We start from the raw sequence: 56,434 nt of genomic DNA, 5'->3' as shown, positions 1-56,434 counted from the left end.
GCTGGTGCCAGCTGGTCCCCGCGACCGGGCACGGCGGCGATGCCGAACGGTTCGGGATCTTCTCGTTCCACTTCCCCGACGGCGCGGACAACAGCGGCTTCGTCGGCTGGCTGGCCACCCACCTCAAGGCGCGGCTGGGCACGGGCGTCTTCGTCGTCTGCGGAAGCAACCGCGGGCGCGGCGGTATCTACGACTACTGGGGCTGCCCGGCCGATCTGACGGCGGAGGCGATCAGGGTGGTGGCCGAACTGCGGGAGGCGTGAGGGGCGTATCTCCGCTCCGCGGCCGGAGCCTGGGCTCACCGGATCCAAGCCGTCCCGGTCGTAGCCTCGGAGCACGCACCACGACTCGGACCACGCAGTACGAGAGGACGCGGCCCATGCCTCCAGTCATCGCCGTCACCGGCGCGAGCGGCCACCTCGGCAGCCGGGTCGCCCACCGTCTCGCCAAACAGGGGGCGGGGCCCCGGCTGCTCGTACGGGATCCGGCGCGGGTGCCGCCGATCGTCGGGACCACCGTCGCGCCGCACGCCTCGTACGGGGACGGCGAGGCGTTTCGGCAGGCCTGTGACGGCGCCCAGACGCTGCTCCTCGTTTCCGCGCGCGAGAGCGCCGACCGGGTGCGGGAGCACACCACCGCCGTCGACGCGGCCGTGGCGGCGGGTGTCGGGCGGATCGTGTACGTGTCCTTCATCGGGGCCGCTGCGGACGCGACGTTCACCTTCGCCCGGGACCACTGGCACACGGAGGAGCACATCCGCGCGACCGGGCTCGCGTACACCTTCCTGCGCGACAGCCTCTACTGCTCCGGGCTGCCCGCTATGGCCGGAGCCGACGGGGTGATCCGCGGACCGGCGGGCAACGGGCAGGTCTCGGCCGTCGCACACGACGACGTGGCGGACGCCGCGGCCGCCGTGCTGCTGGGCGACGGCCATGACAGGGCGACGTACGACATCACCGGGCCTCACGCGCTCTCCCTCGACGAGGTGGCCGCCGAGCTGAGCAGATTCAGCGGGCGCACGGTCACCTACATGCCCGAGACGCGCGAGGAGGCCTTCGCGTCACGGGCCGGGTACGGCGCCGAGCCGTGGGCAGTGGCGGGCTGGGTCTCCTCCTACGAGGCGATCGCGGCAGGCGAGATGGCCACGGTCTCCGACGCGGTACCGCGGCTGACGGGCCACCCGGCGCGGTCCTTCGCCGACTTTCTGAAGGAGCACCCGGGCACCTACAGGCACCTCTTGCCCTGACGCCACACCTCCGAGACGAGCGGGACGCCCGGCCGGTAGGCCAGATGCACATGGCTCGGCGCGTCCAGGAACACGAGGTCCGCGCGGGCGCCGGGCGTGATACGGCCGATGTCCGTGCGCCGCAGGGCAGCCGCGCCCCCCGCCGTCGCCGACCAGACCGCCTCGTCCGGGGTCATCCCCATGTCCCGTACCGCCAGCGCGATACAGAACGGGACGGAGGAGGTGAAGGACGAACCCGGGTTGCAGTCCGTCGACAGGGCGACCGTCACACCCGCGTCCAGAAGGCGGCGGGCATCCGGCCACTCGGCGCGCGTCGAGAACTCCGCGCCGGGGAGGAGGGTGGCGACGGTGGCGCTGTTGGCGAGAGCGTCGACGTCCGCGTCCGTGAGGTGGGTGCAGTGGTCGGCGCTGGCGGCGTCCAGCTCGACCGCGAGCTGCACGCCGGGGCCGTAGCTGAGCTGGTTGGCGTGGACGCGCGGGTGCAGGCCCTTGGCCTTGCCCGCCGTGAGGATCGCGCGCGCCTGGTCGCCGTCGAAGGCGCCCTTCTCGCAGAAGACATCTACCCAACGGGCGTACGGGGCACAGGCGTCGAGCATCTCGCCGGTGACCAGGGAGACGTAGGCCGCCGGGTCGTCGGCGTAGTCGGGCGAGACGATATGGGCGCCGAGGTACGTGACCTCGTCGGTGTGCTGCGCCGCGATCCGCAGGGCGCGGGCCTCGTCCTCGACGGTGAGGCCGTAGCCGGACTTGGTCTCGAACGTGGTCGTGCCCTGCCGGAGGGCCTCCGCCATGTACTTCGCGACGTTCGCGCTCAGCTCCTCGTCACTGGCGGCGCGGGTCGCGGCGACGGTCGTACGGATGCCGCCGGCCGAGTAGGCGCGGCCCGACATCCGGGCGTTGAACTCCTGGGTGCGGTCGCCCGCGAAGACGAGATGGGAGTGCGAGTCGACGAACCCGGGAATCACGGCGCGGCCCTGCGCGTCGACGGCCTGGTCGGCGGCGGGAGCGGCGTCGGCGGGGCCGACCCAGGCGATGCGGGTGCCGTCGATGACGAGGGCGGCGTCGGGGAGGAGGCCGAGGGGGGTGTGCTCGCCGAGGGCGGGGTCGTTGGTGACGAGGGCGGGGATGTTGGTGATGAGGGTGGTGGTCACGGGGTCCTCTCCGAGGGGGGTGGCGGGCGGTGGGTGCGGGGCGCCTGCGGCGGGCCTGTTCCCCACCCCGGCCCTTCCCGCTGTGACATTTTGCGGCTCCGCCGCGTGGGGGGCTCCGCCCCAGACCCCGTATGCGACCTTCGGCCGCATGTCCTCAATCGCCGGACGGGCTGAACAGGGTCATTCGCGCAGCGCCGCAATCGACGAGGCCAGCGCCTCCGGGACGTCCGGGACCAGAGCATGGGTCCCGTCCCGGACCACATGACGGCCACCCACAACCGTATGCCTCACATCCGCCGCCGTCCCCGCGAACACCACCGCCTCCGCCGCCAGCCGCCGCACCGGACCCGCCGTGCGGACCGTGTCCAGCGCCACCGTGGTGAAGTCCGCGAGCGCGCCGGGCTCGATGCTGCCCGCGTCCGGGCGACCCAGGGCGGCGTGGCCGTCCGCGGTGGCCGCGCGGAGCAGGGCCGCCGTCGTCCAGTGGCCGCGGGTCCGCGTGCGCAGGCGTTCGTCGAGTTCCATCGCGCGCGCCTCTTCGAGCAGGTCGATGACCGCGTGGCTGTCGCTGCCCAGCGAGAGCGGGGAGCCCGCCCGCTGGAGCGCGGCCGCCGGGCCGATGCCGTCCGCCAGGTCGCGTTCCGTCGTCGGGCACATGCATGTGCCGGTCGTCGTACCGCCGAGCAGGGCGATGTCCTCGTCCGTCAGATGTGTGTTGTGGACGCCGGTCGTGTGCGGGCCCAGTACGCCGTGGTCGGCGAGCAGGCGCGTGGGCGTGCGGCCGTGAGCCGCCCGGCACGCGTCGTTCTCGGCCGTCTGCTCGGAGAGGTGGACGTGAAGGGGCGCGTTCCTGGACGACGCCCACTCCGCGACGGTCGACAGCTGGTCCGCGGGCACGGCCCGTACGGAGTGGATCGCCGCGCCGATCAGCGCGTGTTCGCTGTCCTTGAGGGCGGAGGCCCGCTCGGCCCAAGCGTCCGCCGTGCCGTCGGAGAAGCGCAGCTGGTGCTGGTTGGGTGCCTCGCCGAAGCCGGCGGACAGATACGCCGTGTCCAGCAGGGTGATCCGGATGCCCGCGTCCGCCGCCGCGGCGATGAGCGCCTCGCCCATCGCGTTCGGGTCGGCGTACGCGGCTCCTCCGGGCGCGTGGTGCAGATAGTGGAACTCGCCCACCGCCGTGATCCCCGCCAGCGCCATCTCCGCGTACACGGCTCTGGCGAGCGAGAAGTACGACTCGGGTGTCAGCCGGGACGCGACCTGGTACATGACCTCGCGCCAGGTCCAGAAGGTCCCGGAGCCCACCTGCACGGTCCCGCGCAGGGCCCGGTGGAAGGCGTGCGAGTGCGCGTTCGCCAAGCCCGGGATCGTCAGTCCGCGCAGCACCGTCGCGCCCTGCGGCGGGGCCTCGACGCCCGTGCGTACGGCTGCGATCCGGCCGTCCGACACCTCCAGCGCGACGCCCGGCTCGACATGCGTGTCCAGCCAGACGTGTTCCGCCCAGTACGTCACCTGCACGCCAGGCCCTCCAGAACGTCGGCGAGTGCGAGCACACCGGCCACGCAGTCGTCCTCGGCGGCGAACTCCGCCGGGGAGTGCGAGACGCCGGTGGGGTTGCGTACGAACAGCATGGCGGTCGGGATCGTTCCGGACAAAATACCCGCGTCATGGCCCGCGCCGGTGCCGAGCACGGGGATGGCGCCGCCGAGGATCTTGTTCATCTCGTCGCGCAGTGCGTGCTCGAACTCGACCACGGGGGTGAAGGACTCCCGTACGACCGTCAGGTCCACCCCGTGCCGGTCGGCGTACTCGCGCGCGGCCTGCTGGATCGCGGCGACGACCGTGTCGAGCGTGGACTGGTCGGCGGCGCGCGAGTCAAGCCAGCCGCGGACGAGGGAGGGGATCGCGTTGACGCCGTTCGGCTCGACGGAGATCTTGCCGAAGGTGGCGACGGCGCCCGCGAGTTCGGCCTCGCGGCGGGCGGCGAGCACGGTCTCCGCGTATGTCAGCATCGGGTCGCGGCGGTCGACGAGGCGGGTCGTCCCGGCGTGGTTGGCCTCGCCGTGGAAGTCGAACCGCCAGCGGCCGTGCGGCCAGATCGCGGACGCGATGCCGACGCTGTCGCCGGACAGGTCGAGCGCCCGGCCCTGCTCGACATGGAGCTCGACGAACGCGCCGATGCGGGCGAGGCGTTCGGGGTCGGGGCCGATGGCGGAGGGGTCGTAGCCGGCCGCCTCCATGGCCTGCGGCAGGGTGATGCCGTCGCCGTCCCGCAGCCGGTGCGCGGCCTCGGGCGTCAGCTGTCCGGAGGCGAGGCGGGAGCCGACGCAGGCGAGCCCGAAGCGGGCGCCCTCTTCGTCACCGAAGTTGGTGATGGCGAGGGGCCGGGTGAACTCCGCGCCCCTGCCCCGCAGTTCGTCGAGGGCGGCAAAGGAGGAGACGACGCCGAGGGGACCGTCGAAGGCGCCACCGTCGGGAACGGAGTCGAGGTGCGAGCCCGTGACGACGGCGTCCCCGGCGGTGGGGTCTTTATATGTCGCAGCACCCAGCCAGGCCCACTGGTTGCCGTTCCGGTCGACTTCGTAGGCGAGGCCGCGGGATTCGGCCTGCGCCTGGAACCAGGCACGGCAGTCGGTGTCGGCGGCGGTCCAGGCGTAGCGGCGGTAGCCGCGAGTGGTGGCGTCGCGCCCGATGGGCGCGAGCTCGCGCCACATCTCGTGGAACGAGGGAGCTTCCCCCACCCCGCCCCTTCCCGACTGTGACATGTGCGGCTCCGCCGCGTGGGTGGGCTGCCCCCCCGGCCCCCCGGGCACGTCGGCTTCGCCGCGTGCCGAACTGCCCACAGGTCGCGGCCGGCCCGCCCCCGCCGCGGCGTCGCCGCCAGGGCTCGCCCCGGTGGGCCCGTCCGTGCCCACCCGTTCCGCCCCGGCGGAAGGACTGCCCACAGACTCCTGGTCCGAGGTCACGCGTCGCCCTCCTGCATCGGGACACGGACCCCACGCTCGTCCGCCACCGACTCCGCGATGTCGTACCCCGCATCCACATGCCGGATGACGCCCATCCCCGGGTCGTTCGTCAGGACCCGGCGGATCTTCTCGCCCGCCAGCTTCGTGCCGTCGGCCACCGATACCTGGCCCGCGTGGATCGAGCGGCCCATGCCGACGCCGCCGCCGTGGTGGATGGAGACCCACGACGCACCGGAGGCCACGTTCACCATCGCGTTCAGCAGCGGCCAGTCCGCGATCGCGTCGGAGCCGTCGAGCATCGCCTCGGTCTCGCGGTACGGGGACGCCACCGAGCCGCAGTCCAGGTGGTCGCGGCCGATCACCAGCGGGGCCGCCAGTTCACCGGACGCCACCATGTCGTTGAAGCGCTCGCCCGCCTTGTCCCGCTCGCCGTAGCCGAGCCAGCAGATACGTGCCGGGAGGCCCTGGAAGTGGACCCTTTCGCCCGCCATCTTGATCCAGCGATGCAGGGACTCGTTCTCGGGGAAGAGCTCCAGCATGGCCTTGTCGGTCTTGTGGATGTCCGAGGCCTCGCCCGAGAGCGCCGCCCAGCGGAACGGGCCCTTGCCCTCGCAGAACAGCGGCCGGATGTAGGCGGGTACGAAGCCGGGGAAGGCGAACGCCCGGTCGTAACCGGCCAGTTGTGCCTCGCCACGGATCGAGTTCCCGTAGTCGAAGACCTCCGCGCCGGCGTCCATGAAGCCGACCATCGCCTCCACGTGGCGCGCCATCGACTCACGTGCGCGCTGCGTGAAGTCCGCGGGCTTCTCCTCCGCGTACGAGGCCATGTCGTCGAAGTCGACACCCAGCGGCAGGTACGCGAGCGGGTCGTGGGCCGAGGTCTGGTCGGTCACGATGTCGATCGGCGCGCTCTCGGCGAGCATCCGCGGCAGCAGCTCCGCCGCGTTGCCGAGGAGGCCGATGGAGAGCGGCTTGCGGGCGTCGCGCGCCTCGACGGCCAGCTGGAGCGCGTGCTCCAGGGAGTTGGCGCGCACGTCCAGGTAGCGGTGCTCGATGCGGCGCTCGATCGCGCGCGGGTCGACGTCGATACAGATGGCGACGCCGTCGTTCATGGTCACGGCCAGCGGCTGCGCGCCGCCCATGCCGCCGAGGCCGGCGGTCAGCGTGATCGTCCCGGCGAGCGTGCCGCCGAACTTCTTCGCGGCGACGGCGGCGAAGGTCTCGTAGGTGCCCTGGAGGATGCCCTGCGTGCCGATGTAGATCCAGGATCCGGCCGTCATCTGGCCGTACATGGTGAGGCCGAGGGCCTCCAGGCGCCGGAACTCCTCCCAGTTCGCCCAGTCGCCGACCAGGTTGGAGTTGGCGATGAGCACGCGCGGCGCCCACTCGTGGGTCTGCATCACACCGACGGGACGGCCGGACTGGACGAGCATCGTCTCGTCCTGCTTCAGCGTCCGCAGCGTGCGCACCATCGCGTCGAAGGAGCGCCAGTCACGCGCGGCCTTGCCCGTGCCGCCGTAGACGACGAGCTTGTCGGGGTGCTCGGCGACCTCGGGGTCGAGGTTGTTCTGGAGCATGCGCAGGGCGGCTTCCTGCTGCCATCCCAGGGCGCTCAGTTCCGTACCGCGCGGTGCCCGTACGGGGCGGGGTCCTGACATGGCAATGCCTCCTCGCGACTGCGACCATCACTGTTGGCTATTCTATTCACATCCTGCGGGTCTGAATAGTCTTAGTCAACAGCTGCGGTACCGCGTCCCGGATGATTGGCTGGCAGATATGCCTTACGACCGCCGGGATCAAGCCGTACGAGCAGCGGTGGAGCAGGGTCTCCTCCGTGCGGAGCAGCCCGTCGCGGCCCTCCTCGACGTGACCGGCATCCGGGCGTCCGCCGCCGCCCTGCGGGACGCCTTCGCCGCCGTCACCGATGCGCCCGTGCTGCACGCCTTCGCGGTGAAGGCCGCGCCTCTGGTCCCCGTACTGGCCCTGCTGCGGGACGAGGACATCGGCGCGGAGGTCGCGAGCCCGGGCGAGCTGGCCCTGGCCCGGGCGGCGGGCCTGCGCCCCGACCGCACGGTCCTCGACTCCCCCGCCAAGACGCCCGCCGAACTGCGCGAGGCGCTGGAGCTGGGCATCGCGGTCAACGCCGACAATCCGCAGGAGCTGGCGCGGATCGACGCCCTCGTCGGGGCGTCGCCGACCCGCTCCCCGCTCGGACTGCGAGTGAATCCGCAGGTCGGCGGCGGTGCGATCGAGGCCCTGTCCACGGCCACGGCGACCTCGAAATTCGGTGTCGCGCTGCGCGACGAGGGCGCCCGCGACTGGGTGGTACGCGCGTATCTCGACCGCCCCTGGCTGACCCGGCTGCACACCCACTCCGGCTCGCAGGGCATGCCGACGGCCCTCATGACCGAGGCCATCGGCGCGGTGTACGAGCTCGCCGAGGAGATCAACACCGCGGCCGGGCGGCAGCAGATCGACACCGTCGACATCGGCGGCGGCCTGCCGGTCAACTTCGCGTCCGACGAGCAGACGCCAACGTTCGCCGCGTACGCCCGGCTGCTGAAGGAGCAGGTGCCCGGCCTGCTGGACGGCCGCTACGGCCTGGTCACCGAGTTCGGCCGCTCCCTGCTCGCCAAGCACGGCACACTCCTCGCCCGCGTCGAGTACGCCAAGTCGGCGGGCGGCCGCCCCATCGCGGTGACCCACGCGGGCGTCCAGGTCGCCACCCGTACCGTCTACGACCCGGCCTCCTGGCCGCTGCGCATCGCCGCGTACGACGCCAAGGGCCGCCCCAAGAGCGGTGCCGCCGTCGTGCAGGACATCGCGGGTCCCGCCTGCTTCGCGGGAGACCTGCTGGCCGAGGCCCGTCCGCTGCCGCTGCTGGAGCCGGGCGATGTGATCGCGGCACTGGACACGGGCGCGTACTACTTCTCGAACCACTACGGCTACAACAGCCTCCCGCGGCCCGGGATCTACGGCTTCACCAGCAGCCCGCAGGGCGACGGGCCGACGCGGTTCGCGACCGTACGGGCGCCGCAGAGCCCGGCCGAGATCGTGGCCGAGTCGGGCGGCGCGCAGCCGGACGCACTGCTCAGCCCCTAGCCGTACGCAGGCACGCACCTGAGCACCGGACCCTACCGGGACAGGGGCATGTTCCAACGGAAAATGCCCCAACTCCCCTCAACCGTGGCCACGTTGCGTAGTCTCCCCGTCACCGCCGCACAACAGTGCGCGGAACGCCGTGGCGGGAAAGGGAGTCGGCGTGCCCGGAATCGACGAGTGTCTGCTGGCGGCCATGACAGTGCCGGGCGCGCGCGGAGCGTCCCTTGTGGACTGGATCAGCGGACTCGCACTCGGCGCGGTCGGCGAGGCCGCCGGCGACGACCACGAGGCCACCGCCGCGGAGACCGCCGAACTGGCCAGGATGGCCACCGAATACGCCACCGAGCAGGGCCCCGCGGTAGAGGACCTCATCCTCACCACACAGAGCTCCTACCACCTGGTGCATTTCGTTGAGACCGGCTTCGACAGCACCGTGTTCCTGCATCTGTGGCTCGACCGGGACCAGGGCAATCTCGCACTGGCCCGGATACGGCTGCGGAATCTGGCCGAGGGGCTGGTGCTCGTATGAGAGCGGCCGTCTCCCCCATGCTCCTCAGGCTCGCCGACGAGCGCGCCACGGGCGTGCTGGTCCGCGACCACGGCGCCCTCTATCTCGCCGACGGCCAGGTCGTGCACGCCGAGAGCCCCCGAGCACCCGGACTCGACGTCCTGCTCACCGCGAGCGGCCTGCTGAAGCCCGACAGCTGGGCGGAAGCGGTCGCGCAGGCAGGCGCGCGCTGCGAGGTCGCCCGCTTCCTCGTCGACAGCGGCCAGGTCGCCGGGGGCAAGCTGGAGATCTGCCATCTGGGCGCGCTGTTCGACGCGGCCTTCTTCGCGCTCTCGCCGACCGGCGGGCCGACCCGCTTCCGCTACGGGGTCGTCCACTGGATCGGCCGGGTGCGGCCGGTGCCCACCGAGGTCGTGGAGCGCGAGGCCAGGAGGCGCGGCCAACTGCTGGACTCCGTCTGGCCCCACCCCACGGTCGACACCGCTCCGGTGGAGCGCCGCGCGCACCCCGCGGCGCGGACGGTCAGCCCGCTCAGGCAGTCCCTGCTCGACCTCGCCGACGGCATACGCACCCCGGCCGCCATCGCCAGAGCACTGGGGCGTCCCGCCTTCAACACCCTCATCGAGGTACGGAGGCTGGCCGCCGACGGGCTCATCGAGACGCCGGAGAAGTCGGCGCTGCCCAGCCGACCCGCCGCCTCCTCCGCCGCCGAGGCCACCGAGCCCCCGTCGGTCCTGGACTCCGCCATGCTCCGACGGCTGCGCGACGCACTGGAGGCAACCCTGTGAGGCACCGCTCCGTCCACCTGGTCCTTTTCCCACCGTCATGAGGCGCGCATTGAGGCTGCGCGCCGAGAGGAGAGCACTCATGAGGGCCGAGGCCGACCTGCTCGCCGAACTGAAACGCCTGCGTATACGCGTACCGCAGCTCACCGGCGCACTCGCCGCCAGCTCGGAGGGGCTCGTGCTGGCGGCCGACACCGAGGAGGCGGAGAGCGTCGCCTCGCTGACCGCCGCGGCGCTGCGCGCCGCGCTGCGGCTCACCGAGGCGACCGGACAAGGGGGCTTCCGCGAGCTGCTGGTCCAGGGCGAGCGGGGATACGTCGCGACGTATGCGGCGGGTTCCTCGGCCCTCCTCACCCTCCTGGCCGAGCCGCGTACCAACGTCGGCCGGCTCCACCTCGAGGCCCGACGCTCCGGCGCCCGTATCGGCGAGCTGGTGGACGGCGCCCTCGACCGACCGGAGAACACCTGACCCATGACCGACACACCATCGCGATCAACCAGCAGACGGAAAGGAAGTGCGCATCTCATGGCCAACACCGAACGCGCCCTCAAGGAAGCCACCACTGTCATCGAGGGTGCCCTCGGCGCCGCGCTCGTCGACTACACCAGCGGAATGGCCCTCGGCACCATCGGCGGCGGAAAGGATCTGGACCTGTCCGTGGCCGCGGCGGGCAACACCGACGTGGTGCGCGCCAAGGTGCGCACCATGGAACAGCTCGGGCTCAAGGACGGCATCGAGGACATCCTGATCACGCTCGGCACTCAGTATCACCTGATCCGGCTGATGAAGGGCAGGGGGGCCAGCGGCCTGTTCCTCTACCTGGCACTCGACAAGGACCGGGCGAATCTCGCCATGGCCCGGCACCAGCTGAAGAAGATCGAGGCCGAGCTGGAGATCTGATCGCTCGCGGCCGGGCGGAGGAGCTCCCGTGGAGCTCCTCCGTCCTGTCGCGCTACTCCACGAACAGCCCTCGCGCCGCCGCCTTCGCGTCGAACTCCTCCAGCCGGGCCTGCGCGTCCGGCAGGTCGTCGCACATCGCCTCCAGCAGCACCCGCCCCAGCAGCATCGGCGCGCACGCCGTGTCGAAGGCCAGGCCCGTGCCGACCGCCGCCGGGATCAGCAGATCGCTGTGGCCGGCGACCGGGGCGAAGGCCGAGTCCGCGACGGTCACCACCTTCAGGCCCGCCGAGCGCGCGTGCGCCAGGGCCTCCACGACCTCCTTGGGGTGGCGGGGCAGCGCGAAGCACAGCAGGGCGCTCGCACCCGCCAGGCGGGCCGCGTCGATGCGGTCGGTGAGCATCGTGCCGCCCTCGTCGAGGAGGCGTACGTCGGGGTGCACCTTGGCGGCGAAGTACGCGAAGCCGCGGGCCTGCGAGGACGCGGCGCGCAGGCCGAGCACCGGCAGCGGACGGGAGGCGGCCAGGAGACGGCCCGCGCGTTCGACCGGGGACGGGTCGGCGAGCAGGTCGGCGAGATGGCGCAGGTTCTCGATCTCGGCCTGCACCGCCTGCTGGTACTCGTTGATCCCGTTCTGGCCCGCCTCGCTCTCCGCGGGCGCGACCTCCCGCAGATGCTTGCGCAGCGCCGGGTATCCGTCGAAGCCGAGAGCCACGGCGAAGCGGGTGACGGAGGGCTGGCTGACCCCGGCGACCTCGGCGAGTTCCACGCTGGACAGGAACGGGACGTCGGCGGCCCGGCGCACCATGCTGTGGGCGATCCGGCGCTGGGTGGGGGTGAGCCGGTGGCCCTCGAAGAGCTGTTGGAGCCGTGCGGCAGGGCTGTCGCTCATGCCGTCCCCCTCGTCTGGTCGTTCATCACGTCGGTCATCAGGTCGGTGAACCGGTCGAGCAGCGCGGCCGCCGCGGTCACGTCGTCGGTGAGCGGCCGGTCGGCGAGTTCCTCGTCGAGGACCCTCTCGGCCAGCTCGAAGGCCCTGCCCACCGGGAGTGCGGGATCGGGCCGCAGTCCGCGCTGGCGCAACGCCCTTACGGCGGCGACGAGTTCACAGCCGACGACGAGCCGGTACGCGCCCCCCGCCCGCAGTGTCTGACGCGCCGCCAGCGAGGCGAAGCTGGCCTGCTCCTCGACGCCCCGGGACAGTACCGCGTGGCCGAGCGACGCGGGGGCGGAGAAGGCCCGCAGATCGCCGAGGGCCGCGCCCGCCGCGTATTCGAGGATCATCACGCCGGAGCTCGCCGCCTCCGCGCCCGCGAGGAAGGGCCGCAGCCGGGTGAAGGCGGGCTCGTTCAGGGCGGAGAGCCGGGAGGTGGACAGCCGCGCCGTCTGGGTGATCGCCAGCCTGAAGTGGTCGAGGTCCAGGGCGAGTTGGGCCATGTAGAAGCCGCCGTGGTGGTACGCGGCCATGTCGATGGGGCGGATCAGGGGGTTCTCGGCGGCCGCGTTGATCTCGACGGCGAGGGTCCGCTCCAGCGCGTCCGCCGCGTCCTGGGCGGGCCCGTGTATCTGCGGCAGACAGCGGAAGCCGTACGGGTCCTGGATGCGGCCGAGCGGCGGGGTCGGCCGCTCGGGCGCGCCGAGGAGCCGGCGCATTCTGGCCGCGACGGCGTAGGTGCCGGGGTGCGGGCGGGCGGCGTGCACGGGTTCCGCGTACGCCTCGTAGGAGCCGTCGACCGCGAGGAGCGAGAGGGCGCCGACCAGCTCGGTGGCCGAGACGAGCGCGCGCAGTTCGTCCAGCGCGAGCGCGGCCTGCCCGAGAGTGAGGGCGTTGGAGCTGATCAGGGCGAGGGCGTCGTTGTTGTCGAGGGCCTGGGCCTCGGGGGCCGGGCCGCCCTCCCAGGGGTGTTCGCCGGCGAGCGCGAGGCCCATCTGGGCCAGCGCCGCGATGTCGCCGGTGCCGACCGAGCCGAATTCGTTGACGACCGGATGGGCGCCGCACTCCAGCGCCTCGCAGAGCGCGGTGACGACCCCGGGGCGCAGCCCCGCGCCGCCCGCGAGCAGCTGGTTGGCGCGGACGGCGAGCATGGCGCGGACCTCGCGGGCGGGCAGCGGTTCGCCGATGGCTCCGGCGTGCGAGCGCAGCAGGCGCAGGCCGTGGCCGGCGGCGGCCTCGGTGGGCACGTCCTCGTTCCGGTTGGCGCCGACGCCGGTGGAGCGGCCGTAGACACGGCCGGACGCGGCGAGCTCGCGCGCGGCGTCCCAGGCGACCTCGACGCGCTTCATCGCCTCCGAGCCGGGGACGGGCCGGGCCGCTCCGTCGGCCAGCCGGACGATGTCCGCGACGGGGAGGCTCTGTCCGTCGAGGACCACGATGCCGGTGGGTGAGTCCACCATGTGGGACGACATCACGCGCAAACCCCTCCTTTTACGGACAGTCTGTCTTGCCTTCCGAGCATCCGTAACGAGCGATTTACCCCGAGGCATTGACAACTTATTCAGACACCGAGAACTCTGCATGACCATATGCAGGCCGGGCAAGGGACCACTGATGATCAAATTCGAAGCAGTGAACAAGCGATTCCCCAACGGCACGACCGCAGTGAACGACCTCAACCTGGAGATGGCCGACGGCGAGATCACCGTCCTCGTCGGATCCTCCGGATGCGGTAAGACCACCACCCTCCGCATGATCAACCGGATGGTCGAGCCCACCTCCGGGACCATCCACGTCGGCGGCAAGGACGTCCTCACCCAGGACGCGGCGCAACTGCGCCGCTCCATCGGATACGTCATCCAGCAGTCCGGCCTCTTCCCGCACCGCACGGTGCTCGACAACATCGCGACCGTGCCGTTGCTCCTCGGCTGGGGCCGCAAGAAGGCGCGGGCGCGGGCCGCCGAACTCCTTCAGACCGTCGGCCTGCAGGCCGACGCGGGCAAGCGCTATCCGCACCAGCTCTCCGGCGGCCAGCAGCAGCGCGTCGGCGTGGCTCGCGCGCTGGCCGCGGACCCGCCGGTGCTGCTGATGGACGAGCCGTTCGGCGCGGTCGACCCGGTCGTGCGCACCCAGCTCCAGGACGAACTGCTGCGCCTCCAGCAGGAGTTGGGCAAGACGATCGTTTTCGTCACGCACGACATCGACGAGGCGGTGCGACTCGGCGACCGGATAGCCGTGTTCCGTACGGGCGGCCACCTCGTCCAGTGCGCGTCCCCGGCAGAGCTGCTGGCCCGACCGGCGGACAGCTTCGTGGCGGACTTCCTGGGCGCGGAGCGGGGGCTGAAGCTGCTCTCGCTGTCGACGCTCGCCGACGTGCCGCAGGGCCCGCTGCCCGAAGGCGGCCGCTGGGAGCTCGCGCTGGACGAGGCGCGCGCCCCGCTCGGCTGGCGCGACAAGGACGCGGACGCCGCCGGGGACCTGCTCCCCGTACGGCCGCTGCGCGACGGCGACTCACTGCTCTCGGCGCTGAACGAGTCCGTCGCATCCCCCGCGGGCCTGGTCGCCCGGATCGACGCGAAGGGCGCCCTGACCGGCGTCACCTCGCGCGAGGACATCCACCACCACGCGGGCACCGCACACGCCGCCGCGCGGGTGGTCGCATGACCATCGAATGGTCGTGGATATCCGACCACGCCGGCGATCTCACCACCCTGTCCCTCTCCCACCTCCAAGCCGCCCTGACCGCCGTCCTGTTCGGGCTGCTGATCTCGCTCCCGCTGGCCGTGCTCGCGCATCGCGTCCGCCCCCTGCGCGGCTTCCTCCTCGGGCTGTCCAACGTCCTGTTCACCATCCCCTCCATCGCCGTCTTCGTGCTGCTCCTCCCGGTCTCCGGGCTGACCCGCACGACCACCGTCATCGGCCTGACGATCTACACGCTCGTCGTCCTGCTCAGGAACACCGTCGAGGGCCTCGACTCCGTACCGGCCAGGACCAAAGAGGCCGCGAAGGCGATGGGCACGCGCCCCCTGCGCACCCTGCTCACCGTCGAACTGCCCCTCGCACTGCCCGTGATCATGGCGGGCGTACGGATCGCCACCGTCATGTCGATCTCGCTCGTCTCCGTCGCCACCTACATCGGTGACGGCGGCCTCGGCCAGCTCTTCACCGACGGCTTCCAGCGCAATTTCCCCACCCCCGTGGTCGCCGGTGTCGTCCTCACCCTCCTTCTCGCACTGATCGCGGACGCGCTGCTGGTCGCCGTGCAGTACGTCCTCACCCCCTGGACCAGGAAGGGCAGGGCCTGAGATGTACGAGCTCTTCAAGAACCTCGGCTCCTGGCTGACCAGCGGCGAACAGTGGTCCGGCTCCGACGGCATCGCCCACCGGCTCACCGAGCACCTTCAGTACTCGCTGCTCGCGACCCTGATCGCCGCCGTGATCGCACTGCCCGTCGGCCTGCTCATCGGGCACACCGGCCGCGGCGCGTTCCTCGCCATCAACCTCTCCTCCTTCGGCCGCGCCCTGCCCACCGTCGGTCTCGTCGTCCTGGTGTTCCTCGCCAGCGGTCTGTCGATGACTCCGGTCTACGTCGCGCTGGTCGCCCTCGCCGTCCCCTCGATCGTCACCAACACCTACGCGGGCATGACCGCCGTCGACCCGGAGGTGAAGGACGCCGCGCGCGGCCAGGGCATGCGCGGCCACCAGATCCTGCTCCAGGTCGAGATCCCGCTCGCGCTGCCGCTGATCATGACCGGGCTGCGGCTCGCCCTGATCCAGGTCGTGGCGACGGCCACCATCGCCGCGTACGTCAGCTTCGGCGGTCTCGGCCGCTACGTCTTCGACGGCCTCGCCCAGCGCGACCTCGTCCAGGTGCTGGGCGGCGCGGTCCTCGTGGCGGTCGTCGCCGTCGCACTCGACCTTTGCCTCGCCACCCTCCAGCGCGTCCTGTTCCGACACCGCCGTACAGCCTGAGGAGCCCTCACCATGAACCGACGCACCCTCCTCGGCGGCCTGTTCGCCGCGGCCACCGTCCCCGCGCTCGCCGCCTGCAGCAGCGGCATCACCTCCCTCGAAGGCGAGGGAGGCAGCCTGTCGGGAGGCGGCTCCAGCAAGGACGGCCTCACCATCGGCACCGCCAACTTCACGGAGAACCAGGTACTCGGCTTCCTGTACGCGGCCGTCCTCGACGCCGCCGGAGTGAAGACGAAGGTCCGCCCCAACCTCGGCACCCGCGAGATCCTCATCCCCGCGCTCAAGGGCGGCGACATCGATCTGCTGCCCGAGTACCAGGGCGCGCTGCTGCACTACCTCGACCCGAAGGCGACAGCCACCGAGGAGGGCGAGATGCAAAACGCCCTCGCCGTCACACTCCCGGCGGGCCTGCAGGTCCTCCCGTACGGCATGGCCGAGGACTCCGACGCCTTCGCCGTCACCCGCGAGACCGCCGAGAAATACGGCCTGAAGACTCTCGGCGACCTCGCCAAGCAGAACGGAAAGCTCGTCATCGGCGCGGCTCCCGAGGTCAAGAAGAGGGTCGTCGGCGTCATCGGCCTGAAGGACGAATACGGCGTGGAGTTCAAGGAGTTCAAGTCACTGGACTCCTCCGGACCGCTGGTCAAGGGCGCCCTGAAGAAGGGCGACGTCGACGTCGCCAACCTCTTCACCACGGACACCGACATCACGGCCGAGGGCTGGGTCGTCCTGGAGGACCCCAAGAATCTCGTCCCCGGCCAGCATGTCGTCCCGCTGATCGCGGACCGCAAGGCCGACTCGACCGTACGCAAGGCACTGGCCCGGCTGGGCGCCGTACTGACGACCGAGCAGCTGACCGAGCTCAACCGGCAGGTCGACAAGGACAAGAAGGACCCCGAGGACGTGGCCAACACCTGGGCGAAGCAGCACGGGCTCGCCAAGAAGGGAGCCTGACCTCAGCCCGCCCCCCAGGTAGCCCTACGGGAAAACACTGGGGCTAACCCCACTGACGCGGGCGCCGTCCGGCCGTAGCGTGAACGGTTATGGAAGCCCGCGACCCTGAGCTCAAAAAGGAGCTCGACGCCACCCTGCACGCCCGCCGTGAGCTGGGGGAAGAATACGACGCCGCGCTCGTCGAATCGTTTCTGGAGAAGGTCGAGCAGCGGCTCGACGGCACGGTGGACCGCCGTGTGCGCCGCCAGCTCGCCGAGCAGCAGATGGTGGTCGCCCGCGGCGCCCGCCCGCCGCAATCCGCCGAGGCGAACTTCGGGGAACGCTTCGGCTTCGCGATCGTCTCGCTGATCCTGGCGATCCCGCTGTCAGCCATCGCCGTGGTCAACGCGAACCTGGAGGGCCTGATCGTGGCCTGGTTCGGAATCGTCGGCGTGAACGCGGTGCATGCGGCGCGGGGGTGGCCGTGGATGAGGAGCCGCCGCGAGAAGTCCGACTGGGAGAACTGACCGGTCCCTGCACGCTTCGGGTGCGTCCGGGTGTCTGAAACGACGATCACCGCAGCCATTTCATTGGGAACCCCGACGGTGGGCAGCCAAGTCCGCGAGAGCGGCGCCGGTTGAGGCGCAAAAAAAGCGCGGGGACCGCCGCACCCCCGGCGAACCGGGGGGCGGGACGACGGCGGTCCCCGCGTGGGACACGGTCCCGGGTCAGGGCCGGTCTCCGCGTCCAGGGCGTCTTGGGAGGTCCGGGAGCCGCTCCGAAAATCCTAGACGCCGCTATGGGTGCCGGCCGGGATCCCTGCCCGGTCCCCCTGCCGACATCCACCACTGTGCAGGACGCGTGTTAAGCGGGTGCTGCGCGTACGTGTCGCGCGCGTACCGATTGTGCGAAACCGCGTTCGTACAGTGCTACTTACCGCCCTTGGCGAGGAATGACAGCAGATCCTGACGGCTCACCACACCCGTCGGCTTGCCCTCCACCAGCACAATCGCCGCATCCGCCACACCGAGCACCGACATCAGGTCCCCGACCGGCTCGCCCGAGCCCACCTGCGGGAGCGGCGCGCTCATGTGCTTCTCCAGGGGGTCGCCGAGCGAGGCGCGCTGGGTGAACAGCGCGTCCAGGAGCTCGCGTTCGACGACCGAGCCGATGACCTCCGCGGCCATCACGTCCGGGTGGCCCGCGCCCGGCTTCACGATCGGCATCTGGGACACGCCGTACTCGCGGAGCACCTCGATCGCCTCGCCGACCGTCTCCTCCGGGTGCATGTGCACCAGGCTGGGGATCTTGCCGCCCTCCTTGTCGCGCAGCACGTCGGCGACGCTCGCGGACGGACCGGAGTCCTCCAGGAAGCCGTAGTCCGCCATCCACTCGTCGTTGAAGATCTTGGAGAGGTAGCCGCGGCCGCTGTCCGGCAGCAGTACGACGACCACGTCGTCCGGGCCGAGCCCTTCGGCCACCTTCAGCGCCGCGACCACGGCCATGCCGCAGGAGCCGCCGACGAGCAGGCCCTCCTCCTTGGCGAGACGGCGCGTCATCTGGAAGGAGTCCTTGTCGGACACGGCGACGATCTCGTCGGTCACGGTCCGGTCGTACGCGGTCGGCCAGAAGTCCTCGCCGACGCCCTCGACGAGGTAGGGACGGCCGGAGCCACCGGAGTACACGGAGCCCTCCGGGTCAGCGCCGATGATCTTGACCTTGCCGTCGCTGACCTCCTTGAGGTAGTTGCCGGTCCCGGAGATCGTGCCGCCGGTGCCGACGCCCGCGACGAAATGGGTGATCTTCCCGTCCGTCTGCTCCCACAGCTCGGGACCGGTGGTCTCGTAGTGCGAACGCGGGTTGTTCGGGTTGGAGTACTGGTCGGGCTTCCAGGCGCCGGGCGTCTCGCGGACCAGCCGGTCGGAGACGTTGTAGTACGAGTCGGGGTGCTCGGGGTCGACGGCCGTGGGGCACACGACGACCTCGGCGCCGTACGCACGGAGCACATTGATCTTGTCCGTGGACACCTTGTCCGGGCAGACGAAGATGCACTTGTAGCCCTTCTGCTGGGCCACGATCGCCAGGCCGACGCCGGTGTTGCCACTGGTCGGCTCCACGATCGTGCCGCCGGGCTGGAGCGCCCCGCTCTCCTCGGCCGCCTCGATCATCCGCAGCGCGATCCGGTCCTTCACCGACCCGCCGGGGTTGAAGTACTCGACCTTGGCCAGGACGGTCGCCTGAATGCCTGTGGTGACGCTGTTCAGCTTCAGCAGCGGGGTATTGCCGACAAGACTGATCATCGAGTGGTGGATACGCACAATGTTCTCCGGGATCTCCGTAGGTATGCGGCCAGCGTAAGCGGAGCAGCGGGTGATTGGGCGACGGTAGCCACGGGGCAGTTAGCTGGTGACTGAAGCTGAGCTACGAGGAGGTGGCTGGGACTGTGTCGAGGGCGAGGGTGGCACGGCGCATCGCGGCGGGCGCGGCCTACGGGGGCGGCAGCATCGGCCTGCTCGGAGCGGCGGCAGTGGGACTTGTACTGGCGGAGGTCCAGCTGGCGAAGCGCTCCGTGGGCGGGGGCACGGCCCCTCTTCCACCACGCGGCGACGGGCTGTACGGGCTGGCCTTCGGGCGCAGCAATCCGCTGATCCTCGGCGTACTGGGGGACTCGACAGCGGCGGGTCAGGGCGTACGGCGGGCCGGCCAGACACCGGGGGCTCTGCTGGCGTCCGGGCTGGCGGCGGTGGCTGAGCGGGCGGTGGAGGTCCGCAACGTGGCGCTGCCGGGGGCGCAGTCGGACGACCTGGAGCGACAGGCGACGCTGCTGCTCGCGGACCGGACGCGGACACCGGACGTCTGCGTGATCATGATCGGCGCGAACGACGTCACGCACCGGATGCCGCCCACGCAGTCCGTCCGCCATCTCGCGGCCGCGGTGCGCAGGCTGCGTACGGCGGGTGCGGAGGTGGTGGTCGGCACGTGCCCGGATCTCGGCACGATCGAGCCGGTGTACCAGCCACTGCGGTTTCTGGCGCGAAGAGTCTCACGGCAGCTGGCGGCGGCGCAGACGATCGTGGTCGTCGAGCAGGGTGGCCGCACGGTGTCCGTGGGCGACCTGCTGGGGCCGGAGTTCGCGGCGAACCCGCGGGAGATGTTCGGCGCGGACAACTACCACCCGTCGGCGGAGGGCTACGCGACGGCGGCGATGGCGATGCTGCCGACGGTGTGCGCGGTGCTCGGCGTCTGGCCGGAGTCGGACCGCCTGGAGGCGGACCGCCACGAGGACATGCTCCCGGTGGCGAAGGCGGCGGCGACGGCGGCGAAGGAGGCGGGCACGGAGGTCACGGCGGCGAGGGCGCCCTGGGCACTGCTGAAGCACCGCCGACGCCGCCGCCTCCCGACCCCGGCACCGACCCCGGAACCGTCTCCGGCGCCGGAGGCGAGGCGGGGGTAGGCGTCCGGCGTGCCCGATGCGGCGGCGCCCGGGGCCTGGGCGGTCCGGAGTGCGCCGGTTCCGTGGGGTGCGGGTTCCGGGTCGCCTCCGGGCGACCCTGCACCGCCCCTCCCCACCAGACAGCCTGCGGTGCGCGGCGGTTCGCCCGCGAGACCACCCACCGGGCAGCAACCACCAACGCCCCCTGGCCCACGTTCACCACGGACGCTGGAAACGCGGGGACGACCCTGCACCGCCCCTCCCCACCGGACAGCCCGCGGTGCGCTCCGGGGTACGCCGGTGCCGCGCGGCGCGAGCTCCGGGGCCCCTACGGGCTCGGCTCCTCGGCGTCGCGGCGATGAGGGGTTCGTAAGGGCACCCGGTGTCCGCCGGAGTTCGGGGTGCGGGCCGCGTTTTCGCTCCGCGGCGGAGCCGCAGGAGTATGGGGTGTGGGGCGCCAGACCCACTGCCCCGGGGGTCTGGGGGCGCAGCCCCCAGTTTCGGGAAGGGGCGGGGTGGGGGACAAACCCCCGCCACCAACTGAGCGCTCGCTTAGAAAAGAGGCCCGCATCACACGCCCCGCCCCGTGACCACAGCCATACGTACCGGTAACTTCCCAGACAGCGCCCCCTATCCGCCCCGCACCCCCTGGAGCCGTGATGCCCGAAGCCGTGATCGTCTCTGCCGCCCGCTCCCCCATCGGCCGGGCCTTCAAGGGCTCCCTGAAGGACCTGCGTGCCGACGATCTGACCGCCACCATCATTCAGACCGCCCTCGCCAAGGTCCCCGAGCTCGACCCCAAGGACATCGACGACCTGATGCTCGGCTGCGGCCTGCCCGGTGGCGAGCAGGGGCACAATCTCGGTCGCATCGTCGCCGTGCGGATGGGGATGGACCACCTTCCCGGCTGTACGGTCACCCGCTACTGCTCCTCCTCCCTGCAGACCAGCCGCATGGCGCTGCACGCCATCAAGGCCGGCGAGGGCGACGTGTTCATCTCCGCCGGTGTCGAGACGGTGTCCCGGTTCGTGAAGGGCAACTCCGACACCCTTCCGGACACGCACAACCCGCTCTTCGCCGAGGCCGAGGCCCGTACCGCCTCCGTCGCCGAGAACGGCGCCGCCGACTGGCACGACCCCCGCGAGGACGGCCTGGTCCCCGACGCGTACATCACGATGGGCCAGACCGCCGAGAACCTGGCCCGCCTCAAGGGCGTGACCCGCCAGGACATGGACGAGTTCGGCGTACGGTCGCAGAACCTCGCCGAGGAAGCCCTCAAGAACGGCTTCTGGGAGCGCGAGATCACCCCTGTGACGACCCCGGACGGCACAGTCGTCTCCAAGGACGACGGCCCCCGCGCGGGCGTCACCCTGGAGGCCGTGCAGGGCCTGAAGCCGGTCTTCCGCCCCGACGGCTTCGTCACCGCCGGAAACTGCTGCCCGCTCAACGACGGCGCCGCCGCCCTGGTGATCATGTCCGACACCAAGGCGCGCGAGCTGGGTCTGACCCCGCTCGCCCGGATCGTCTCCACCGGCGTCTCCGCCCTGTCCCCCGAGATCATGGGCTACGGCCCGGTCGAGGCCTCCAAGCAGGCGCTGAAGCGGGCGGGCCTGACCGTCGGCGACATCGACCTGGCCGAGATCAACGAGGCCTTCGCCGCCCAGGTCATCCCCTCCTACCGGGACCTCGGCCTGGATCTGGAGAAGGTCAACGTCAACGGTGGCGCCATCGCCGTCGGCCACCCCTTCGGCATGACCGGCGCGCGGATCACCGGCACGCTGATCAACAGCCTCCAGTTCCACGACAAGCAGTTCGGTCTGGAGACCATGTGTGTCGGTGGCGGCCAGGGCATGGCGATGGTCATCGAGCGGCTGAGCTGAGCGGCAGCGGAGGGTAAGGGTCGCCTGAGGCACGAAGGCGGCACTTGCCCGAAGCGGAGGCGAAGCGGAACGCGACCAACGGAGCGAGCGCCGTAGCTGAGCCGTTGGCTGAGCCGTTTCGGCCCCGCGTGGAACTCAACTCGTGACTGAATCTCCCCCAGGATGTGACCTATCTCCTGGGGGAGAGCCATTCCCCCAGGTCAGGGCAGCTTTCGGCTTAAACGCCGGGCACAAAGTCCTGTCCAATTCGTGACGTAATGCACTGACAGGGGGCGCGGGCTCCCCGCAAGCTGAGGTAGGAAGTCGGGGGATCGATTGAAACCAGGAGTACGTCAGTGAGCGCCATTTCTCTTGCCCTGCTGCTGACCACGGCCGCCGCCACCGCCGTGGGCGCCGCTGCCCTGCACGCCGCCCACGGGCTCCGTATGCAGGTCACGGCCCTTCGCAGCGAGCTGGCCGCGCACGGTACCGGCCGTCTCGCGACCGTGCCGCAGGCCCGACCCACCCCCGCCGCCGAGATACGCGCCGCGGTCGCCGAGGCGCTGGCCGAGGAGCGCGAGCGCGAGCTGGCCGAGGCGCGCGCCTTCTGGGCGGCGCAGGAGTCGCGCGACGCCGCGGACGCGCCGTCCCTGCTGGGCGGCCTGGCCGCGCCGGGCGACGAGCTGCCCCCCTTCTACGTACCGCGCCAGGCCGACTTCGTGGGCCTTGAGGCGATGGACTTCGAGGCGGTCGAGGCGCTGGACGACCTGGCGGACCTGCCCGAGGTGACGGAGTTCGCCGAGGACTCCCCCGAACTGGCCGCGGCCCGCCGCCGCCACCCCTCGCACCCGGACTTCGTCCCGGTCCAGACGACCCCGGTCGTCACCGACCACGAGCGCACCGTGGCCCGCCTGGAGGAGCTCGCCGAGACGCGCACGGAGCTCGCGGACGTACGTCCCGGGCCGCTGGGCACGCTCGACGTGTACGTCTTCGCGGACGGTACGACGCTGTGTATGACCCCCGGCCACCGCGAGACCGCCGAGAGGCTCGCCGAGGCGCTGCGGGTGGGCGACACCCCGGTGCTGCTGGGCGGCTCCGGAGTCTCGGGCGCGTACGCCCTGACGTTCGCGTGCGGCGAGGAGAGCGTCTACATCCTCGCGGACCGCGTCATCGCCTCGCTGTAACCCCGTCCCTGCCCGCGGTGTCGAATCCCGCGGGCCCGGGGCCAAACGCCCCACAGACCCCCCACGGGCTCGTCGGCCCCCGGGCTACAGCCCCGCCCGGCCCACCGCCTCACGCACCAGATTCACGGCCTCGTCAACCTCCGCCATGGAACCGGACGGGGCCATTCTCAATGCCTCGGCCAAATCTCGCCCGGCCACCATCAGCTGATCCGCGACCGCAAACAGGCCCGCCTCCGGCATGACCCTCGGCTCGCTTCCGGGGGTCTCGATGTACTGGGCACGCAGTGCCAACTCCCTGGCCAGCGCGAGGCCTTCGGCCGCCGCACCACGCTGCAGCCGACTCTGCGGCGCGGCCCTCAAACGGTCGGCGAAGCGGTCCACCGCGGCCGTCAGCTCACTCGTATCACGCACCCCGCGACCCTATGCGCCGAGACCGCACTGTTGCCAATACGCGAACGCTCAGGCACGGTGGCGTGAAGGAGCACACGCGCAACGCGTCCGGAGGCGCCGATGTCCCAAGTCTTCTCCGAAGAGACCCATCGAAATCTGCTCTCCCGAATCCCTCACTGCACCGGTCGTGAAATCTCCGACTGGCTTCGCACCGTCGAGGAGGGCCCATCCCTCTTCCGCTTCGAGGAGAAGGTCAGCTGGCTCCGGAGCGAGCACGATCTCGCTTACGGACATGCCAAAGCGATCATCCATGAGTACGACCTGAGGCGCGCCGCGCGCAAACTGCTCTAGGTCTCGAGACGCCGAAGGGCCCGCCCGGCTCTCGCCGTACGGGCCCTTCGTCACGCCTCTGACAACCGGTCCTGCTAGTCGTCGCCGCTGAAGATCGCGACCAGTCGCAGCATCTCCAGGTAGATCCAGACCAGCGACATCGTCAGACCGAAGGCCGCCAGCCAGGACTCCTCACGCGGAGCGCCGTAGGCGATGCCGTCCTCGATCTGCTTGAAGTCCAGCGTCAGGAAGAAGCAGCCGATCAGGATCGCGAGGATGCCCACGATCGCGCCGAGCGGGCCGAAGCTGCGCAGACCGCCGTCCTCGGCGACGCCGAAGACCACCAGCAGGAGGTTCACGGCCATCACGACGATGAAGGCGATCGCGATGGTCATGCCGATGCGGGCATACCGGGCGGTGACCCGGATCCAGCGCTGCTTGTACATGAAGAGGGTGGCGCCGCTGACCGCCATGGTGCCCAGCACTGCCTGGAAGGGCGCACCCGACCAGACACTGTTGTACATCTCGCTGATGACGCCGAGGAAAATGCCCTCGAACGCGGCATAGCCGAGGATCAGCGCGGGCGACGGCGTCCGCTTGAAGGACTGAATGATCGCGAGGACGAACGCCACCAGTGCGGCGCCGAAGGCGAGCGCATAGCTGGTGGACGAGACGGGCAGCACCACCCAGGCGAGGATCGCGCCGACGGCGACGGTGCCCAGGGTCATGGCGGTACGCGAGACGACGTCGTCCATCGTCATGGCGTTGGTGCGCGCGGGCGCCGGGGCGCCGTACTGCGTGTCCGCCGGAGCGTAGGGGTTGGTGGCGTACGGGTTGCCCGCGCCCTGTGCGTAGGGGCTGGTTCCTACGGCGGGGCTCCCGGCCTGCGGCTGCTGCGCGTTGAATCCCGCGTAGGCGTTGTCGCGGCTGAACCCCCGTCGCGAGAAGACCGGGTTACTGCTCCTCATCTCACTCCTCCATGGCCACCCTGCGCGGCCTTGGAGCCAGAGTAATGGGCAAGCAAAAGGAACGCCCTAGTGCTCGGGGAGGATCTTTCCGCGATCGTGACCGGAATCAAGACCGGTACCGGCGCCGCCCGGGCGGTTCGACCGGGCGGCGAAGTGCCCGGAGCCGGACTTGAACCGGCACGCCCCCGAGGGGCAGCGAGGTTTAAGCTCGCCGTGTCTGCATTCCACCATCCGGGCATGGCGTGCGGTCCGCGTTGGCACCCGAGCCTATCCGGGTAGATCGCCCGGCCTCCCGGCCCATGGCCCGAAGTTGTCTTATTTTACTGGCGTCTGAGGGTGCGTCAGTGCAGGTGGCAGGGCATTCGTGGCCGCCCTGCCGGGCCCGCGGACGCCGTCTCACGTACACCGGAATGACGGAAAGTCGCCGCCCTTCCCCTCCTCGCGTCTCAGGGACGCCGTCATACCAAAGGAGGACGATCGGGCCCTGCGGTCCGACCCAAGTGGCCCCCGGGAACGGGCACCGGGACTGACGATCCGGCGCGCGGCGGCAGACACGATGGGGTGGTCCCCACGACACACCTCGACAGGAGCCCTCCTCGTGACCACCACCACTCCCATCGCTCACCGCGCCACCGCAGTGGCCGCCCGCGCCACGGATCTGTCCAAGGTGTACGGACAGGGCGAGACCCAGGTGGTCGCGCTGGACCGGGTGACCGTCGACTTCCGGCAGGCGGAGTTCACCGCGATCATGGGGCCCTCGGGCTCCGGCAAGTCCACGCTGATGCACTGCGTGGCCGGCCTCGACAGCTTCAGCTCCGGATCCGTACGGATCGGTGAGACCGAGCTCGGCTCGCTCAAGGACAAGCAGCTGACCCAGCTGCGCCGGGACAAGATCGGCTTCATCTTCCAAGCGTTCAACCTGCTGCCCACGCTCACCGCGCAGGAGAACATCACCCTCCCGATGGACATCGCGGGCCGCAGGCCCGACAAGCAGTGGCTGCAGCAGGTCATCGACATGGTGGGCCTGCGGGACCGGCTCAGCCACCGCCCCACGGAGCTCTCCGGCGGCCAGCAGCAGCGCGTCGCCGTCGCCCGCGCACTCGCCTCGCGGCCGGACATCATCTTCGGCGACGAGCCGACCGGAAACCTGGACTCCCGCTCGGGCGCCGAGGTGCTGGGCTTCCTGCGCAACTCGGTACGGGAGCTCGGCCAGACCGTCGTCATGGTCACCCACGACCCGGTGGCCGCCTCCTATGCCGACCGGGTGATCTTCCTGGCGGACGGCCGGATCGTCGACGAGATGCTCAGCCCCACCGCCGACGGCGTCCTCGACCGGATGAAGGAGTTCGACTCCAAGGGCCGGACCAGCTGAACGGCCAGTGCTCCTCCTCCCCCTAGGCCCTGTCCGGCTCTCACCTCAGGACTGACACAGACATGTTCCGTACCGCCCTGCGCAATGTGCTCGCGCACAAAGCCAGGCTGCTGATGACCGTGCTCGCCGTGATGCTCGGCGTGGCCTTCGTCTCCGGCACCCTGGTCTTCACCGACACCCTCGGCAACGCCTACCGCAACCAGTCGGCCAAGAGCTACGACAACGTCGCGGTCGTCGTCACGACGTACGCGAGCCAGAAAGACACCAACCAGAAAGACGCCATCGACACCAGGACCCTGGAGAAGATCCGGGGTCTGGACGGGGTCGCCGGTGCCACCGGGCGGGTCTCCGGCTTCGCCGGGGTCGCCGACCAGGACGGCAAGCTGATCGGCAACGGCTGGTCCAACACCGGCGCGAACTTCGCCCCCGGCAAGGACGGCAAGGACTCCGCCTACACCTTCACCGACGGTTCGGGGCCGGAGCGGGACTCGCAGATCGCCCTCGACGAGGACTCCGCCGACAAGGGCAAGTACCGGGTCGGGGACACCGTGCGGGTCGCGACCAACGGCCCGGCGAAGGACTACACCCTCTCCGGTGTCTTCACCACCGAGGACGGCGCCGTCAACGCGGGCGGCAGCCTCGTCCTCTTCGACACCTCCGTCGCGCAGAAGCTCTATCTGCGGCCCGGCCACTTCAAGGACGTCACGATCGCAGCCGCGGCCGGGGCCTCCGACCAGAAGATCCTGGACGCGGTCCGGCCACTGCTGCCCAAGGACGCCCAGGTGCAGACCGGCAAGGAGCTCGCCGACGAGCAGGCCCGGGAGATCGAGCAAGGCCTGTCCAACCTCAACACGATGCTCCTCGCCTTCGCGGCCATCGCCCTCTTCGTCGGCATCTTCCTGATCGCCAACACCTTCACCATGCTGGTCGCCCAGCGCACCAGGGAGCTGGCGCTGATGCGCGCCGTCGGTGCCTCGCGCCGGCAGGTCAAGCGCTCCGTAATGCTGGAGGCGCTGGTCGTCGGCACCCTCGCCTCGGTGATCGGCTTCGTCCTCGGTATCGGTCTCGCGACCGGGCTGCGCTCGGCGATGACCTCCTTCGGCGCGAAGGTGCCGGCCGGTCCGCTGGTGATCTCGCCCACCGCGATCATCGCCGCGCTCACGGTCGGCGTCCTCGTCACCGTGCTCGCCGCGTGGCTGCCCGCCCGCCGGGCCGCGAAGATCCCGCCGGTGGCGGCGATGGGCAGCGCCCATCTGCCCGCGACGACCAAGTCCCTGGTCGTACGCAACAGCATCGGCAGCGTCATCATGCTGGCCGGCACGGCGGCGATCTTCGCCGGTGCGGCGACCGGCAAGGACGACGGCCGGATGATGATCGGCGGCGGCGCGTTCCTGGCGCTGATCGGCATCATCGTGCTGATCCCGCTGCTGTCCCGTCCGGTCATCGCGCTGGCGCGGCCGCTGCTGCACCGGGTCTTCGGAGTCTCGGGCAAGCTGGCCGGACAGAACGCGGTCCGCAACCCCCGCCGTACCGGAGCCACCGCATCGGCGCTGTCGATCGGCCTCACCCTGGTCACCGGTCTCACGGTCATCGGCGTCACGCTGGGCCAGGCCATCGACAAGACGACCACGGACAACATCCGCGCCGACTACATGGTCACCATGGCCGGAGGCGGCGGCCTCGACAAGTCGGCGCTCACCGCGCTGGAGAAGGCGAAGGGTGTCAGCGCGGTCTCGCCACAGCAGGCCACCTCGCTGGAGATCAAGAACGAGTTCCACTCCGTCTCCGCGGTCACCCCCGGGGACGTGGAGAAGGTCCTCGCCCTGAAGACCGTCAGCGGCTCGCTGTCGACGCTCGCCAAGGGTCAGATCGCGGTGGCCGAGAAGACCGCCAAGTCCAAGGGCTGGAAGGCCGGGGACACCCTGCCGGTGAAGTTCGGTGACCACAGCGAGGGCGGCAGGACAGAGACCAAGAATCTGACGGTCGGAGCGGTCTACCAGGACAACGAGTTCCTCTCGCCGGTCCTGGTGTCGAAGTCGCTGGTCGCGCCCTTCGAGGCGAAGCCGTACATCCCCGAGGTCTGGGTGAAGATGGACGGCGGCGCGAGCGAGGCGAACGAGCAGGCGCTGGTGGACGCGCTGGGCGACAACCCGGCGATGAGCATCAAGGATCGCCAGGACATCCGGAACATGTTCGGCGGCATGATCAACACGATGCTGAACATCATGTACGGACTGCTGGCGATGGCCCTGATCATCGCGGTGCTCGGCGTCATCAACACGCTCGCGATGTCCGTCTTCGAGCGTCAGCAGGAGATCGGCATGCTGCGGGCGATCGGCCTCGACCGCCGCAAGGTCAAGCGCATGATCCGCCTGGAGGCGGTGGTGATCTCGCTCTTCGGCGCGGTGATCGGTATCGGGCTCGGATCCTTCCTGGCCTGGGCGCTGGGCGAGACGCTCAAGTCGGAGATCCCCGAATACACGCTGGTCGTGCCGTGGGACCGGATCGGGATCTTCCTGCTGCTGGCCGGAGTGGTCGGGGTGCTGGCCGCGATGTGGCCGGCGCGCAGCGCCGCGAAGCTGAACATGCTGACGGCGATCAAGACGGAGTAGCGATACGGATGTTGAGGGCCCCGCGACCGGTGTGGTCGCGGGGCCCTCGCATGTTCTCAGGTCCAGGTGCGGGTCCGCAGCGGCAGCCCTGAGGCACCGCTCTCGGGCGTCTTCACGGCGAGGATCTGGTTGACGCCGATCTTGTTGCGCTCGAAGGAGATCGCGCAGGCGGCCATGTAGAGCCGCCAGACGCGGGCGCGTCCCGGTGAGCTGTGGCGCACGGCCTGGTCCCAGTCGGCCTCGAGGTTGGCGACCCAGCGGCGCAGGGTCAGGGCGTAGTGCTCGCGGATCGCCTCGACGTCACGCACCTCGAAGCCGGCCGCCTCAAGGCTGGTGACGGTACGGCCGAGGGGCGCGAGCTCGCCGTCGGGGAAGACGTAGCGGTCGATGAACTCGTCCACGTGGTAGGCGGATTCGTTCGCCTCCGGGGGGCGGGCGATCTGGTGGTTGAGGAGCCGGCCGCCGGGCTCCAGCAGCGAGAAGAGCTGTTCGGCGTACTGGTGGTAGCGGACCTGGCCGACGTGTTCGGCCATGCCGATGGAGGAAATGGCGTCGTACGGACCGTCCCTGACGTCCCGGTAGTCCTGGACGCGGATCTCGATCCGGTCGGTGAGTCCCTCTTCGGCGATGCGCTTACGTGCGTACGCGGCCTGCTCACGGGAGAGGGTGATGCCGGTGACCTGGACGCCGTACTCGCGGGCGGCGTGCATGGCCATGGAGCCCCAGCCGCAGCCGACGTCGAGCAGCCGGTCGCCCTCCTTGAGGCCGAGCTTGCGGCAGACGAGGTCGAGCTTGTCGCGCTGGGCGTCCTCAAGGGTGCCGCCGTCCTGCCAGTAGGCGCACGAGTAGACCATGGACGGCCCGAGGACGAGTTCGTAGAAGGGGTTGCCTACGTCGTAGTGGTGGCTGATGGCCTTCTTGTCGCGGCGCTTGGTGTGCAACGGCCCGGCGCGGCGGCGGACCTCCTCGGCGGGCGGGGGCGGGGGCGGCAGTGCGCCGCCGATCTTCAGCAGGCCTCGGGCGGCGGCCCGCAGGCGGGGGTCTCGCAGGGGGTGGCCGGACGTGGGGCTCTCGTCGCCGCGCTCCCAGATGATCCCGGAGAGCAGGTCAAGGGCGGCGTACAGATCACCTTCGACGTCGATCTCCCCGGCCACCCAGGCCCGCGCGAGCCCGAGCTCACCGGGCCGCCACAGCAGCCGGCGCAGGGCGCGGCGGTGCCGGACGACGAGTACGGGAGCGCCTGGAGGCCCGGACTCACTACCGTCCCAGGCCCGGATACGAACCGGGAGCGGGGCCCCCAGCAACTCCTCGGCAAGAGTGGTCAGCCGCATCGCGGCGTCGCCCATGGCGCACACCTCCGTGACGATGGATCCCAGAAATGCTCCGGCATCGCGCCGCGCTTGTGGCAGCGCGATGCACTCCTGGGAACAATCCGACCACCCTGCGTGCTTCCCGGGCACGCGCAATGCCCAAGCAATTTACCTGCACCCCACACCTACCCGGCGCCGCAGGCCCGGACCACGCCCGCGCACACGGCGCACACGCCGATCCCCTCCGGGCCTCACGACGAGTCGGCCCGGTTGCCGTCAACCCGCGGCCACGCCGCACCCAGCAGCACCGGTGACACCGCACGCGGCGCGAAGCTGCCGCCGCTCGCCGGGGGGGTGTGGTCCGCGGCGCGAAGCTGCCACGCCCGGGGCATGCGGGTACCTCGTCCCTCCGCACCGCAAGGGCAGGCGGGAAGCGGCCCCCGTACACAGGGCGAACCACAGCCACCCCGCCACGCGAAGCCGCCGCGCTCGCCGGGGGTGTGGAGGCACCCCGAACCCCCACACCTCAACGCCAGGCGGGAGACGCCCCGCACCGGGGCCAACCACGGACACCCGCGGCGCGAAGCTGCCGCGGCACGCGGGGCGCGCGGGGTACGCACTACCCGACATCTCCTGGGCGGGAAGCCGCCCCCGCACAGGGGGCGAAGCACGGCCACCCCTCGGCGCGGAGCTGCCGCGCCCGGGGGCGTGGGGCCCCCGCAACCAAGGGCGGGCGGGTGGGAAAAGCCCCAGGCACAGCGAAGGGGCCGCCCGCACCACGGATGGCGGGCGGCCCCTCGCTGAAACGCCGGGGCTAGGAAGCCTTCGCCTTCTCCGGGGCCGGCGCGGACACCGACGGCGCCGGCTTGGCCGCCTCGTAGAACTCCTCGCGCGGCGACTCCATCGCGCCGAGCGAGACCACCTCGCGCTTGAGGAACATCGCCAGCGTCCAGTCCGCGAAGACCCGGATCTTACGGTTCCACGTCGGCATCGCCAGACCGTGGTAGCCGCGGTGCATGTACCACGCCAGACGGCCCTTGAGCTTGATCTTCACCTTGCCCATGACGATCATCGCGACGCCCTTGTGCAGGCCGAGCCCGGCCACCGCACCCTTGTTGGCGTGGCTGTACTCCTTCTGCGGGAAGCCCCGCATGCCGGAGATGACGTTGTCGCCGAGGAGCTTCGCCTGCCGCAGCGCGTGCTGCGCGTTCGGCGGGCACCAGGCGTTCTCGACGCCGGCCTTGCGCGCCGCCACGTCCGGGACCTGCGCGTTGTCGCCCGCGGCCCAGATGTAGTCGGTGCCCTGGACCTGCAGCGTCGTCTGCGTGTCGACGTGACCGCGCGGGCCGAGCGGCAGGCCGTAGCGGGCCAGCGCCGGGTTCGGCTTGACGCCGGCCGTCCAGACGATGGTGTTGGAGTCGGCCTCCAGGCCGTTCTTCAGCACCACGTGGCCGTCCACGCAGGAGTCCATCGAGGTCGACAGGTAGATCTCGATGCCGCGGCCCTCGAGGTGCTCCTTGCCGTACTTGCCCAGCTTCGGGCCCACCTCGGGAAGGATCTTGTCGGCCGCGTCGACCAGGATGAAGCGCATGTCCTCGCGCTTGACGCTGGTGTAGTACTTGGCCGCGTCGCGCGCCAGGTCCTCCACCTCGCCGATGGTCTCCGCACCGGCGAAGCCGCCACCCACGAAGACGAAGGTCAGCGCCTTGCGGCGGACTTCCTCGTCCGTCGTCGAGTCGGCCTTGTCGAGCTGCTCGAGTACGTGGTTGCGCAGCCCGATGGCCTCCTCGATGCCCTTCATACCGATGCCCTGCTCGGCGAGGCCGGGGATCGGGAAGGTGCGGGAGACCGCGCCGAGCGCGACGATCAGGTAGTCGAACGGCAGCTCGTACGCCTCGCCGACCAGCGGCGAGATCGTCGCGACCTTGCGGTCCTGATCGATGGTGGTGACTCGGCCGGTGAGCACCTCAGCCTTGGGCAGCACGCGTCGCAGCGGGACGACGACATGCCGAGGCGAGATGCTGCCGGCGGCAGCTTCGGGGAGGAAGGGCTGGTACGTCATGTACGAGCGCGGGTCGACGACCGTGACGGTCGCCTCGCCGTAGCGCATCTTCTTCAGAATGCGTCGAGCTGCGTACAGGCCTACGTACCCACCGCCTACAACGAGGATCCTGGGACGCTCCGTGGTGCTCATGGCATCGAGTATCCACCCCCCTCGGAGGGGTCGCTCGTGAGCCCCTTCACAAGGTGTGGACCCACCTCTGCTACACTGCGCGGCCCACGTGATCGAGGTCATGGCGCGGCCATGGAACCACGGTGCGGTGGCGATCGTTGTTCACCCCTCGTGAGCTGGCCCCTAAGCGGCCGTCCCGGGGTGGACCACCGCCCCGGTTCACACCCGGCTAACCCACCGTGCGGCACCGGGAATCCGCGCCCCCGGGTCCGACGGTCGGGCCGGAGGAGCCTTTCGGCCCCTCACAGTGCCCATCAGGGGCCTTTTCCTTGTGAAGAAGTTCACGAAGTTCCTTGCCCGGCGACCGACCAGGCGATCCCGTCCAGGATGTCGTGCTCGCTGACGACCACTTCCCGGGCCCCGATCCGCTCCATGATCGTGAGCAGTACGAGCGCTCCGGCACCGATGACGTCCACCCGTCCGGGGTGCATCACGGGGATCGCCGCGCGCTCGTCGTGGGTGGACTTCAGCAGCGATTCGGTGATCGCGCGGACCTGCTCGTAGGAGATCACCGAGTGGTGGATCGCCTCCGACTCGTACGCCTCCAGGCCCAGCGCGATCCCCGCCACCGTGGTGACGGAACCGGCGAGACCCACCAGCGTGCGGGCCTCGCGCAGCGGGACCGTCTCCTCCGCCAGGTCGAGCGCCGCCTCGATGTCCGCGCGGACGGCGGCGATCTGCTCCGGCGTCGCCGGGTCGCTCAGCGCGTGCCGCTCGGTCAGCCGTACGCAGCCGATGTCGACGGACCGGGCCGCACGCACATGACCGGCGCCGACGACGAACTCCGTCGAACCGCCGCCGATGTCCACGACCAGCCGCTCCTCGTGGCCGGGCAGACCGCCGGTCGCACCGGTGAAGGAGAACTCCGCCTCCTGGTCGCCGGTGATCACCTCGGGCTCCACGCCCAGGATGTCGAGCACCCCGCGCACGAAGTCGTCCCGGTTCTCGGCGTCGCGCGATGCGGAGGTGGCCACGAAGCGGAGATTCTCGGCGCCGTACTGCTTGATCAGCGCGGCGTACTCGCGGCACGCGGCGAAGGTGCGCTCCAGCGCGTCCGGCGCGAGCCGGCCGGTCTTGTCGACGCCCTGACCGAGCCGGACGATGATCATCCGCCGGTCCAGGTCGACGAGTTCACCGGTCTCACGGTCGACGTCGGCGACGAGCAGGCGGATGGAGTTGGTACCGCAGTCGACGGCGGCGACCCGGGTCACTGCTTGTCCCCTTCTTCACAAGGCGTCACACAAGGCCCCTTGCGCCACCACTCGGGCAGCATCGCGATCGCCTCGTCGCCCAGCGGATTGACGCCGGGCCCCGCCGCGAGCGAGTGGCCGACCAGCACGTGCAGACACTTCACCCGGTCCGGCATACCGCCGGCGCTCGGGAAGTCCTTCAGCTCCTCGATCGCGTCGCGGCGCGCGATGTAGTCCTCGTGCGCGGCCCGGTACGCGGCGGCCAGCTCCGGATCGGCCGCCAGGCGCTCGGTCATCTCCTTCATCACGCCGTTTGCCTCCAGCGTGCCGATCGCCGAAGCGGCCCGCGGGCAGGTCAGGTAGTACAGCGTCGGGAAGGGCGTGCCGTCGGGGAGCCGCGGCGCGGTCTCGACGACGTCCGGCTGTCCGCAGGGGCAGCGGTGCGCGATCGCGCGCAGCCCGCGCGGGGGCCGGCCGAGCTGCTCCTTGAACGCGGCGATGTCCGCGTCGGTCGGCTCGGTAGGTGCGGTGGTGGGAGGAGGGGTTTCCATGCCTGCCTTGGCTCTAACAGTTCTACGGTTCTACTTGCGGCGGTCGGCGTTGTCGACGCCGTCCCAGACGTTGGAGTACCAGGGGCGGTCGGCCGCCCCCTCTTCCGTACGGCGCTGCTCCGCCGCCTCGGGGTCGATCATGGTGTAGCCGGTCTCGCCCGGAAGCACGAGATGCAGGTGCTCGCGGGCCAGGCGCTTGACGTACTGGTCGTCCTGGAGGCGCGCCTTCTCGTCCCGGAGCCGTTCCACCTGCTCCCGGGCGTCGGCCATCCGGCGCTGCTCGTCGGCGATGTCGGCGCGCTGTGACACGTACTGCCGCATCGGATAGGCGAGCGCGACGACCAGCGAGCAGACCACCAGTGTCAGGAAGGCCGCGCGTCCGGTCAGCCGGGAGCGGCGGGCCTGGCGGCGGCTCTGGGAGCGGTAGACGCGAGCGGCGGTCTGCTCACCGAGCAGCCGAATCCTGGTCGCGGTGGAGAACCGATCGCGGTCCTTCCCGGCCATGTCCCGCCTCCCCATTACGTACGTACGTCCCCGGACACGGTACGGGACCGCGGCCGGGGACGTACGGACGACGGGCTGGTCAGCCCTTGAAGCGCGGGAACGCCGAGCGGCCCGCGTACACCGCGGCGTCGTCGAGGATCTCCTCGATGCGCAGCAGCTGGTTGTACTTGGCGACGCGCTCGGAGCGGGCCGGGGCGCCGGTCTTGATCTGGCCGCAGTTGGTGGCGACGGCCAGGTCGGCGATGGTGACGTCCTCGGTCTCGCCGGAGCGGTGGGACATCATGCACTTGAAGCCGCTGCGCTGGGCGAGCTCCACGGCGTCCAGGGTCTCGGTCAGCGAACCGATCTGGTTGACCTTGACGAGCAGGGCGTTGGCCGCGCCGTCCTCGATGCCGCGGGCCAGGCGCTCCGGGTTGGTGACGAAGAGGTCGTCGCCGACGATCTGGACCTTGGTGCCCAGCTTGTCGGTGAGAACCTTCCAGCCGGCCCAGTCGTCCTCGAAGAGCGGGTCCTCGATGGAGACCAGCGGGTAGGAGGCGACGAGCTCCTCGTAGTACTCGGTCATCTCGGCGGCCGAGCGGGACTTGCCCTCGAACTCGTACGTGCCGTCCTTGTAGAACTCGGACGCGGCGACGTCGAGCGCGAGCGCGATGTCCTTGCCGGGGGCGTAACCGGCTTCCTTGATGGCCTCGAGGATCAGGTCCAGCGCGGCGCGGTTCGACTCGAGGTTCGGCGCGAAGCCGCCCTCGTCACCGAGACCGGTGGACAGGCCCTTGGTCTTCAGGACCTTCTTCAGCGTGTGGTAGATCTCGGCGCCCCAGCGCAGGGCCTCGGAGAAGGACTCCGCGCCGATCGGGGCGATCATGAACTCCTGGATGTCCACATTGGAGTCGGCGTGCGAGCCGCCGTTCAGGATGTTCATCATCGGAACGGGCAGCAGGTGCGCGTTCGGGCCGCCCAGGTAGCGGAAGAGCGGCAGGTCGGAGGCCTCGGAGGCGGCGTGCGCCACGGCGAGCGAGACACCGAGGATGGCGTTGGCGCCGAGCGAGGACTTGTCCGGGGTGGCGTCCAGGTCGAACATCGCCTGGTCGATCAGGCGCTGCTCGGTGGCGTCGTAGCCGACGAGCTCCGGGCCGATCTGCTCGATGACGGCGAGGACGGCCTTCTCGACGCCCTTGCCCTGGTAGCGGTTCTGGTCACCGTCGCGGAGCTCAAGAGCCTCGAACGCACCGGTGGAGGCGCCGGACGGAACAGCAGCACGGCCCGTGCTGCCGTCGTCGAGGCCAACCTCGACCTCGACCGTGGGATTGCCTCGGGAGTCCAGGATTTCCCGGGCTACGACGACGTCGATGGACGGCACGAGCATCTCCTTCTGGGATGTGACGCTTGAAGTGCAGGGTCTCTTTGGCCTTGCGGCAAGAGCCTAACCGGCGCGGGGGCATCGGTCGGCAGATGCCCGCCCGCTGGGACGAAAAAGGGCATGAAGAGACTCGACGCGGGACAAACAGCGCGTGAACTACCAGGGGGTAACAGACAGAACCCCGGCCCGGCACGCTCGGGGGAAAGCGCGCGGGGCCGGGGTGGCTGTGGGGATGAGAGCCCGCAGGGTCCGCTGGTCCGCCGGGTCCAGCGGAGTCCCAGGGCTCCTCGGGTCAGCTCAGGTGGAGCTGCTGGCCCGGGAAGATGACGTCGGCATCGCTGATGATGTCCTTGTTCAGCTCGAACAGCTTCTTCCAGCCGCCCTTGACCTTCTCGGCCTTCGCGATCTTGCCGAGGGTGTCACCGGCCTTGACCTTGTACTCGCCGTCGCCCTTCTTCACTGCCTTCTTCGGGGCGGCGGGGCGCTCGGAGCGGGTGGTGGGGGCCTCGGCGCGCTTCGCGACCGGCTTCGCGGCGGGCTTCGCCTGCTGCGTGGTGGCGGAGCCACCGGTGTACGGCGTGCTGGACAGGTTCACGCCACAGCTCGGCCAGGCGCCCTTGCCCTGACCCGCGAGGACCTTCTCGGCCACGGCTATCTGCTGGTCCTTGGAGGCCAGGTCGGCGCGGGAGGCAAAGGCGGTGCCACCGTAGGCGGCCCAGGTGGAGTTGGTGAACTGCAGGCCGCCGTAGAAGCCGTTGCCCGTGTTGATGGACCAGTTGCCGCCGGACTCGCACTGGGCGACGGCGTCCCACTCGGACGCGGTCGCGGCGGAGGCCGAGGTGGCACCGATCAGCGGGACGGCGACAGCGGCACCGGTGACACCGGCGAGCGTGGCGATGCGGGTGAGCTTGGACGGGCGACGGTGCTTGGCTTTGCCGGAAAACAGCATGGAGCTTCTCCTCACCGACGCCTACGAGGTGAGCTGTCGGGTTCGGGCCAAGTGAGTTGCCCGGTCGCACGTTCGTGCATGCGACTTCACCCCAAGCCGGTCTCCGCCGTCGATCTCTCAACGGCCGGGCCCGGCGCTTACCTTGGGTCCCCCGCTCCTGCCTTCGGCGCTCTGCGCGACGACTACTCCCCCCGACCGACGGCAGGATTCGGCGTGACGGTCAGTGGTGCCCGCTGTGGCGAGCGGTTCAGACCGTAGACACACGACTCCCCGATGTTCAAAGACGAACATCGGGGAGAAATCGCCCATTTCACCGAGTAGGACATATACGTTTCCGCAGGTGACGGGCGGAATGGGTGATTCCGCCGGGGCAGATGCGTCAGTTGGGACAAAGAGACCCTTGTCTCACTTGCGCAGAACCGGACATACAGCCTCGAACTACTCCTGACTCAGGCCCAGATCAAGGCTCTGGCCAGGAAGGATGAGGTCGGGGTTGCCGCCGACGGTCTCGCGGTTCTTCTCGTAGAGCGCGGTCCAGCCGCCGGAGAGCTTCTCCTTGTCGACGATCGCGGAGAGGCTGTCGCCCGGCAGGACGGTGTACTCGCCCGGCGCGGCGTCCGCACTGTCGACCTTGTCCGACTTGTCCGCTTCGGTGCGTGCCGAACCGTCACCTCGCGAAGCGTGGCGCCCTGTTTCGCGCTCACTGTCCGCATTGTCCGGCTCGGTCTCCTCGGGGGCCGCCTCGCCGCGGTGCTTGCCATCGCCCGCCGCCGCATCGGGGGCCTCGGTCGCCGACCCGGTCACGTCTGCGGGCGGCGTGGTGGACGGCTCGGCGGGCTTGGCGGTCGGCTCCGTGGGCGCGGCCGGCGCCGGAACCGTGCTCTGCGAGGGCGAGGGTGCGGTGCCCGGGTCGACGCCGGTCGCGGCGCCGTCGTTCTGCAGCCCGGCGATCGGCGCACAGCCGGCCCACGCGGCCGGACCCTGCGCATCGAGGACCTTCTCGGCGACCGCGATCTGCTGCGAGCGGCTGGCGAGGTCGGCGGTGGGCGCGTACTCCGAGCCGCCGAAGGCCTGCCATGTCTCCTGGGACATCTGGAGTCCGCCGTAGTACCCGTTGCCGAGGTCGGCGCTCCACATGCCACCGCTCTCGCACTCGGCGACGCGGTCCCACATGGAGGCGTCGGCGGCGGAGGCCGAACCGGCTCCGAGAAGGGGGATCGCGATGGCCGATCCCGTCACCCCTGCCGCGACAACAATGGCCGGAGCCTGGCGGGGACGGCGGTGGCGACCATGGCCGGAGAGCATGCGTTTGCCTTTCGCGTGACTGCTGAGACGGCAGTGAAAGTAGTCGCATACGAGCGCACATCACAAGTCGATGCAGCGCAGATCACGTGAAAGTCACAGAATTGACAGTCTGTCAGATCTGTCGAGGCGCGAACTCAACGGGCAGAGTGCGCAATCCACGCATAATCAGGCCTCCACGCCACCGCAAATCGGCCGGATCGCCCGCAAGCCGCAAGTCCGGCAATCTCCTGAGCAGCGTCGCGAGCGCGGTCTGCCCCTCCAGCCGGGCAAGCGGAGCGCCGAGGCAGTAGTGGATGCCGTGGCCGTACCCGAGATGCTGGTTGTCACGCCGGGAGAGATCGAGGGTGTCCGGCTCGTCGAAGCGCTCCGGGTCCCGGTTGGCTGCCGCGAGTACGACGAGTACGGGATCGCCCGCCGCGATCCGCTGCCCGCCGATGGTCAGCGGCTCGGTGGCGAACCGCCAGGTCGCGAGCTCCACGGGGCCGTCGTAGCGCAGCAGTTCCTCGACCGCCGTCGCCAGAAGGGGGCTTCCCGCTGCGGGTCCGGGGGTCACCCCCCGGGTCTCCCCCGCGGCCAGGGAGTCCTGCAGACGCTCGCGCTGTTCCGGGTTGCGCAGCAGCGCGTACACCCCGTTGCCGATGAGATTGACCGTCGTCTCGAAGCCCGCGAAGAGAAGGATGAAGGCCATCGCCGCGGCCTCGTTCTCGGTGAGGTGCTCGCCGTGGTCGCTCGCGCGGATCAGCCCGGAGATCAGGTCGTCGCCGGGTTCTTCCCTTTTGCGATGGATGAGTTCGGCGAGATAGCTCCGCATCTTCTTCACAGAGCGGGCGACTCCGCCGCGCGGGCCACCACCGTGGCGGATCATCATCCCCGCCCAGTCGCGGAAGTCGTCCTGGTCCTCGCGCGGGACGCCGAGCATGTCGCAGATGGCGTAGATGGGCAGCGGGAACGCGAACTCGTGGATCAGGTCCGCCTCCCCCTTCTCCGCGAAGCCGTCGATGAGCCGGTCGGTCAACTCCTGTACCCGCGGGGCGAATTCGGCGACGACGCGCGGGGTGAACGCCTTCGACACCAGCCGCCGCAGCCGGGTGTGGTCCGGCGGGTCGATGTTCAGCAGATGCGTCATCAGCTCGGCCTTGCGCTCGCCGGGAATGCCCGTCTTCCCCTTCGCGTGCGCGGGCTCGTCATGGTGCGCGGGATTCTTCGACAGCCGCTGGTCGGCGAGGGCCTGACGGGCATCGGCGTACCGCGTCACCAGCCATGCCTCGACCCCGCTGGGGAGCCGGGTGCGGTGCACGGGCGCGTGCTCGCGCAGCCAGGCGTAGGCGGGATACGGATCGGTGGCGAACTCCCAGGTGAAGAGCTCGGGCTGGGTGCTCACACCTGGTCCTCGACGGCACGGATCGCGTCCCGGTAGGCGCGGGCGGCGGCTCGCAGCGCGGCCTCCGGGTCGGCGCCCTGGGCCTCCGCGCGGACGGCGAGGCCGAGCAGTTCGTAGCCGATGCCGTCGCCGGCGGGCAGCGCCACGTCCAGTCCGGCGGTACGGACCCGGCTCGCGAGCTTCGCCGCCAGCGCGAGACCGGGCTGACCGAGCGGAACACCGTCCGTCACCGAGTCGCGCTGCTTCTCGATCGCCTTCGTGCGCAGCCAGTGCGCCTTCACCTCCTCCGGAGTCTCGGCGCTCTCGTCGCCGAAGACATGCGGGTGGCGGTGGATCAGCTTCTCGACGATCGTCGCTGCGACATCGTCGATGGAGAACGGCTCGGCACCGTCCTCCTCGCGGCCTTCCTGCGCGATACGCGCGTGGAAGACCACTTGGAGCAGTACGTCACCGAGCTCCTCGCGCAGCTCGTCGCGGTCGCCGTCCTCGATCGCCTCGACGAGTTCGTACGCCTCCTCGATGCCGTACTTGGCCAGGCCCTTGTGGGTCTGCTGCGAGGACCACGGGCATTCGAGCCGGATCCGGTCCATGACCTGGACGAGATCGAGAAGGCGCGCGCCGGGCAGATCGTACGAGCCGGGGAGCAGCTCCAGGTCCGGCATCTGCACCCGTCCCGATCCGGCGAGCCGGGCAAGACCGTCGGTCAGGGCCTGGTCGCCCTCGCCGGAGGGCAGCACCACCACGGTGCGGTCCCCGGCGCACGCGTCGAGAAGCTCCTGCGCGGTGGGCGCGGCGATCTCGACCCCGATGCCCGCCTCGCGCAGATACGGCAGCTGCGGGTGCGCATCGTCGGAGCACAGCACCTGGTCGGCGTCGTGCAGCGTCTGCCACGCGGGCCAGGACAGCAGCCCGGGCGCGACGCGGTGGCTCGCGGTGAGCAGGACGATACGGCCGGGAGCGACGGGTGCTTCTGTTCTCACCCGTCGAACCTACCTCGCACGCTAGGCGCCGGTCTCCGGCTCCTTGGTGACCTGGGTGATCCATGGGGCCTTGTACGTGCCGAGCTCCAGCTTCTGGTTGTCCCAGGTGCCGAAGCGGGGGTTCACATCGATGTGCAGCGACTTGGCGGCGGCGGTGAAGGCCTGGTTCAGCTTCTGCTGGCCCTCGGGGGTGTTGGTCGCGCCGAGGGCGGTGGCCAGCTTGCTGACCTGGATGTCGCGGCGCACGACATCGTTGAGCTGGTCCGGAGCGACGCCGCGCTGCTGCAGATACATGGCGGCGAGCTGGTCCTCGCCGCCGGACTGCAGCACCAGCTGGGCCCGCCCGTCCTGGACCTCCTTGCGGCTGACCTTGACCCCGGCGTCGTCGGCGGCGCGCTGGACGACCTGGTCGACGATGAGGTCGTACAGCTTGGCCCGGCTGAGCTGACCGCTGTCCTTGATGAGCTGCGCGGACTCGGGCGAGCTCTGCTGGGCGGCGCGCACGTCCTTCACCTTCGCCTGCACGGTCGCCACCTCGATCCGCTCCCCACCGACGACGGCGGCGGCCCCCGGGTGAGCGTCATTGCCGCAGGCGGCGAGGAGGGGCGCGGCGATCAGAAGCGCGGCGGAGACGGTGAGCGCGGTGCGACGGCGGCGGTGCAAAGGAGCCTCCCGGCGTGATTGTGCTTCGGTGCACAAGACCCTGCGGTGATCGATGGTAGGCAGTCCCGGGGGTCTGGGCCACTGATTCGACCAACGATTCGCCCGCAGTTGCGGATGCGAGCGGTACGCGTCAGCCGGCCGACCGGACCGGCTCCGGCTCCCGCTCCTGTATCCGCTCGGCCGGATCCGGCCGCAGCATGATCATCCGGGAGACGACGAACGTGATGGGGATCGCCGACGCCTGCGCGATCAGCGGGGAATAGCGGCTGCTGAGGTGCAGCACGTCCACCAGCAAATAGACGCCGCACGTGGTGACCACGAAGTTCGCGGCGTTGGTGAGCGGAAAGAGCAGGAACTTCCGCCAGGTCGGCCGGGTCCGGTACGTGAAGTACGAGGTCAGGAAGAAGGACCCGACCATGCTGAGCAGGAAGGCGAGGACATGGGCGGCGACATACGGCAGCCAGGTCAGCAGGGCCAGATACAGACCGAAGTACGTCCCCGTGTTCACCGCTCCCACCAGGGCGAATCTGACCATCTGGACCTGGACTGTCATCGTCTTACGAGCTCCCCCGTGCGTTCACGCCGCTCACCTTCCCGCTGCTGCGGAAGGCCGGCGTTGGTGGCCTTCACCAGGAAGTGCGGTCGCCGCTTCACCTCGTAGTAGATACGGCCGACGTACTCGCCGACCACCCCCAGCATCAGCATCTGTACACCGGCGAGTGCGGTGACCGCCACGAGAAGGGTGACATACCCGGGGGTGTCCACGCCGTTCACCATGGCGACACCGACAATCCAGGCGGTATACGCCATGGCGAGCGTGACCAGGAGAAGACCGAGATAGACGGCGGCCCGCAACGGCTTGTTGTTGAAGGAGAGCAGCCCGTCGAGACCGTAGTTGAGCAGTTTGCCGAAACTCCACTTGGAGCGGCCCTGCTCGCGTACCGCATTCTCGTACTCGAAGGTCGTCGTGCGGAATCCGACCCAGGCGAACAGGCCCTTGGAGAAGCGGTTGTACTCGGTGAGTTCGAGGATCGCGTCCACGGTACGGCGCGAGAGCAGCCGGAAATCGCCCACGCCGTCGACGAGTTCCACGTCGACGAGGCGGTTGATCAGCCAGTAGTAGGCGCGGGCCGTGAGGGTGCGGGTGACCCGGTCGCCCTTGCGGGTGCGCCGGGCGATGACCTGGTCGAAGCCCTCGTCGTGGAGTTGGAGCATGCGCCTGACCAGCTCCGGAGGGTGCTGGAGGTCGGCGTCCATGATGACCACGGCGTCGCCCTCGGCATGCTGGAGACCGGCCAGCATGGCCGCCTCCTTGCCGAAGTTGCGGCTGAAGGACACATAGCGGGTACGAGGGTCGGCCTCGGCGATCTCCTCGAGGAGAGGGAGCGTCCGGTCCTGGCTTCCGTCGTCCACATAGACCAGCTCGAATTCCTGCCCGAGCAGCGAGAGTTCCGCGGTCACGTGTTCATGGAAGCGGCCGATGATCTCCTCTTCGTTGAAGCACGGGACAACTATCGAGATCAGCACGGAAGAACAACATCCCACCCGAATGTCGCAGGTGGATTCCTCACATGACGCCTGGGCGACCATCCAGTGAACTGGGCTTCCCGCGCGATGATTTCACGATCGGCGCTGGCATATTCGAGGAATCATGTCGACTCTGCATTCCGTGCGAGGCCGCGCCGCCGCCCTCGCCGCGCTGATCACCGTGACAGCCGTGTGCGCCGGTGACGCCGTCGCGCGCAGCTTTCCCTTCGGCCCGCACACCCGCAGCGTGAACGACCTCGGCAATCAGTTCGTGCCGTTTCACGCACATCTGTGGGATCTGCTGCACGGCCGGGCCGACGGCGGACTGCTGCTGAACTGGCAGTCCGGATACGGCACCAGCTTTCTGCCGGACCTCGGGACCTATCTGACCAGCCCGTACTCGGTGCTCGTCGCACTCTTCCCGCGGGACCAGATCGATCTCGCCGTCTATGTGGTCACGCTGCTGAAGATGGCGACGGCTGCCGCGGCGATGACCTGGCTGCTCCTGTCGCTGCGCGCAGGCGAGGGTGAGGGCGGGCGCTGGTGGATGGCGGGGGTGCTCGGCGCCTCGTACGCACTGTGCGGCTGGTCGGTCGTCGAGGCCTCGTACAACCCGATGTGGATGGACGGCCTGGTCGCCTTCCCGATGCTGTGCCTGGTCGGCGAGTGGGCGCGCACCGCCCGCAGGCCGGTCCTCGGCCCGCTGGTCGTCGCGGTCGCATGGATCGCCAACTTCTACACCGCCTATATGGCGACCATCGGGGCCGCGCTGGTGCTCGTGGTGCGCCTGGCCCTTGAGGAGCCCGATCTGCGACAGCGGATGCGGGCCCTGCTGCGGGCCACCTGGACCGTGCTGCTGGGGATCGCGCCGGCCACCCCCGTCCTGATCCCGGTCTTCCAGGGCTCGAAGCACGCCTACCCGGGGTGGACGAGGGAGTTCGCGCCCGCGGGCTGGGCCGATGTGTTCGCCCGCACCCTGCCCGCGACGTACAGCTTCTTCACACCCGCCCTCTTCCTGGGCGGCGGAGCCCTGCTGCTGGCCTGCACGCTCGCCTTCAACGGGGCCGTTCCGCGGCGCGAGCGATGGCTGTGGACGGGGCTCGCGGCGGCGACCCTGGTGTCCTTGCAGTGGGCGCCCACCCATCTGGTGTGGCATGTCTTCGCGACACCCAACGGCAGCCCGTACCGGCAGACCTTCGTCTTCGCCGGGATACTCGTGATCGCCGCCTGGACCGGCCTCTCGTACGACTGGCCGGGGCGGCGCGCCCTGCTCGGCGGCGGCGCCGTGGTGGCCGCCCTCGCGCTCACGGCCTCGACCAGCGAGCTGGTCACCGGCTGGACCTTCCCCCTCTTCGGGGCCGGGACCGCGGCGGTCCTCGCCGGTCTGGTGCTGGCCCGCCGGACACCCCCCAGGTACGCCGCACTCGCGGCGCTGCTGCTCTCCGGCGCGCTGGTCGGGCAGGCCGCGGCCACCACCGCGTACGCCGACCGGCAGCGGCTCGGCAGGCTGGACGACTACCCGGCCTGGGGGGCGGGGCACAGCGAGCGCGCGGCGGCCGTGGCGAAGGCCGACGGCTGGCCGGAGTACCGCACCGATGTGGGCCGTGACCAGATCACCGGCAACGATCCGATCCTGCTGGGCGGCCAGGGCGGCGGGTACTACAGCAGCCACACCCCCGATGTCTTCGTGCACACGATGGCCGCGCTCGGCGCGGGCTGGACCTCCAACGGCCGCAGTGTGCAGTCGCTCGACAACCCGGTGACCGACGCCATCTTCTCTGTCGGCGCGCGGGTGCGCACCGGGCAGGGGCAGCATCCGGAGGTGACGCGGGCGGCGACGCCGCCGCTGCTGACGGTACGGCCTGCGGGTCCCGAGCCCCGCTACGACTGGAACCCGTTCCGCAACCAGGAGAAACTCCTCGGCGCGCAGGTCTACGGCTCGCCAGTGAACGGCTCCTGCCCGGTCGGCACCGAGGTCTTCCTCTGGGCGCCGAACTACACCGGCAAGGCCCGGCTCGGCGATGCGCCCTGGGTTTCGCTGCGCGGCGGACAGCCCAAGCGGCGTGCCGCGCTCAGCTCGCTGGGCACGGTGAACTCCCCCGGCCAGAAGGTCGGTTACAGCAAGGACCCCCATCGCACGACCCTCCGCTGCCTGGACCGGGCCGAGCTCACCGCCGCCGTGGCGAAACTGAAGGCGACCGGCGCGGTCTCGATCGAGGTCACGGACAGCGGTGTACGGGCCGAGCTGCCGCCCGGCACCAAGGGGACGGCGGTTCTCGCCGCGCCCCGGATCGCGGGCTGGAGCTGCGACGGCAAACCGGCCGGCTCCTACCTCGGGCTCGTCTCCGTGGAGCTGGACGGCACATCGACGACGGTGGACTGTTCCTTCCGCCCGCCCGGCCTGAAGACCGGAGCGGCGATCGGGGCCGCGGGGCTGCTGACGCTCGTCGTGATCGCCCTGCTGCCAAGGATCCGGCGGCGGGCGCGTGCCACGGCCGGGACGGCGAGCAACAGCCGACCCTCAGCAGGTGCACTGACTGTTCGTCAACTCGTGCACACCGACGACGCGGGGACGCGGAAGCAGCCGTAGCTCACGCCCCGGAAATCCAGCCCGTCCGGCCTGCGAGGACACCGGGAAACGGTGCGGACCTCTACAAGAGGCACGCGGCATTCCGTCGCGACTCCTTCATGGTTCCGCCTTCGCGCAGTCATCAGGACTTCATCTGCAAAGCATCCGGCCTTGGCCCGCGCGGTCGTGCTGCGGCGTAGCGTCCCCGCATGCCCCCTCTCCTTCGCAACCGGCTGGCGAAGCGCGTCCTGAGCCCAGCCCTCACCATGATCGACCGGCGCATCGAACAGCAGGTGAAGCGTGCCACGCATGCTCTGCGGACCGATGTGGACGCTCTGACCGCACAAGTGGCCGCGCTGCGGAGTCCGCAGTACGGACTGGGCCTGCTCGTCGACGGGACGGGTCGAAGCGGTCACCGGACGCCCACCGCCGCCCAGTTCGACACGCTCGCGCGTCAGATCCAGGGCGTCGCGGACGGCACTGAACACGCTCTGCGCAATGTGACCGTTGCCTATCGCACGGTGATCGCCCTGGAGTCACTCGGCGTGGGCAGGCTGGCCGGGTCCACCTCCAATGTGTGCGGAAAGCTCGCCACGGTGCCGCTGCTCTCCCCGCCGAACGGCAATGTCCTCGAAATCGGCACCCTGTACGGGATGTTCGCCGCAGGCCTGATGCGGATGCTGCACCGGTCCGGGGCAAAGCCGCATCTGACGATCGTCGATCCGCTGGCGGGCGCGCAGCTCCAGCCCGGCGCCGCCCCGCAGGGCGCGGATCCCACCGGCACGCCGGTGCGCGAGGACGTCGTACGGGCCAACCTGGCGCTCGGCGGCGTCGGTTCGGTGATCGACGCGCGGATCCAGCAGGGCTTCTCGGGCGATCCGGATGTGCGGGCCGCCGTCTCCGACCGGGAGTACGGGGTGATCGTGGTGGACGGAGATCACTCCATGGACGGGGTGCGGGCCGATCTGGAATGGGTCGAGCAGATCGTGGCACCGGGCGGGATCGTGGTGCTCGACGACTACGGCGACAAGGCCTGGCCCGGGGTCCAGGACGCGCTGGACAAGCATCTGGCGAGCGGGACTTCGCGGCTGAAGCTGCTGGGGCGGGTGTCCACCTCGGCGTATCTGCGCGCGAGCTGACCACCCGGCGGCCGTCCCGGGGTCACCCCCGGTGGAACTGCCCCTGCCGGTCGAGCGCACGACGCAGTTCGACCGGCAGGGCGTGGTACGGCCCGTACGCACGCTCCGTGTCGTAGAGCAGTCCCTGCAGCTGCAGCCGCGCCGCCGTGTGGTCGCCCACCGCGAGCAGCAGATTCCCGATGCGGTGGCGCACGTCGAAGGCGCGGCCCGCGTCGGCGCCGCCCGACCGGTGGTTCTCGTAGTGCGGCAGGACGGCGCGGTACTCCGCGAGCGCGGCTGCCGCATCGCCCAGCTGTTCCAGGCACTGCGCCGCCTCGTAGCGGAACTGCAGCGTCTGCGGATCGGCCGGGCCCGCCTCGGCGGCGCGGTCCTCCGCGAGGCGGCGCAGCTCCGGCAGCGCACGGCGGTACTGGCCGTCGTCCATCAGCGTCGTGGCGTACTGCTTGCGCAGGATCCGCACGACCGGGGAGTGCTCGCCGTGCTCGGCGGCGGCGGCCGGGAGGATCCCGCCGAGGATGTCGACGGCACGGGTGATGCTGCCCTCGCCGAGCAGCCGCTTCACCTCGTCGACGGCGGCGGCGACATCGGGCCGGGGCGCCGGCGGCGTTGGTGGTGCGACGGGCGGCGGGGGCGCGACGCGGTCGGGCCAGGGGGCGTGCGGGCGCAGGAAGGGGCGGGTCGGATCGAGCGGTCCCTGTGGCGTGCCCCGGCCGGGCAGCAGCGGCATCAGCGCCTCGTACACGTCGTGCGCGCCGGCCGGCCGATGCTGCGGGTCCTTGGCGAGCAGCCGCAGGACCAGCGCTTCGAGCGGCTCGGGTATCTCGGGGCGGAGCCGGCGGACCGGGAGCGGCGGCTCGTAGAGATGACGGTGCAGTACGCCCAGCGCGGTGGAGCCGGCGAACGGGACGTTCCCGCTGAGCAGTTCGTGGAGCAGCACACCGAGGGCGTAGAGATCGGTGTACGGGCCAACCGCGCCGCCCATCGCCTGCTCGGGCGCCATATAGGCGGGACTGCCGATGGGCGAACCGGTGTGGGTCAGGCGCGTGGTGTCCACGTCGATGACGGAGGCGACGCCGAGGTCGAGCACGGTGACGGTGCCGTCGGGCTTCACCATGACATTGCGCGGCTTGAGGTCGCGGTGCACGATCGGCACGGCGTGCACCGCGGCGAGCACGGCGCACAGCTGCGCGGCGACACAGACGGCCCAGGGCCAGGGGTAGGGCTCGTGCTCCGCGAGATGGTCGGCGAGGTCCGCGCCCTCGACGTACTGCATGACGAGAAAGAGGTCGTCCTCGTCGCTGCCCGCGTCATGGACGGTCACCAGGCCCGGGTGCGAGACCTGGGCGGTGACCCGGCACTCGCGCACGAAGCGGCGGCGCATCTCGTCGGCGCCGGTGGCGGCGGCCATCCGGTCGGGGCGCAGCAGCTTGACGGCGACGCGGCGGTCGAGACGTCGGTCGTACGCCGTCCAGACCTGGCCCATACCGCCCTGGCCGATGACGGTCGAAAGCTCGTAACGGCTCGCGATGACACGTCCGTTCACGGGCCGGGCTCCTTGCGGTCCTTACGGAGGTAGTCGCTGAGCTCGTCGAGCTCGGCACGGACCTGGTCGATGCGCGGCTTGTCGGACGAGGCCTGCGAGGCGGGTGTCTGCAGCGGCCGGGGCTGCGGCGGCACGGGCTGGGCGGGAGGGAAGCCGTATCCCGGCGTCGGCGTGTGCGGCGCCTGCGGCATCCGCTGTGCCACTGCCGGCGGTCCGTACGGCACGGGTGTCCCGTAGTACGGCGACGGCGGCATCCGGCGGATCGCGTCGTGCCTGGTGTCCGCGTACAGGAACCAGCCCACGACGACCAGGGCCACAGCCAGCATGATGCCGATCGCGATGTCCGACCGGAGCATCCGCAGGTCTTCGGTGGGGTCCGACAGGACCGTGCCGAAGCAGGCGACGAAGGAGGCCAGCACGACACCGAACAACACCCAGTCCCGGGGGCGCTTGGTGACCAGCGCGAGCCGCAGCATTGTGCCCCACGAAAGCATTCCGCAGCTGAAGACCGGCAGGATCGCGAAGAGCACCCGCAGCACGATCACCGACGCCGGTATGTCGCGCGGAGGCTGCGTCGGCACGTAGCCGTGGCCATGCATGGGTGCTCCTGAATGCCTGGGGACGAGGCGGTCTGAGAGGACGAGCGTATACACCGACACCGACATCGGCTCGGGGGTTGTACCGAACCGTAGTGGAACCGATCAGGCCGTGACGGTGCCGTCCGTCAGTCCGTCGTACAGCCCTTGGACCAGCTGCTCGCCGAGCCGGCCGGCCGTCCGCAGCGCGTCCTCGAACTCGGCGAGCGCGCGGAAGCGTTCCCCGTACCGCTGCTGGTCGGCGAGCGCCAGACGCGGCAGCTGAAGACGGCGCACGTCGAGGCGGGTCGCGGTCGAGGCGTAACTGCTGGCCTGGCGGTTGTTGGCGGTGCCGCGCAGGAATCCGGCGAGGAACCACGGGTCGAGTGCGGCCGGATCGGGGTGCAGCAGCTGGAGGTTGCGGCCGAGGGCCGCGCCCGCCGTGGCCTCGTCGACGACGCGTACGACGGATCCGCCGCCCAGCACGGGCACGACGACATCGCCCTCCTCGACGCGTACGGGCTCCTCGTCGGGCCCCTCTGGGAGCCTGCCGGACGGCGCCGTCCCGGCGAGGACGTCGTGTTCGGTGAGTACGGCCACGGGCGCATGGCCTGCCGGAGCGGTGCCGGAGCCGCCCGCGCTCAGCACGAGCGCGCCCGCGCGGGCCAGTTCACCGACGGTGGTGGCGGGCCAGGGCGCGGGCTCCGTGGGCTCGGCGGGCGCCGGGGTGAGCTCGCCGGTCAGCCGGAGGGTGTCGGTGAGGCGGTCCCGTACGCGCAGCAGCTCGTCCGCGCCGCCGCCCGCGGCCGGGGGCGGCAGATGCCGGGCGGGGGCCAGATCCACGTCGTCGTCGAGGAGTTCGATGACCGGCACCGAGCGGCTGACGCCCGGCCGCTCCTCGGCCGTGCCGTGCCGGTCGAACGGCCCCCAGGCGTCGAGCACCGCGCTCTGGACGGTCTGCCAGTCGAGCTTGTCGCGGCCGCCGCCCGCCCCGGCCGGCTCGGCGGTGTCGACGAACAGCAGCTCCGGGGCGGGGGCCTGGCCCGCGTCGGGCTTGCGCAGCACCCAGAGGTGGAGCGGGATGCCGTACGGCGGCGCGGCACCGGCGGGCAGTGCGACGACGGCACGCAGGGCGCCGCGGCGCAGCAGCCCGGCGCGGATCCGGCGGCCGGAGCGGCGGGACGCGGCGGCCGGGGGCATCAGCAGGACGGCGGTGCCGCCGGGGCGCAGCCGGGCGAGCGCGTGCTGGACCCAGGCCAGTTCGGACTCGGTGCGCGCCGGGAAGCCGTACTCCCAGCGCGGGTCGTAGCCGAGTTCCTCGTGGCCCCAGTTGCGCTCGTTGAAGGGCGGGTGGCACAGCACGGCGTCGGCGGTGAGCTCGGGGTACGCGTCGGCGCGCAGGGAGTCGCCGGCCGCGGCGCGCACGTCGGCGTCGGTGTGCAGAGCCAGCCGGAGCGCGGTCAGCGCGGCCAGGTCGGGGTCGGCCTCCTGCGCGTACAGCGCGGCCGGGCGGTCGACGGCGCGCAGCAGGGTGCCGGTGCCGGATGCGGGGTCGAGCACGGTGCCGGCCGGTCCGGTGAGCGCCGCCATCAGCGCGGCGGGCCCGGGCGGTGTGAGGGTGTACTGGCGCGGGTTGGCGTCGAGGTGACGGCCCAGCAGAAACTCGAACGCCTGACGGGCCCCGATCCCGGCGGCGAGCTCCCCGACGGAGCGCAGGAGGCGAATTTCGGCTCCGCCGGCGTATGAGGCGCGGGGTTCGGGGCGGAGCCCCGGCGGGGTCGGGGGCGGGGTAGGGGGCGGGGGCGGGGTGGGGAACAGACCCGCCCGGGCCTCCCCGAAGCGCGCGGCCAGGACCTGCTCCAGCGCCGTCGGCAGCAGCTCGGCCATCCGCTCGTCCGCGACGGCGGTCAGCTCCTGCCACGTCGTCGGGCGCTCCCGTACGAGCAGCAGCGAGCACCCCACGTGGACCAGCGCGCGCACGGCGCCCGCCGGATGGTCGGCGATCTGCTGCCAGACCCTTTCACGCAGCGGGACTTCGGCCAGTTTGCCCTGGTCGCGCAGCCAGCGCTCGACGTCGGCGAGGGCGAAGGACGGACTGGTCTCACTGCCGCCGACGGGCTTGGGGAAGTCGGCGTGCCTGCGCCGCCAGTTGCTGACGGCGGCTCGGCCGACCCCCGCGAGCCGTGCGATTCCGGCAGCGGTCACCTCTGCTGCGTTCTCCGGCACCCGGCTGACTCCCCTCGTCCTTACCGCTGCTGAGGCGCCGATTCTAGCGGGTGAACGGAAGAGCCCACTTCACACCTGGCCGTCGAGTTGCTCAAGGATTGCTGGTTGACTCGGTTCACAGGCTCTGCTGTGATGTGACCCGTCGCCACACGGAGCTCTCGACGAGCCCGCCACGCACTTTCGGGGGGACCCATGTCGCAATACACGCAAGCGCCTCAGCCCGGCCCGCAGCAGCCCTACGGCGGCCCCGGGCAGTACGCGACCGGCAACCCGGCGCGCAACGGCCTCGGGACGGCCGCCCTGGTGCTCGGCATCATCGGCACCATCACCGGGTTCATCCCCTTCCTGTTCTGGCTGGGCTGCATCCTGGGCCTGCTCGCCCTGATCCTCGGCCTCTTGGGCCGTGGCCGCGCCAAGCGCAACGAAGCCACGAACAGGGGCTCGGCCACCGCCGGAGCCGTACTGGGCCTCGTCGCGATGATCGTGGGCGTGGGCGTCGGCGTGGTGACGGTCAAGGCCGTGGACGACGCGGTCGACGAAATCAACAAGGTCACGGAGAACACCGCCCCGAAGGATGCGTCGCCCGGGAACAAGGGCGGCGCAGGTGACAAGGGCGCCGGCGATGCCACGGCCAAGAAGGGCGAGAGCCTCGCGGCCGGTGACACGTCGATCTACGACGACGACGTGAAGGTCACCGTGTCGGCGGCCAAGTCCTTCTCGCCGGGCGAGTTCGCGATCGGCCACACCGCGGGCAACAAGGCTTACCGGGTCACGATCGTCATCGAGAACGGCGGCAAGAAAAAGTTCGACGCGAACCTCGTCGGTGCCGACGCCCGCGCCGGCAAGGACGGTGTGACCGCCGAGCAGATCTTCGACGACAAGGTCGGCAGCGGCTTCAGCGGCACGATCCTGCCCGGTAGGAAGGCCACTGTGCAGTACGCGTTCGACGCCCCGGCGGACGCCAAGAGCCTCACGGTCGAGGTCACGCCGGGCATCTCGTACAACCCGTCGCACTGGGAGCTCACGCTCTGACCGGCGGGTCCGGCCGCCCTGGTGGCCCCTGACCCGCCAGGCGACCCGCGCCCGGACTCCCCACCCCTCCTCCTCCCCTTTCCCGAACGTCTCTTCCTCCTCGGAGAACCCACATGTCTGTCATCGCTCCGCGCCGCCTCAGGCGCATCGCTCTGGCCACCCTGTGCACCACCCTCGCGCTCGCCGCCGCGGCGTGCGGTGCCTCCGCCGGTGACAGCCGGGACACCAAGGGCGCCCCGGCCAAAGGCACGAAGGCCAAGGAAGGCGCGTTCGGGGGGCTGTCCGGCCCGCAGATCGCCAACAAGGCCTTCAAGGCGACCAAGGCGGCCACCTCGGTGACCGTCGACTTCGCCGCCCGGACGACGGACGGCAACATGAAGGCGTACATGTCCATCGACTCCAAGGGCGACTGCAAGGGGACGCTCTCCACGGGCGACACCGGCACGGCAGAGCTCATGAGGGTCGGCGACAACGCCTACATGCGCTTCGACGAGGCATTCCTGCGCAGCCAGAACGACGGCAGCTCGGCCGAGGAGACCGCGGCGGTGCTGAAGATGCTCAAGGGGCGCTGGGTGAAGTCGGACGCGTCGTCGCCGGAGGACAAGGAGCAGCTGGAGTTCTGCGAACTGAAGACGTTCCTCGGGCAGTTCGAGGAAGGCTTCAACCTGATGCGCCGGGGCGAGGAGACAACGGTGAACGGCCAGAAGGTGCTGACCCTGACGGAGAAGGACGGCGACACGAGCTACAAGGTGTACGTCGCGACGGAGGGCGAGCCGTATGTGCTGAAGGTGGAGCAGAAGGGCGGCGAGGAGCCGGGCACGATCACCTTCTCGGCGTTCAACAAGCCCGTGGGCGCGAAGAAGCCGGCGGCCAAGGACATCGTGGACCTCGACGAGGAGAGCGCGGCCCAGTAAGCCGGTCCGTCCCGACAGACTGACCACGGCGGCGTGCCGGCAGGCAGTACGGCGCGCTTCCCGGCCTGAGGTGAGTGCTGCACGGAGCGTCAGCTTCTGAAGCCCCATGCTGCTGTCATCCGCCGCACTGCGTGAGCATCGTCCTCTTGTCCGCCGCGGTCACCGGCAGTTCGTACTTGATCGCCACCTGCGCGACCCGTACGGCATACGCGCAGCGGATCCGCTTGTTCGGGGGCAGCCAGGACGCCGGGCCCGAATCGCTCTTCGAGCTGTTGGCGCGGCCCTCCACCGGCAGGAGATTCAGCGGGTCGTTCGCGAGCTGCTGACGCTTCACCTTGTCCCAGCGGGCCGCGCCCATCTGCCAGCCGTACGAGAGCGGAATGACATGGTCGATCTGTACGGCGGCGGCCTTCTGCTTGCGCCAGTCGATGACCGTGCCGGTGTACGGGTCGTCGAGGGTCATGGCTATGACGACACAGTCGGAGCCGGAGCGGTAGCGCAGATCCTTGCCGTCGCGGGCGAGCAGGTCGTTCCTGGTGTCGCAGCCGTTGCGGGCCAGCGGGACGCCGTCGGCCGTGTCCATCCAGGCGTGGCCGAAGCGGTCGCGGGCGTACCCGGTCTTGGGGCCGCGGCCCTTGGTGGTCACCTTCCCGATCAGGGCGCGGGCAGCCGCCCGGTCCTGTTCAGAGGTGAGGGGAGCGAGGCCGGGCTTGGTGCCGTCGGCGTTGGCGAGGGGGCTGGTACCGGCGCCGGTGGCGGCCGTGGCGTTCGTGGGTTCGGCGTCGCCGGGCAGCCCGGTCCCGTCGCAGGAGGAGAGCAGCGCGGTGACGGCGACGGCCGCCAGGCCGCCGGTGAGTGCGCGCGATATTCGGACCCCGAGTCTGTTCACGTCCGTAGGTTACTGACACCGGCCCCAAGTCCCGTACGAAATAGCCACTTTCATGCCGCTATCGCCCGCACCGAAAGATGCGGAGGTTCCGGCTCGCGGAAGGCGGTGGGGGCGCGTAGCGTCGAAAGCAACCCTGGTCCTCTGCGGAAGGACGTACATATGGGGACGCCGACACAGCGATAGATCAAAGACACAGACGCATACGCACCGCCCGCGGAGCCGAGCCGGCCCCCGCGGGCGGTGTGGCGTAACCGGGCCGCGCCACCCCTCACACCTTGCCGATGCCGAGGGTGTTCTCGCCGGGCATCAGCCCCGTACCCACCTCACCGCGGCGGCCGCCCCGCGCGCGGGCGTCGAGGCCCGCGGCCCGTCCGAGGACGCCGACCTGATGGGTGTCGCCGCCTGGTCGATCGCCCATGGCTTCGCCACGCTGCTGCTGAGCCACAACCTGGAACGCACGGTGGGCGACGGCGACCCGGAGGAGGTCTTCCGCGCGCTGACCGGGCTGACGTTCAGGGCGTCCTGAGTGCCTGATCGCGATCCCGGCACGTCAAGAACTGTCCCGCTCCGGGGATTCGAAGAACGCGGCCTGGTTCTTGCCCGCGGTTTTGGCCCTGTACAGGGCGGTGTCGGCGTCCCGCAGCGCTTCTGAAGGCGCGGTCGGCCTGGTGATGCTCCGTGCTCCGATGCTTGTTGTCACGTAGGCCGAATGGCCATGGGCGAGGGTGAACGGGTCCTTGAAGGCGTCGAGGATCCGCCTGGTGTAGTGATGCAGTGTGCTCGCGTCCACCTCGTCCACGAGGAGCGCGAACTCGTCTCCGCCGAGCCTGGCCACCATGTCCTGCTTGCGGACCCTGGCCGTCAGCCGCTGTGCGACGTCGACCAGCAGTTCGTCACCGGCCGGGTGCCCCAGCGTGTCGTTGACGTCCTTGAAGCCGTCGAGATCGAGCATCAGCAGTCCGCTGGGGGACACTGCGGAGCACCGGCCGAGAACGGACTCCATTCGCTCGTTCAGCAGTGCTCGATTGGCCAGACCCGTCAACGGGTCGTGGGTCGCCTGATAGCTCAGCTGCTTCTGGAGCTCTGCCTGCTCCTGCAGTGATGCCGACAGAGCCTCGGCGTGCGTCCGTGCTTCGGTTGCCCTGCCCTGGGCGTACTGGGCCAGGAACGCGATGCGCAGCAACAGCAGCAGCGACAGGCTCGCCATCATGCCGACGACCACGGTGATGTTCAGGGGTTGGTCCCGGATGCCATCGACATTGGCCAGCACGATCAACGGCCCCAACAGGATGAGCGCGATCAGGACCGACAGCCGCCGCCGGGGCAGCCTCTCCTGCTCTTCCGCCACCTGTGTAGGCCGGGCAACGGACGAGTGCAGCGCCGCTGCTCCCAGCAGGAGGGAGGAGACCATCCACCCCACTTCGGCCACGTCCTCCGGGATCACGGTCTCGGTGGCCAGCGTTCCGTAGTAGAGGCCGTCGGCAGCGAGCAGGACCAGCAGCCATCCGATGACCAGAAGCAGCGACGGTGTCCGCGTGCCAGTGGTGAACATCAGCCGCGCGGCAATGGACAACAGCACGAGGTCGGTGACGGGGTAGACGATGGTCATCGCGAGCGGCCACGCGGACAGCTCGCTGCGCAGGTAGGGGGCGATGATGAACGCCCATGACAGGGTGCCTGCCCCCAGCGTGACGATTCCCGCGTCCAGCAGCCCCGCCCAGTGCAGGCGGCCTGCCTGCTGCCTGGCCAGCGTCACCAGGCCCGCCGTGAACAACAGGTAGGTGCCCAGGTAGAGCATGTCGGCCACGCCTGGGAACGGAACCTCGTCCCCGCGGACCTGATAGAGGCCCCAGATCGTGTCCGCCGCCGCGAACGGTGCCATGGCCGCGGCGAACAGGTACCACGGAAGGACCGATGGCGGCTTGTTCCTGATCACTCCCACCACGATCGCGAAGACGACCGAGGCGGATATCACCACGGGCAGCATGTAGCGCGCTGCGGAGGAGGTGACCAGATAGGTGACGATCACCGCGGTCCCTGCTGCCGCATACGCCCAGGCCGCCGCTTCGCGGCGGGAGGGCAACGGGACGTGAACCATGCCCACAGGTCCTCCTTCTCCGCTCCCGCCGGGACGCGCCCGGGCGGAGGCGGGCGGGCGGGTCGTCATCCAGATCCCTGGCCGGGGAGGTGGGAGCGGAGCGTCTCGAGGATGCGACAGGTGCGGTCGAGTTCGTCCTGGAGGCGCGGAGCGGTCTGGGCAAGTGAGGCCGGGGCTCCGGCGTCGGCAAACTGCTCCAGCTCCAGGCAGCAGGCTGCGAGGCTCTGGGCTCCCATGTTGCCGGCGGCGCCTTTGAGGCTGTGTGCCTGCAGTGCGATCTCGGTGGTGTCGTGGCGGTCCAGCGCGTGGAAGAGTGCGCTGGTCATCTCGGGGGCCCGGACGAGGAAGTGGTCCACCAGCCGGCTCACCAGTTCGTTCTCGGCCGGGGTCCCGGCGCCGCGCAGTTCGCTCAGCCGTTGCTCGATGGATTCGCGCAGGCCCTCGTTGTCCGACTGTGGCCGGGCGGGATGGACCCAGTGTGCGAGGGCTTGTTCGAGCTCGTCGGCGGTGACGGGCTTGGAGATGTAGTCGTCCATGCCCGCGGCCCGGCAGCGGTCCCGGTCCTCGGTGAGGGCGCCGGCGGTCATGGCGATCACCGGCAGACGACGGCCGTTGTCCCGTTCCCGGCGGCGTAGTTCTTGGGTGGCGCCGTAGCCGTCCATCTGGGGCATCTGGCAGTCCATCAGCACAGCGTGATAGCTGTGTTCCTCGGTCATACGCAGGGCCTGGATGCCGTCGGCGGCGGTATCCGCGCTGTAGCCGAGCCGAGTGAGCATGCCCAGGGCCACCATCTGGTTGATCTCGTTGTCCTCGACCAGCAGGACATGGCCGCGGTTGGCGGGCCGGACCGGGGCCG

52 protein-coding genes, 1 tRNA gene and 1 riboswitch (2 of these 54 only partly in view) are annotated in these 56,434 nt (G+C 70.5%); of the genes, 23 read left to right on the top strand and 30 right to left on the bottom strand.

Going from position 1 to position 56,434, the window contains the following annotated elements:
- Together OG905_RS24415 and OG905_RS24410 are read left to right on the top strand one after the other, a co-directional pair.
- On the top strand, nt 1-263 hold the 3' portion of the coding sequence (locus tag OG905_RS24415) for a DUF6196 family protein (protein ID WP_328677101.1). It extends 172 nt beyond the left edge of the window; 263 of the gene's 435 nt are visible here — the last part of the coding sequence; its start codon lies off the left edge, out of view; the stop codon is at nt 261-263.
- Nucleotides 264-379: 116 nt separating this feature from the next.
- Nucleotides 380-1,246 carry an NAD(P)H-binding protein gene (locus tag OG905_RS24410; RefSeq protein WP_328677099.1) on the top strand — a complete coding sequence of 289 codons (867 nt, stop codon included), beginning with the start codon at nt 380-382 and terminating at the stop codon, nt 1,244-1,246.
- On the opposite strand, the gene hutI is transcribed toward OG905_RS24410, so the two are convergent.
- The 4 genes from hutI to hutU form a co-directional block, all read right to left on the bottom strand.
- On the bottom strand, nt 1,225-2,397 hold the full coding sequence (hutI, locus tag OG905_RS24405; protein ID WP_328677097.1) for an imidazolonepropionase: 1,173 nt from the start codon (nt 2,395-2,397) through the stop codon (nt 1,225-1,227). The genes OG905_RS24410 and hutI overlap by 22 nt on opposite strands.
- 180 nt (nt 2,398-2,577) lie before the next feature.
- On the bottom strand, nt 2,578-3,912 hold the full coding sequence (locus OG905_RS24400) for a formimidoylglutamate deiminase (protein WP_328677095.1): 1,335 nt from the start codon (nt 3,910-3,912) through the stop codon (nt 2,578-2,580).
- Complete coding sequence (locus tag OG905_RS24395; protein ID WP_328677093.1) at nt 3,903-5,159, bottom strand: allantoate amidohydrolase; 1,257 nt, start codon at nt 5,157-5,159, stop codon at nt 3,903-3,905. The genes OG905_RS24400 and OG905_RS24395 overlap by 10 nt, the downstream gene beginning before the upstream one ends.
- A 197-nt stretch (nt 5,160-5,356) precedes the next feature.
- Nucleotides 5,357-7,018 carry a urocanate hydratase gene (hutU, locus tag OG905_RS24390; protein WP_328677091.1) on the bottom strand — a complete coding sequence of 554 codons (1,662 nt, stop codon included), beginning with the start codon at nt 7,016-7,018 and terminating at the stop codon, nt 5,357-5,359.
- Nucleotides 7,019-7,136: 118 nt separating this feature from the next.
- Between hutU and OG905_RS24385 the strand changes: the two genes are divergently transcribed.
- From OG905_RS24385 to OG905_RS24365, 5 genes are all read left to right on the top strand, one after another.
- Nucleotides 7,137-8,462 carry a diaminopimelate decarboxylase gene (locus OG905_RS24385; protein ID WP_328677089.1) on the top strand — a complete coding sequence of 442 codons (1,326 nt, stop codon included), beginning with the start codon at nt 7,137-7,139 and terminating at the stop codon, nt 8,460-8,462.
- A 160-nt stretch (nt 8,463-8,622) separates the two neighbouring features.
- Entirely contained in the window at nt 8,623-8,991 is a 369-nt protein-coding gene (locus OG905_RS24380; protein WP_328677087.1) for a hypothetical protein, read from the top strand.
- Nucleotides 8,988-9,758, top strand: coding sequence for a transcriptional regulator (locus tag OG905_RS24375; protein ID WP_328677086.1), 771 nt, complete (start codon nt 8,988-8,990; stop codon nt 9,756-9,758). Before OG905_RS24380 ends, OG905_RS24375 begins: the two co-directional genes overlap by 4 nt.
- A 37-nt stretch (nt 9,759-9,795) precedes the next feature.
- Nucleotides 9,796-10,224: a roadblock/LC7 domain-containing protein gene (locus OG905_RS24370; RefSeq protein ID WP_328677084.1), complete on the top strand. Its 429-nt coding sequence runs from the start codon at nt 9,796-9,798 to the stop codon at nt 10,222-10,224.
- 57 nt (nt 10,225-10,281) lie between these two features.
- On the top strand, nt 10,282-10,656 hold the full coding sequence (locus OG905_RS24365) for a hypothetical protein (RefSeq protein ID WP_328677082.1): 375 nt from the start codon (nt 10,282-10,284) through the stop codon (nt 10,654-10,656).
- Between the two features lie 52 nt (nt 10,657-10,708).
- Here the strand turns inward: OG905_RS24365 and OG905_RS24360 are convergent, their stop codons facing one another.
- Both OG905_RS24360 and OG905_RS24355 read right to left on the bottom strand, forming a co-directional pair.
- Entirely contained in the window at nt 10,709-11,545 is an 837-nt protein-coding gene (locus tag OG905_RS24360; protein ID WP_328677080.1) for a MurR/RpiR family transcriptional regulator, read from the bottom strand.
- Nucleotides 11,542-13,059, bottom strand: coding sequence for an aromatic amino acid ammonia-lyase (locus tag OG905_RS24355; RefSeq protein WP_328677077.1), 1,518 nt, complete (start codon nt 13,057-13,059; stop codon nt 11,542-11,544). The genes OG905_RS24360 and OG905_RS24355 overlap by 4 nt, the downstream gene beginning before the upstream one ends.
- 142 nt (nt 13,060-13,201) lie before the next feature.
- On the opposite strand from OG905_RS24355, the gene OG905_RS24350 reads away from it, so the two are divergent.
- The 5 genes from OG905_RS24350 (at nt 13,202) to OG905_RS24330 (ending at nt 17,019) form a co-directional block, all read left to right on the top strand.
- Nucleotides 13,202-14,251 (top strand): ABC transporter ATP-binding protein, encoded by a 1,050-nt coding sequence (locus OG905_RS24350; RefSeq protein WP_328677076.1) that lies wholly within the window; start codon nt 13,202-13,204, stop codon nt 14,249-14,251.
- Nucleotides 14,248-14,892: an ABC transporter permease gene (locus OG905_RS24345; protein WP_328677074.1), complete on the top strand. Its 645-nt coding sequence runs from the start codon at nt 14,248-14,250 to the stop codon at nt 14,890-14,892. Before OG905_RS24350 ends, OG905_RS24345 begins: the two co-directional genes overlap by 4 nt.
- Nucleotide 14,893: 1 nt before the next feature.
- On the top strand, nt 14,894-15,559 hold the full coding sequence (locus OG905_RS24340; RefSeq protein WP_328677072.1) for an ABC transporter permease: 666 nt from the start codon (nt 14,894-14,896) through the stop codon (nt 15,557-15,559).
- A gap of 12 nt (nt 15,560-15,571) precedes the next feature.
- Nucleotides 15,572-16,513, top strand: coding sequence for an ABC transporter substrate-binding protein (locus tag OG905_RS24335; RefSeq protein WP_328677070.1), 942 nt, complete (start codon nt 15,572-15,574; stop codon nt 16,511-16,513).
- Between the two features lie 89 nt (nt 16,514-16,602).
- On the top strand, nt 16,603-17,019 hold the full coding sequence (locus OG905_RS24330; RefSeq protein ID WP_328677067.1) for a hypothetical protein: 417 nt from the start codon (nt 16,603-16,605) through the stop codon (nt 17,017-17,019).
- 402 nt (nt 17,020-17,421) lie between these two features.
- On the opposite strand, the gene OG905_RS24325 is transcribed toward OG905_RS24330, so the two are convergent.
- Nucleotides 17,422-18,810 carry a cystathionine beta-synthase gene (locus tag OG905_RS24325; protein ID WP_328677065.1) on the bottom strand — a complete coding sequence of 463 codons (1,389 nt, stop codon included), beginning with the start codon at nt 18,808-18,810 and terminating at the stop codon, nt 17,422-17,424.
- A gap of 140 nt (nt 18,811-18,950) precedes the next feature.
- Between OG905_RS24325 and OG905_RS24320 the strand changes: the two genes are divergently transcribed.
- From OG905_RS24320 to OG905_RS24310, 3 genes are all read left to right on the top strand, one after another.
- Nucleotides 18,951-19,946, top strand: coding sequence for an SGNH/GDSL hydrolase family protein (locus OG905_RS24320; RefSeq protein ID WP_328682565.1), 996 nt, complete (start codon nt 18,951-18,953; stop codon nt 19,944-19,946).
- A 638-nt stretch (nt 19,947-20,584) separates the two neighbouring features.
- The gene (locus OG905_RS24315) at nt 20,585-21,805 is read left to right on the top strand and encodes an acetyl-CoA C-acetyltransferase (protein ID WP_328677063.1); all 1,221 of its coding nucleotides are present in this window, start codon (nt 20,585-20,587) and stop codon (nt 21,803-21,805) included.
- A 335-nt stretch (nt 21,806-22,140) separates the two neighbouring features.
- On the top strand, nt 22,141-22,968 hold the full coding sequence (locus OG905_RS24310) for a hypothetical protein (protein ID WP_328677061.1): 828 nt from the start codon (nt 22,141-22,143) through the stop codon (nt 22,966-22,968).
- 84 nt (nt 22,969-23,052) lie between these two features.
- On the opposite strand, the gene OG905_RS24305 is transcribed toward OG905_RS24310, so the two are convergent.
- Nucleotides 23,053-23,379: a hypothetical protein gene (locus OG905_RS24305; RefSeq protein WP_328677059.1), complete on the bottom strand. Its 327-nt coding sequence runs from the start codon at nt 23,377-23,379 to the stop codon at nt 23,053-23,055.
- Between the two features lie 99 nt (nt 23,380-23,478).
- On the opposite strand from OG905_RS24305, the gene OG905_RS24300 reads away from it, so the two are divergent.
- Nucleotides 23,479-23,709: a DUF4287 domain-containing protein gene (locus OG905_RS24300; RefSeq protein ID WP_328677057.1), complete on the top strand. Its 231-nt coding sequence runs from the start codon at nt 23,479-23,481 to the stop codon at nt 23,707-23,709.
- A gap of 74 nt (nt 23,710-23,783) precedes the next feature.
- On the opposite strand, the gene OG905_RS24295 is transcribed toward OG905_RS24300, so the two are convergent.
- Together OG905_RS24295 and OG905_RS24290 are read right to left on the bottom strand one after the other, a co-directional pair.
- Nucleotides 23,784-24,656 (bottom strand): Bax inhibitor-1/YccA family protein, encoded by an 873-nt coding sequence (locus OG905_RS24295; protein ID WP_328677054.1) that lies wholly within the window; start codon nt 24,654-24,656, stop codon nt 23,784-23,786.
- A gap of 154 nt (nt 24,657-24,810) precedes the next feature.
- Nucleotides 24,811-24,893 (bottom strand) — tRNA-Leu (locus OG905_RS24290).
- 319 nt (nt 24,894-25,212) lie between these two features.
- Between OG905_RS24290 and OG905_RS24285 the strand changes: the two genes are divergently transcribed.
- A complete protein-coding gene (locus OG905_RS24285; protein WP_443043979.1) occupies nt 25,213-26,028 on the top strand; it encodes an ABC transporter ATP-binding protein in 816 nt (271 codons plus the stop codon).
- Nucleotides 26,029-26,090: 62 nt separating this feature from the next.
- Nucleotides 26,091-28,640, top strand: coding sequence for an ABC transporter permease (locus tag OG905_RS24280; protein ID WP_328677049.1), 2,550 nt, complete (start codon nt 26,091-26,093; stop codon nt 28,638-28,640).
- A gap of 56 nt (nt 28,641-28,696) precedes the next feature.
- Here OG905_RS24280 and OG905_RS24275 read toward each other — a convergent pair whose 3' ends face one another.
- The 13 genes from OG905_RS24275 to OG905_RS24215 form a co-directional block, all read right to left on the bottom strand.
- Nucleotides 28,697-29,986, bottom strand: a complete 1,290-nt coding sequence (locus tag OG905_RS24275; RefSeq protein ID WP_328677047.1) for a cyclopropane-fatty-acyl-phospholipid synthase family protein — start codon at nt 29,984-29,986, stop codon at nt 28,697-28,699.
- Between the two features lie 778 nt (nt 29,987-30,764).
- Nucleotides 30,765-32,144, bottom strand: coding sequence for an NAD(P)/FAD-dependent oxidoreductase (locus tag OG905_RS24270; RefSeq protein WP_328677045.1), 1,380 nt, complete (start codon nt 32,142-32,144; stop codon nt 30,765-30,767).
- A gap of 320 nt (nt 32,145-32,464) precedes the next feature.
- Nucleotides 32,465-33,394, bottom strand: coding sequence for a Ppx/GppA phosphatase family protein (locus tag OG905_RS24265; protein ID WP_328677043.1), 930 nt, complete (start codon nt 33,392-33,394; stop codon nt 32,465-32,467).
- Nucleotides 33,391-33,924: a DUF501 domain-containing protein gene (locus tag OG905_RS24260; RefSeq protein ID WP_328677041.1), complete on the bottom strand. Its 534-nt coding sequence runs from the start codon at nt 33,922-33,924 to the stop codon at nt 33,391-33,393. The genes OG905_RS24265 and OG905_RS24260 overlap by 4 nt, the downstream gene beginning before the upstream one ends.
- A gap of 30 nt (nt 33,925-33,954) precedes the next feature.
- Nucleotides 33,955-34,428, bottom strand: coding sequence for an FtsB family cell division protein (locus OG905_RS24255; RefSeq protein WP_266475776.1), 474 nt, complete (start codon nt 34,426-34,428; stop codon nt 33,955-33,957).
- Between the two features lie 79 nt (nt 34,429-34,507).
- Entirely contained in the window at nt 34,508-35,794 is a 1,287-nt protein-coding gene (eno, locus tag OG905_RS24250; RefSeq protein ID WP_328677035.1) for a phosphopyruvate hydratase, read from the bottom strand.
- 286 nt (nt 35,795-36,080) lie between these two features.
- A complete protein-coding gene (locus OG905_RS24245) occupies nt 36,081-36,737 on the bottom strand; it encodes a transglycosylase family protein (RefSeq protein WP_328677033.1) in 657 nt (218 codons plus the stop codon).
- A 3-nt stretch (nt 36,738-36,740) separates the two neighbouring features.
- Nucleotides 36,741-36,916: riboswitch (cyclic di-AMP (ydaO/yuaA leader) on the bottom strand.
- Nucleotides 36,917-37,175: 259 nt separating this feature from the next.
- Entirely contained in the window at nt 37,176-38,042 is an 867-nt protein-coding gene (locus tag OG905_RS24240) for a transglycosylase family protein (protein WP_328677031.1), read from the bottom strand.
- Between the two features lie 112 nt (nt 38,043-38,154).
- Entirely contained in the window at nt 38,155-39,423 is a 1,269-nt protein-coding gene (locus OG905_RS24235) for a cytochrome P450 family protein (protein WP_328677029.1), read from the bottom strand.
- Nucleotides 39,420-40,403, bottom strand: coding sequence for a nucleoside triphosphate pyrophosphohydrolase (locus tag OG905_RS24230; protein WP_328677027.1), 984 nt, complete (start codon nt 40,401-40,403; stop codon nt 39,420-39,422). The genes OG905_RS24235 and OG905_RS24230 overlap by 4 nt, the downstream gene beginning before the upstream one ends.
- 21 nt (nt 40,404-40,424) lie before the next feature.
- Entirely contained in the window at nt 40,425-41,066 is a 642-nt protein-coding gene (locus OG905_RS24225; RefSeq protein WP_328677024.1) for a SurA N-terminal domain-containing protein, read from the bottom strand.
- 130 nt (nt 41,067-41,196) lie between these two features.
- Complete coding sequence (locus tag OG905_RS24220) at nt 41,197-41,619, bottom strand: GtrA family protein (protein WP_328677021.1); 423 nt, start codon at nt 41,617-41,619, stop codon at nt 41,197-41,199.
- A complete protein-coding gene (locus OG905_RS24215) occupies nt 41,616-42,593 on the bottom strand; it encodes a glycosyltransferase family 2 protein (protein WP_328677019.1) in 978 nt (325 codons plus the stop codon). The genes OG905_RS24220 and OG905_RS24215 overlap by 4 nt, the downstream gene beginning before the upstream one ends.
- A gap of 124 nt (nt 42,594-42,717) precedes the next feature.
- Between OG905_RS24215 and OG905_RS24210 the strand changes: the two genes are divergently transcribed.
- Together OG905_RS24210 and OG905_RS24205 are read left to right on the top strand one after the other, a co-directional pair.
- Nucleotides 42,718-45,183 carry a YfhO family protein gene (locus OG905_RS24210; protein WP_328677017.1) on the top strand — a complete coding sequence of 822 codons (2,466 nt, stop codon included), beginning with the start codon at nt 42,718-42,720 and terminating at the stop codon, nt 45,181-45,183.
- Nucleotides 45,184-45,371: 188 nt separating this feature from the next.
- The gene (locus OG905_RS24205; RefSeq protein WP_328677015.1) at nt 45,372-46,301 is read left to right on the top strand and encodes a class I SAM-dependent methyltransferase; all 930 of its coding nucleotides are present in this window, start codon (nt 45,372-45,374) and stop codon (nt 46,299-46,301) included.
- Between the two features lie 22 nt (nt 46,302-46,323).
- Here OG905_RS24205 and OG905_RS24200 read toward each other — a convergent pair whose 3' ends face one another.
- The 3 genes from OG905_RS24200 to OG905_RS24190 all read right to left on the bottom strand — a co-directional run bounded on the left by OG905_RS24200 (nt 46,324) and on the right by OG905_RS24190 (nt 50,645).
- Nucleotides 46,324-47,844, bottom strand: a complete 1,521-nt coding sequence (locus OG905_RS24200) for a serine/threonine-protein kinase (protein ID WP_328677013.1) — start codon at nt 47,842-47,844, stop codon at nt 46,324-46,326.
- Entirely contained in the window at nt 47,841-48,443 is a 603-nt protein-coding gene (locus OG905_RS24195) for a hypothetical protein (protein ID WP_328677011.1), read from the bottom strand. The genes OG905_RS24200 and OG905_RS24195 overlap by 4 nt, the downstream gene beginning before the upstream one ends.
- A 102-nt stretch (nt 48,444-48,545) precedes the next feature.
- Nucleotides 48,546-50,645, bottom strand: coding sequence for an N-6 DNA methylase (locus OG905_RS24190; protein ID WP_328677008.1), 2,100 nt, complete (start codon nt 50,643-50,645; stop codon nt 48,546-48,548).
- Nucleotides 50,646-50,837: 192 nt separating this feature from the next.
- Here OG905_RS24190 and OG905_RS24185 point away from each other — a divergent pair, with 192 nt between their 5' ends.
- Both OG905_RS24185 and OG905_RS24180 read left to right on the top strand, forming a co-directional pair.
- Nucleotides 50,838-51,677, top strand: coding sequence for a DUF4190 domain-containing protein (locus OG905_RS24185; protein ID WP_328677006.1), 840 nt, complete (start codon nt 50,838-50,840; stop codon nt 51,675-51,677).
- A 113-nt stretch (nt 51,678-51,790) separates the two neighbouring features.
- Complete coding sequence (locus tag OG905_RS24180; protein ID WP_328677004.1) at nt 51,791-52,591, top strand: hypothetical protein; 801 nt, start codon at nt 51,791-51,793, stop codon at nt 52,589-52,591.
- A 115-nt stretch (nt 52,592-52,706) separates the two neighbouring features.
- Here OG905_RS24180 and OG905_RS24175 read toward each other — a convergent pair whose 3' ends face one another.
- Both OG905_RS24175 and OG905_RS24170 read right to left on the bottom strand, forming a co-directional pair.
- The gene (locus tag OG905_RS24175) at nt 52,707-53,480 is read right to left on the bottom strand and encodes an HNH endonuclease family protein (RefSeq protein ID WP_443043978.1); all 774 of its coding nucleotides are present in this window, start codon (nt 53,478-53,480) and stop codon (nt 52,707-52,709) included.
- Between the two features lie 268 nt (nt 53,481-53,748).
- Nucleotides 53,749-53,898: a hypothetical protein gene (locus OG905_RS24170; RefSeq protein ID WP_328682855.1), complete on the bottom strand. Its 150-nt coding sequence runs from the start codon at nt 53,896-53,898 to the stop codon at nt 53,749-53,751.
- Here OG905_RS24170 and OG905_RS24165 point away from each other — a divergent pair.
- Nucleotides 53,869-54,006 carry a hypothetical protein gene (locus tag OG905_RS24165; protein WP_443043977.1) on the top strand — a complete coding sequence of 46 codons (138 nt, stop codon included), beginning with the start codon at nt 53,869-53,871 and terminating at the stop codon, nt 54,004-54,006. The two genes, OG905_RS24170 and OG905_RS24165, sit on opposite strands and share 30 nt — an antisense overlap.
- Before the next feature lie 24 nt (nt 54,007-54,030).
- On the opposite strand, the gene OG905_RS24160 is transcribed toward OG905_RS24165, so the two are convergent.
- Together OG905_RS24160 and OG905_RS24155 are read right to left on the bottom strand one after the other, a co-directional pair.
- Nucleotides 54,031-55,578 (bottom strand): GGDEF domain-containing protein, encoded by a 1,548-nt coding sequence (locus OG905_RS24160; protein ID WP_328677002.1) that lies wholly within the window; start codon nt 55,576-55,578, stop codon nt 54,031-54,033.
- A gap of 65 nt (nt 55,579-55,643) precedes the next feature.
- On the bottom strand, nt 55,644-56,434 hold the end of the coding sequence (locus OG905_RS24155) for a response regulator (protein WP_328676999.1). It continues 2,011 nt past the right edge of the window; only the last 791 of its 2,802 coding nucleotides appear in the window; the start codon falls outside the window, past its right edge; the stop codon is at nt 55,644-55,646.

The organism is Streptomyces sp. NBC_00322 (assembly GCF_036147535.1).
Lineage (GTDB): Bacteria > Actinomycetota > Actinomycetes > Streptomycetales > Streptomycetaceae > Streptomyces.
The sequence above is the reverse complement of the archived record's forward strand: the minus strand, read 5'-3'. Positions and strand labels throughout refer to the sequence as shown.

Excerpts from the sequence above, each read along its gene's own strand:
- OG905_RS24210 (WP_328677017.1), top strand. The coding sequence starts at position 42,718 with ATGTCGACTCTGCATTCCGTGCGAGGCCGCGCCGCCGCCCTCGCCGCG.
- OG905_RS24395 (WP_328677093.1), bottom strand. The coding sequence starts at position 5,159 with ATGTCACAGTCGGGAAGGGGCGGGGTGGGGGAAGCTCCCTCGTTCCAC.
- hutU (WP_328677091.1), bottom strand. The coding sequence starts at position 7,018 with ATGTCAGGACCCCGCCCCGTACGGGCACCGCGCGGTACGGAACTGAGC.
- OG905_RS24295 (WP_328677054.1), bottom strand. The coding sequence starts at position 24,656 with ATGAGGAGCAGTAACCCGGTCTTCTCGCGACGGGGGTTCAGCCGCGAC.
- OG905_RS24355 (WP_328677077.1), bottom strand. The coding sequence starts at position 13,059 with ATGTCGTCCCACATGGTGGACTCACCCACCGGCATCGTGGTCCTCGAC.
- OG905_RS24350 (WP_328677076.1), top strand. The coding sequence starts at position 13,202 with ATGATCAAATTCGAAGCAGTGAACAAGCGATTCCCCAACGGCACGACC.
- OG905_RS24385 (WP_328677089.1), top strand. The coding sequence starts at position 7,137 with ATGCCTTACGACCGCCGGGATCAAGCCGTACGAGCAGCGGTGGAGCAG.
- OG905_RS24360 (WP_328677080.1), bottom strand. The coding sequence starts at position 11,545 with ATGAGCGACAGCCCTGCCGCACGGCTCCAACAGCTCTTCGAGGGCCAC.
- OG905_RS24245 (WP_328677033.1), bottom strand. The coding sequence starts at position 36,737 with ATGCTGTTTTCCGGCAAAGCCAAGCACCGTCGCCCGTCCAAGCTCACC.
- eno (WP_328677035.1), bottom strand. The coding sequence starts at position 35,794 with ATGCTCGTGCCGTCCATCGACGTCGTCGTAGCCCGGGAAATCCTGGAC.
- OG905_RS24315 (WP_328677063.1), top strand. The coding sequence starts at position 20,585 with ATGCCCGAAGCCGTGATCGTCTCTGCCGCCCGCTCCCCCATCGGCCGG.
- OG905_RS24280 (WP_328677049.1), top strand. The coding sequence starts at position 26,091 with ATGTTCCGTACCGCCCTGCGCAATGTGCTCGCGCACAAAGCCAGGCTG.
- OG905_RS24345 (WP_328677074.1), top strand. The coding sequence starts at position 14,248 with ATGACCATCGAATGGTCGTGGATATCCGACCACGCCGGCGATCTCACC.
- OG905_RS24330 (WP_328677067.1), top strand. The coding sequence starts at position 16,603 with ATGGAAGCCCGCGACCCTGAGCTCAAAAAGGAGCTCGACGCCACCCTG.
- OG905_RS24375 (WP_328677086.1), top strand. The coding sequence starts at position 8,988 with ATGAGAGCGGCCGTCTCCCCCATGCTCCTCAGGCTCGCCGACGAGCGC.
- OG905_RS24160 (WP_328677002.1), bottom strand. The coding sequence starts at position 55,578 with ATGGTTCACGTCCCGTTGCCCTCCCGCCGCGAAGCGGCGGCCTGGGCG.
- OG905_RS24220 (WP_328677021.1), bottom strand. The coding sequence starts at position 41,619 with ATGACAGTCCAGGTCCAGATGGTCAGATTCGCCCTGGTGGGAGCGGTG.
- OG905_RS24270 (WP_328677045.1), bottom strand. The coding sequence starts at position 32,144 with ATGAGCACCACGGAGCGTCCCAGGATCCTCGTTGTAGGCGGTGGGTAC.
- OG905_RS24410 (WP_328677099.1), top strand. The coding sequence starts at position 380 with ATGCCTCCAGTCATCGCCGTCACCGGCGCGAGCGGCCACCTCGGCAGC.
- OG905_RS24170 (WP_328682855.1), bottom strand. The coding sequence starts at position 53,898 with ATGGGCGATCGACCAGGCGGCGACACCCATCAGGTCGGCGTCCTCGGA.
- OG905_RS24300 (WP_328677057.1), top strand. The coding sequence starts at position 23,479 with ATGTCCCAAGTCTTCTCCGAAGAGACCCATCGAAATCTGCTCTCCCGA.
- OG905_RS24165 (WP_443043977.1), top strand. The coding sequence starts at position 53,869 with ATGGGTGTCGCCGCCTGGTCGATCGCCCATGGCTTCGCCACGCTGCTG.
- OG905_RS24180 (WP_328677004.1), top strand. The coding sequence starts at position 51,791 with ATGTCTGTCATCGCTCCGCGCCGCCTCAGGCGCATCGCTCTGGCCACC.
- OG905_RS24365 (WP_328677082.1), top strand. The coding sequence starts at position 10,282 with ATGGCCAACACCGAACGCGCCCTCAAGGAAGCCACCACTGTCATCGAG.
- OG905_RS24255 (WP_266475776.1), bottom strand. The coding sequence starts at position 34,428 with ATGGCCGGGAAGGACCGCGATCGGTTCTCCACCGCGACCAGGATTCGG.
- OG905_RS24340 (WP_328677072.1), top strand. The coding sequence starts at position 14,894 with ATGTACGAGCTCTTCAAGAACCTCGGCTCCTGGCTGACCAGCGGCGAA.
- OG905_RS24195 (WP_328677011.1), bottom strand. The coding sequence starts at position 48,443 with ATGCATGGCCACGGCTACGTGCCGACGCAGCCTCCGCGCGACATACCG.
- OG905_RS24260 (WP_328677041.1), bottom strand. The coding sequence starts at position 33,924 with ATGGAAACCCCTCCTCCCACCACCGCACCTACCGAGCCGACCGACGCG.
- OG905_RS24275 (WP_328677047.1), bottom strand. The coding sequence starts at position 29,986 with ATGGGCGACGCCGCGATGCGGCTGACCACTCTTGCCGAGGAGTTGCTG.
- OG905_RS24370 (WP_328677084.1), top strand. The coding sequence starts at position 9,796 with ATGAGGCGCGCATTGAGGCTGCGCGCCGAGAGGAGAGCACTCATGAGG.
- OG905_RS24285 (WP_443043979.1), top strand. The coding sequence starts at position 25,213 with ATGGGGTGGTCCCCACGACACACCTCGACAGGAGCCCTCCTCGTGACC.
- OG905_RS24185 (WP_328677006.1), top strand. The coding sequence starts at position 50,838 with ATGTCGCAATACACGCAAGCGCCTCAGCCCGGCCCGCAGCAGCCCTAC.
- OG905_RS24240 (WP_328677031.1), bottom strand. The coding sequence starts at position 38,042 with ATGCTCTCCGGCCATGGTCGCCACCGCCGTCCCCGCCAGGCTCCGGCC.
- OG905_RS24205 (WP_328677015.1), top strand. The coding sequence starts at position 45,372 with ATGCCCCCTCTCCTTCGCAACCGGCTGGCGAAGCGCGTCCTGAGCCCA.
- OG905_RS24335 (WP_328677070.1), top strand. The coding sequence starts at position 15,572 with ATGAACCGACGCACCCTCCTCGGCGGCCTGTTCGCCGCGGCCACCGTC.